Source organism: Pseudomonas sp. BF-R-26, from assembly GCF_019947395.1.
Classification (GTDB): Bacteria; Pseudomonadota; Gammaproteobacteria; order Pseudomonadales; family Pseudomonadaceae; genus Aquipseudomonas; species Aquipseudomonas farris.
In genome coordinates this window covers 1-57,093 of sequence record NZ_JAGYGK010000007.1, presented here as the reverse complement: position 1 = coordinate 57,093, position 57,093 = coordinate 1, and the positions used below count along the sequence as shown (strand labels likewise).

Here is a 57,093-nt window from a genome sequence, read left to right as displayed (position 1 = left end):
AACACCATGCGGTTGGAAACCTCGCGAGCGAAGCCCAGTTCATGGGTGACGACGATCATGGTCATGCCGGTCTGCGCCAGATCGCGCATCACCGACAGCACCTCACCGACCAGTTCCGGGTCGAGTGCCGAAGTGGGTTCATCGAACAGCATCAGCTTGGGCCGCATGGCCAGCGCGCGGGCAATCGCCACCCGTTGTTGCTGGCCGCCCGACAGCTCGATCGGGTAGCTGTTGCGCTTGTCGGCCAAGCCGACGCGAGCGAGCAATTCCAAGGCTTCTTCGTGCGCTTCCTTGGGCGAACGCTTGAGCACCTGGCACGGCCCTTCGATGATGTTTTGCAGCACAGTCATGTGCGGGAACAGGTTGAAGCGTTGGAACACCATGCCGGTGGCCAGTCGCTGACGGGCGATCTGCGACTCGTTGAGTTCGTGCAGTTTGTTGCCGGCGATGCGGTAACCCACCAATTCGCCGTCGACCCACAGGCCGCCCTTGTCGATTTTTTCCAGCTGGTTCACGCAGCGCAGCAGGGTGCTTTTGCCGGAGCCGGACGGGCCGATGATGCACAGCACTTCGCCTTGCTCGACCTCGAGGTTGATGTCCTTGAGCGCGTGGAAATGGTCGTAGTACTTATTCAGGCTCACGGCCTTGACGATGCTTCTCATGTTGAACTCCTCAAGAACGCTTGCCGGCGCCGCGAGCGAAACGACGCTCCAGTCGGCTTTGACCAAAGGACAGGACGGTGACGGTGGCCAGGTACCAGATACCGGCGACGATCAGCAGCTCCATCACGCGGGCGTTGGCGTAGTAGATGTTCTGGGCGTTGTAGAGCAGTTCCGAGTACTGAATGACGCTCGCCAGGGAGGTCATCTTCACCATGCCGATGAACTCGTTGCCCACCGGCGGAATGATGATCCGCATGGCCTGGGGCAGGATGATCCGGCGCAAGGCTTGCAAGCGCGGCATGCCGATCGACTTGGCGGCTTCGTACTGCCCGGTGTCGACCGAGAGCAGACCGGCGCGCACCACTTCGGCGGTGTAGGCGCCCTGGTTGATGCTCAAGCCGAGGAGGGCGGCCGCGAAGGGCGTCATCAGGCTCACGGTGTCCATTTCGAACAAACCGGGGATGCCGATGGTGGGGAAAATCAGCGCCAGGTTGAACCACAGCAGCAGCTGCAGAATCAGCGGCGTACCGCGGAACAGCCAGGTGTACGTCAGCGCCACATAGCGCAGGATCGGGTTGGCCGACATGCGCATGATCGCCGTGATCACCCCGAAGACGATGCCCAGCGCCATCGCCAGCACCGCCATGACGATGGTGTTGAGCAGGCCCCACATAATGGCCTGTGAGGTCAGGAACTGGCCGATGTACGACCATTCGATCTTGCCTTCGGCGAAGGCCCGCACCAGGCCGACAATCGCAATCACGATCACCGTGGCGAAGAAAATCCGCCCGTAATAACGCCGTGGCACATGCTGGTACTGGGTGATATCGAACTGGTTTTCCGCCAGTTTTCGCTCCGCCTGGAGTCGTTCTGCCTGAGTCTGGCTCATGTTGTTTCTCCGTACGCCGCGCTCAATCAAGACGGCGCGTGTTGTCTTTCATTTCCAACACAATCCCTGTGGGAGCGGGCAAGCCCGCGATGGCGGCATTACATTCAACATCAATGTTGGCTGACACTTCGCTATCGCGGGCAAGCCCGCTCCCACAGGTTTGGTGGCGTTGTTTCAGAGACGAAAACCCTGATAGTTCTCGGTCCATTGCTGCTGCGCTGCGAGGGCGGTTTTCAGTCGACCGATCTGCTCGCGCACTTGTTGCGGCGCGGTGCCGCCCCAGCCGCTGCGGGCGGCGATGGCGGCTTCGAGGGTCAGGCTGTCGCGCACTTCAGGCTTGAGGCGTGGATCGATCTCGGCCAATAGCGCCGGGGACGCTTCCCACAATTCGATGTCGTGTTTCTCGCAGGCCTGGACCAATGCGCCGGTGATCTCGTGAGCTTCCTTGAACGGCACACCGCGCACCGCCAGCCAGTCGGCCACTTCGGTAGCGAGGGTGAAGCCCAGCGGTGCCTGACGGCGCAGCTCTTCGACATTGACCTTCATGGTCGCGACCATTCCGGCCATGGCTGGCAACACCAGCAGCAGGGTGTCGACGCTGTCGAGCACGCCGTTCTTGTCTTCACTCAAGTCGCGGTTGTACGACAGCGGCAGGGATTTGAGCGTCGACAACAAACCAGTCAGGTTGCCGATCAGGCGACCAGCTTTGCCCCGGGCCAGTTCAGCGATGTCCGGATTTTTCTTCTGCGGCATGATCGAACTGCCGGTGGCGTAGGCATCGTCCAGTGCGACCCAGCGAAATTGCCGTGACGACCACAGACAGAATTCTTCGGCGAGGCGGGAGATGTTGATCCCCAGCATGCTGGCGATAAACAGGAATTCGGCAACGTGATCGCGGCTGGCCACGGCGTCGATGGAGTTTTCGCACACGCCGCTGTAGCCCATTTCCTTGGCCGACTGCTGTGGCAGGCGAGCGATGGCGGAACCGGCCATGGCCGCCGCGCCGAGTGGCGACAGCGAGGTGCGCACGTCCCAATCCACCAAGCGCTGCACATCGCGCAGCATCGATTGGGCATGAGCCAGCAAGTGGTGAGCGAAGACGATCGGCTGCGCCTGTTGCAAGTGAGTGAAGCCCGGGCAGATGCTCTCGATGTGTTGCTCGGCCTGATCCACCAGCGCTTGTTGCAACGCCAGCACTTCGACAGCCAGGGTGCGGACGTGATCGCGCAGGAACAGCCGCAGGTCATTGGCGGTCTGGTCGTTGCGTGAACGGCCGGCGCGCAGCTTGCCGCCCAGTGCGCCGAGGCGTTCGGTCAGCAGGCGCTCGATGAAGGTGTGGACGTCTTCGTCGTCCAGCGTCGGCGCGATGCTGCCGGCACGGAAGTCATCACCGATACGCTCCAGGGCGTCGAGCATGGTCTGGGTTTCCTGCTCGCTCAACAGCCCTGCGCGCTGCAATTCCCGGGCATGCGCCTTGGAACCGGCGAGGTCATACGGGGTGAGGCGAAAGTAGCGCTCAGGGCAACGGGACAGGGCCGCCAGGGCTTCGGACGGGCCGCTCTTGAAGCGGGCACCCCAGAGACGGTCGGTGGTTTGAGACATTGTTGTTTTCCTCGTCGTAGAGCGAATTGAAATCGGTATGCCGAGCCCGAAACACCCGCCGAAAATCATTCGGGCGTGGTTCGGCTCAATCAAATTCAAGGGCAGGGGAAAAGCGCAGTTGCTAAATGGCGAGAGCTGATCGAAGTGTCAGCTTTTAATAGTTCGAAATCAGTGAGTTGGCACTGATCTGCGGGATTTATTAACGGTTGCCAAGCCTTGTTTTCTGTGTTCATTATTATTGGTCGGCTATGTTTTTGTTGTTGGACACAGATTGTTGAATAGGGCGCCAGAGGTAAATAAGCATTATGGAAACCCCACTTTCCAATTCCGGAAACCCGCCGCCAAAAACGGTACATCGGGCTCCGCTGGCCCTCAGTGGCCTGGACTTCAAACTGCTCAAAGTGTTCAAGGCCGTGGTCGAGGCCGGCGGCTTCAGCGCAGCGCAGAATGAGCTGAATGTGGGCCTGGCGGCCATCAGCAAACAGATCTCCGACCTTGAGATTCGCATCGGCATGCGCCTGTGTACCCGAGGACGGGAAGGTTTTCACCTGACCGAAGAAGGGCGTCTGGTGTACCAGGCGTCAATCGATTTATTTGCCTCGGTCGATAACTTTCGTGATCGGCTTAGTTCAGCGCAGAATGAACTTATTGGCGACCTTGGGGTGGGTGTTATTGATAATACGATTACCGACGATCATTCGCCGTTAGTTGCAGCGCTTCGAAAGATAAATGAAGAGTCGCCGAAAGTAAGGTTTCAACTTCAGGCGTCTCAATTAGATGAGGTGGAAAGAGGCGTAGTCGAAGGGCGGTTAGTGGCCGGGATCGTGCCGGTTTATCAGAAGCGAGAGGAGTTCGATTACTTCCCGCTTTATGAAGAACGCTCGTACGTGTATTGCGCCGTTGGCCATCCACTGTTTTCGATGCCGGAGGCGGAGATGGGCAGCAATGTGCTGCAGGATTACGAGTGCATTAACCACCGTTACGCGATCCATCGAGACAAACTGAATTTTGCCCGCTACGACAGCTTTTCCGCCTCGGCGACTCAGGTCGAAGCGGTAGCGCTGCTGGTCAAAACCGGCCGTTTCGTCGGTTTTCTGCCCGAGCATTACGCCGCAACTTTGGTGGCTCAGGGGCAGTTTCGGGCGGTGCGTCCGGACCTGATCAACATTGTCACGCCGTTCAATCTGATCCTGCGCCACAACACCGTGCGCAGTCCGCTAGTGAAGGCGTTCGCCCAGGCGCTGGGAGTCGATTTGAAGGCGCCGGTTTGAGGCTAACGCAGCTTCAAGCGCATCGCACAGCGTCGTTCCCCAGGCAAGCCGTGGTTGATTTCGTTGTTCAACACCGTCGTTAAACGTGGGCCGATTTCAGCTGGGCCCAATGTTTCAAAGCCGAACTGCCGATAAAACGGTTCATTCCAGGGCAAGTCGCGAAACGTGGTCAAAGTCAGACCGTGGAGTTCTCGTTTACGTGCGTGTTCGAGTGCCGTTAACAGCAACTTGCGGCCAGCGCCCTGGCCTTGAAACTGTTGGCTGACGGAAATTTCCTGAATATGCAGGTCATTGTCGACTTCAATGGCGCTGAGAAACCCCATAAGTTCATTGTCGGCCGATTGTGTCACCCAAACCTGCTCCTTCTCGATTGCCATTTGATGATCTTCGGCATCGGGTACCGCAGCGTCGGCGAGCCAGGCCAATGAAGGGTCACAGCGAAACAGCGCAGCAGCTGAACGCTCAATGGCGGGGAGGGTGGAGGCGTCGGCAGATTGGGCACGGCGTGCAGTGAAATTCATACGGGCCACTGTAGCAGCTGTCGAGCCTGCGAGGCTGCGTTCGGCTGCGCAGCAGTCGTGAAATCAGGCACGGTGGTGTTTCAGATAAATCGGGGGGGCAGGGTTTGCGACGACTTCGTCGCCGAACGCAGCCTCGCAGGCTCGGCAGCTGCTACAAGGGATTGACGTGCAGCAGGACGTAATCGTTTTTATCGAAACGCCCGCTCAATATCGGCGCCTGGGCTCCCAGCGGGGTGCCTTGCAGGGCGTTGTAGTCGCTCCGATCCATCATCAGCCAGGCCGGCCCTGGCAGCGCTTCGAGTTCTTGAATCGATTCGGTGAACACCGGTTGCAAGTCCTGCTCGATATTGACCATGAACTTGATCGCCTTGGCGTCCTTGCCCATGCCGTGCAGCACCAGCGGCGCCGGGTCTTTCTGAACCTGTGCGAATGCCGCTCGGCTGAAGGTTTGCGTGTCGTAAAGCTGACGCTCGACCGGTTCGAACACCAGGATGTAAACCGACCACAGCGCCAGGACTGCGCAACCGGCCAATACTTCAGCCCGCCAGCGAGAACGGAACCACGCCGCCAACGCGATGATTTGCAGCGCGGCAAGCGCAATCAGGACCGGCACAAAGGCAGCCGGTTGCGTTGGCAGACGCCGCTGCGCGATCAGCAATCCGATGATCAACAGCCCCGGAATCAGCAACCACAGCCCTTGCATCAAGATCCGCAACCAACCGAACGCCCGACCTTGCGCCACCTGAAACGGGTACGCCGCAATGATCGCCGCCATGGGCAGCATCGGCAGCAGGTAGCGGGCCTTTTTCGCTTGGGGAATCGACAAGCCAATCATCACGATCAACCCGGCCGCCGTGCAGTACTGCAACAGGCGCAATGCCGGGCCGGCCTGCCGTGGATTCGTCAGCCAGACCACCGCCAACACCAGCAACGCCAGCGGATAAGCGAGCGCATAGTTACCCAGCGAACGGGTGAAGTAATACAGCGAACCGCTGACCCCCTCGCTGCCGTCCATGCGCCCCAAGAACTGCATGCGCACCACGTTCTGCATGAAGGCCGGTCCGCCAATGGTTTCGGCCAGCCACAGCAGCACGCCGACACACACCGCCAGCAACACGGCCGCCAGCAAGCCGAAACCGAATAACCGCGACCATCGACGATTGAGCACGTAATAACTGCACAGCATGGCGGTGGGGATCACCAGCCCAATCGGCCCGCGAAGGCCGAAGCCCAGCAGCAACAAGGCAAGAATCAGCGGCAACCGGCGGGGCATCGCGAAATGATCGGTGGCGTACCCCAGGTAGAACACCGAAAACGCGACAGCCGCCAGCATCAAGTCCTGGGACACGGCACGGGTTTCAGTGACAAACGTACTGGTCAGCAACATCAAAGCGATGCTCAGCAGCGCCCACCGTCTGGAGTACGGCGCGAGCAACCGGTACATCAACGTGACGATCACAGCGGCAGCGATGGCGCTCGGCAGCCAGGCGCTGAGGCTGTTGACCTGCCCGAACGGCAGGGACAACAACCAGATGAACAGCGTCGAAACCGCTGAATAATCGGCATAGGGCTGGCCATAAGTGGTCGGAAAAACCGATGGCCCGTGGCGCAGCATCTCCTGGGCGAACAGCACGAACCGCGAGTCGAAACCGATCGCCGCTTGCTGATAAACCCCGGCGATGAACAGCATTAGCGCCAGCAGCCCAATCCCCAGGGACTGCCGACGTATGCTGGGCGATACCGTGTTCACGCCACGACCGAGGCCGCTGGCCATTGCTGATGGGGAATCGGCAGGTTGCGCGATTCACCGCGGCCCATCGGGAAGTACAGGAAACCGCTGCGGGCCAGGCGTTCTGCGTCGTACAGGTTGCGCCCGTCGAAGATCACGGGTTCATTCAACCGTTGCTGGATCAGGTCGAAGTCCGGCGCCTTGAACTGCTGCCATTCGGTGCAGATGATCAAGGCGTCGGCTCCGGAAAGAACCGATTCTGGTGTGCCCATAAGCATCAGCTTAGATTCATCAGGGTAAAGGTGTTGGGTTTCCTGCATGGCTTCCGGGTCGAACGCTCGCACATGAGCCCCGGCGGCCCACAGCGATTCCAGCAGCACCCGGCTCGGCGCGTCGCGCATGTCGTCGGTATTGGGCTTGAAGGCCAGGCCCCACACGGCGAAAGTCCTGCCGCGCAAGTCGCCCTTGTAGAAGGCGTTGATGCGTTCGAACAGTTTGTGTTTCTGCCGCTGGTTGATGGCTTCCACCGCTTGCAGCAGGTCGCTGGAGCAGTGGGCCTCTTCGGCACTGTGAATCAGCGCGCGCATGTCCTTGGGGAAACACGAGCCACCGTAACCGCAGCCGGGATAGATGAAGTGATAACCGATGCGCGAATCGGCGCCAATGCCCAGCCGCACCGATTCGATGTCGGCGCCGAGGTGCTCGGCCAGTTCGGCGATCTGGTTGATGAAACTGATTTTGGTCGCCAGCATGCAGTTGGCGGCGTATTTGGTCAGTTCGGCGCTGCGCAAGTCCATGAACATGATGCGGTCATGGTTGCGATTGAACGGGGCGTAGAGGTCGCGCATCACGTCGCGCACGTCATCGCGTTCACAGCCGATGACAATGCGGTCCGGGCGCCGGCAATCGGCCACGGCCGAACCTTCCTTGAGAAACTCGGGGTTGGAGACAATATCGAACTGCAACAGCCGACCGACCTTGAGCAGGCACTTTTCGATATGCGCGCGCAGGGTATCGCCCGTGCCCACCGGCACCGTGGATTTCTCCACCAGAATCACCGGTTGTTCACGGTGACGCGCCACTGCTTCACCCACCGACAACACGTGGCACAGGTCCGCCGAACCATCCTCCCGGGACGGCGTGCCGACGGCGATGAACAACACCTGGCCATGTTGCACCGCGAATTTTTCGTCGGTGGTGAACTGCAGTCGTTTGGCTTCCAGGCTCTCACGCACCAGGCTGGCCAGCCCCGGTTCGAAGATGCTGACGTGGCCCTGTTGCAGCAACGCGATTTTCTTCTCGTCAATGTCCATGCACACCACGTCGTGGCCGACTTCAGCCAGGACGGCAGCTTGCACCAGGCCAACATAACCGCTACCAAATACACTGATTTTCATGAAGCACTCCTGATAGTGGGCGCGCGAGCAGGTCGAGAGTTGATAGTGATGACACCGAGGATGACCAGCGCCACCCCGAGGGTTTTCGAAAGGCTGAAGGTTTCGTTGAACAGCGGCAGGCTGGCGGCCAGCACGTACACCAGCGCGTAGCTGATGCTCAGCAGTGAATAGGCCCGACCCAGGGGCAAATCCCGCAGGGCGGCGAGCCAGGTGAACATCGACACGGCATAGGCGAGGATGGCGGCCAGCACGACGGACACGGCGGTCGCATCGACGCTGCCGTTGCTCAAGGCGCTTATCAACTGTTCGGGATGGGGCAGGCGGGTCATGCTCCAGCGCATGCCCAACTGCGCGGCGCTGCCCAGCAGCACGCTGCCCAAGGCGAAGGCGAGTCCGCGACGCAGGCTCATGCGTGTTGCCCCAGCAAGGCCACGCCAGCGATCACCAGCGCCACGCCCAGCCAGTGACGGCGGTCGATGGTTTCGTGGAAGACGAAGCGGGCGACCAGTGTGATCAACACGAAATTCAGGCTGAGCATGGGATAGGCGACGCCGACTTCGAGGCGCTGCAACACCAGCAGCCAGACCAGCAAGCCCAATCCCAGAGAGGCGAGCGCCAGCCACAGCCACGGCGAGCGCAGTTTCTCGCCCCAGCCCGACGTCTTGCCGCGCCAACTTTCCACGGCGTACTTCTGGGCGATCTGGCCCAGGCAGGTCAGCAGGCAGGCAGCCAATACGAGCAGCAGGCTCATGACGCCCCCTGAGGAAAGATCAGAATCACCAGGTTGCCTTGTTCATAACGTTTGCCATCCTTGGGCAGTCGTTCGATTTCTTGCAGCTCGCCATCGCCCTTGACCCGCATCACCACGCCGACCGAACCACTCTGGCGGGCTTCGCGCATCCACTGTTGCACCTTGTCCGGGTCGACTCGCTGCTTCATTGAGTCAGGATAGGCGAGGCCATATTTCAATTCGCCTATCGTGTTGTACAACGCCACGTCGGGGCGTTTCAGGCGCCAGGCCAGGGCTGAAGCGGCGCCCAGGTCGTTGCTCAATAGCTTGCCGGTCTGCGCCAGTTCCTCGGCGTGTTCGAGGATGAACTGGTCAGGCATCTTGTTCGCCACCACCGAGTCGGGCAGTCCGGCCGGCAGCACGCCGATCAGCAGCAAACTGCCAAACGCCGGTGCTGCCCAGCATTGCAACGGGCGGAAGGCTTGCAGCAGGTTGGCCATGATCCAGCCGATCAAACCGATGAACACCAGCACCAGGTTGTGCAGCTCATGGGCGTACAGCGGGTTTTTCAGTTGCAGATAGACCAGCGTAGTCAGGGTGACCACGCCCAGCATCAGGTTCAGCAGGCCATTGATCCCCAGTACCCGGCCCTGCTCCAGCTTCAGTCGGTCCGCCAGGGCATGGCCCAGCAACAACGCCAGGGGCAGCAGGCAGGGCAAGATATAGGTCGGCAATTTGCCGTTGCTCAGGCTGAAAAACGCCAACGGCATCAGCAGCCACAGCAACAGGAAAGCGATGCCTGCCTGATGCCGGGTCTGCCACGCCTGTTTCAGTGCCGTGGGCAGCAACGCCGCCCACGGCAGACTGAACGCCACCAGCAACGGCAAATAGAACCACCACGGTGCGTCATGCTGGGCGTCATCCCCGGCGAAGCGACGAATGTGTTCGTGCCAGAAGAAGAACCGCCAGTAATCGGGTTGCTGCGCGTGCACCGCCAAGGCCCACGGCAGGCTGACCGCGATGGCCACGACAATCGCCACCGGGCCGTAAGTCAGCAGCTCGCGCCAGCGTTTTTGCCAGAGCATCCAGGGCAGGGCGATCAGCACCGGCAGCAGCCAGGCGAGGAAACCCTTGGTCATGAAGCCCATGCCGCAGGCCAGCCCCAGCATCGCCCAGCCGAGCAGACGCGGGCCACGGTTGACGCTGTCCAGCGCAAACCACAAAGCCACCAGACTCAGGTTGACCCAGAAGGTGAATTGCGGATCGAGATTGGCGTAGCCGGCTTGCCCGGCGACGATGGTAAAACTCATGTACAGCAGCGCGCAGGCAAAGCTTTTGCGCGGTTCGTTCCACAGTCGGCGGGCGATCAGGTAACACAGCAACACGCTCAGCCCGGTGCTCAGCACCGAGGCGATGCGCACGCCAAACAGGTTGTCGCCAAACAGCGCCTGGCCGATGGCAATCATCCAGTAACCGGCCACTGGCTTTTCGAAGTAGCGCAGGCTCATGAAGTGCGGCGACACCCAGTTACCGCTCAGGAGCATGTCCTGGCTGATCTGGGCGTAACGGGTTTCGTCGGGAATCCATAAACCGTGGGTGCCCAACGGCAGCAAGTACGCCAGCGCCAGAACGACCAGCAAAAACGGCAGTGCCCAGCGTTTGCTCATGCGCCTTGTACCCCCAGCCAGCCTTCACGGCCCTCGAGGGTGCCGCGCGCGACATGGCCCATGGGCAAAGTGGTGGGGGCCTCGGGCAGCAGATTGCCCAGGGGTTGGAAGTGAATGTCCTGCCGGCGCGCTTCGGCCAGCAGTTGACGGAAATCGTTGGCCATTAGAATCCCTTCTACTTCGGCATGGATCGTGTAGACATTGAGTGCTTGCGGGGTGAACCGCTCAAGAATGAACGCGTTGAAGTCCTTGGCCGCAACAACCGGGCCGACCACCTCATCGAAGGTCGGCAGGTCCACGGGAATCTGCGGGGTCCCCGGACTGCCGTCGGCCAGTGTCGGCCGAAACAGACGCTGGCCCCGGCAATCGCTGTTGTAGCGAAAGCCGAAACCCTGCTTGGCCTCGATCACACGCTCATCCGCCCGCCAGCCGGCAGACGCCGAGCACTCGACTCTTTGCCCGAGAATGTCGCTGAGGCTGTCGACGCCACGGCGAATCTGCTCGATCAACTGCGCCTCGCTCCAGCGCCCGGCATTGGCCTGCCAGCCGTGGTGATCCCAGGCGTGCAGGCCGACTTCATGCCCGGCCGCGAGGGTCTGACGCATCAGATGTCCTAGGTCGCGGCCAATTGGTTTGCCCGGCCATGCGGTGCCCGCGAGCAAAATGTCCCAGCCATACAGGCCGGCGGCGTTGGAACGCAGCATCTTCCAGAGGAATTGCGGGTGGATCAGGCGCCACAAGTGGCGCCCCATGTTGTCCGGCCCGACACTGAAGAAAAACGTCGCCTTGACCTGAGCCTCATCGAGCATGTCCAGCAGCCGCGGCACCCCCTCACGGGTGCCTCGGTAAGTGTCGACATCGATTCGTAGGCCTGCCTGCATCAGCATGATTCTTCTGTGGATTGCTCTGCTATTTCGAGCATGGCCTCGCGCAAGAAGAAGTCCAGCGTGTTGCCAATGGTCTCGCTCATCTCAACCGTTGGTATCCAGTCAAGCAGGCGTTTGGCGTTGGCGATGCTCGGTTTGCGATGAGACACGTCCTGATAGCCTGTGCCATAAAAGGCTTTGCTTTCGATATCGCGGAAGCCGGCGAACGGCGGGAAGTTGTTGCGCAGCGGGTGCGCCTCGAACTGGCGCAGCAGTTCTTCGCCCAACTGACGAATGCTGGCTTCGTTGTCGGGGTTGCCGATGTTGATGATCTGGCCGTTGCAGGCGTCGTTTTCGTTGTCGATGATCCGCGCCAGGGCTTCGACGCCATCGGCGATGTCGGTGAAGCAGCGTTTTTGCTCGCCGCCGTCGAACAGACGAATCGGCGTGCCTTCCACCAGGTTCAGGATCAACTGGGTGATGGCTCGGGAACTGCCGATGCGTGCCGAGTCCAGCCGGTCCAGGCGCGGGCCCATCCAGTTGAAAGGACGGAACAGGGTGAAATTCAGGCCTTTCTGGCCGTAGGCCCAGATCACCCGGTCGAGCAACTGCTTGGAGGTCGAATAGATCCAGCGTTGCTTGTTGATCGGCCCGACCACCAGGTTGGAGCTGTCTTCGTCGAAGTTGCCGTCCTGGCACATGCCATAGACTTCGGAGGTCGACGGGAAGATCACGCGCTTGTTGTATTTGACGCAGTAGCGAACCAGTTTCAGGTTCTCTTCGAAGTCCAGTTCGAACACCCGCAGCGGATTGCGGGTGTATTCGATCGGCGTGGCAATCGCCACCAGTGGCAGGATCACGTCGCACTTCTTGATGTGGTACTCGATCCATTCCGAATGGATGCTGATGTCGCCTTCTACGAAGTGGAAGTTCGCATGACTGCGCAGCCGCTCGATAGCGTCCGAGCCGATGTCCAGGCCGTACACTTCATACCGGTCGTCACGCAGCAAACGCTCGGACAGGTGATTGCCGATGAAGCCGTTGACGCCGAGGATCAGCACCCGGGTGCGACGCGGTCCACGGCCCGATTCGGCGCCACGCAATACCGAACCATCGACCAGCCCCAGTTCGTTGGCCAGTTGCGGACCGCTCAGGTACAGACCGTTGTCGTTACGCTGGCCGGCGTTGATCACCAGCGAGTCTTCGCCACAGGCGATACGCAACGGATCGACACTGATGACCCGGCCCGGTGCCAGGCCTTCGTTGCCCTTGACCACGTCCGCGCTCCAGACAATCAGCTTGTGCTCGCCCACCGCGCAGAACGCGCCCGGGTAAGGCTGGGTCACGGCGCGGACCAGATTGAACAGCTGCTCAGCGGGTTTGTTCCAGAGCAGTTTGCCGTCCGCCGGGGTGCGACGGCCAAACACCGTGGCTTTGGATTCGTCCTGTGGGGCTTCACTGACTTTGCCCTGAAGCAGCGCGGGGAGGGTATCGCGCAGCAGATCAGTGGCAGACACGCGCAATTTGCCGTGCAGGGTCAGCGCAGTATCGGTGCGCTCAATCGCCACCCGCTGCTGGGCGATGATCGCGCCAGCGTCGGCACGCTTGACCATGCGGTGCAGGGTCACGCCGGTTTCGGTTTCACCATTGACCAGCACCCAGTTGGCCGGTGCCCGGCCACGGTAGCGCGGCAGCAACGAGCCGTGCAGGTTGAATGCGCCTTTACTGGCCGTAGCCAGCAATGACTCACTCAACAGGTTGCGGTAGTAGAACGAGAACAGGTAATCGGGGTTGAGCTTGCTGATGCGCTCGATCCACAGCGGATGGTTGGCGTCTTCCGGGGCATGCACCGGGATGCCTTTGCGCGCGCACAGTTGCGCAACCGAGCTGTAGAACGCATTTTCCTTCGGATCGTCGGGATGGGTGAACACGGCGGCAATCTCGTAACCCGAATTGAGCAGGGTTTCGATGCCGGCACAGCCAATATCGTGATAGGCGAAGACAACAGCTTTTGCGCTCATGAGAGAACCTGATCTGAAGAAGTGGAAGTGAGGCCGTCGACGGTGACAACGGGAGCAGGGGTAGAAGGGTGGCTACGCAGAACCTTTTCGATGAAGAACCGTGGACGCGCCCGAACGTCGCTGTACATGCGGCCCAGGTACTCGCCCAACAGGCCCATGCCGATGAATTGCCCACCGGTAAAAACGAACAGCACCGCAAACAGCACAAACAGCCCGTCGCCGGCCCATTCGGCGCCGAAGACCAGGCGCAGGACGATCAGCATGACGGCGAACAACAAACCGAGACCGGCCATGCCGAAGCCGACGATGCTCAGTAATCGCAGCGGTGTGGTGGTCATGCAGGTGATCAGGTCGAACATCAGGCTGATCAGGCGCATCGGGCTGTATTTCGACTCGCCGTGTTCACGCTCGGCATGGGTTACCAGGATTTCCGTGGTGTGCCGGGCGAAGCTGTTGGCCAGGATAGGGATGAAGGTGCTGCGTTCACGGCAGGCGAGCATGGCGTCGACAATGGTCCGGCGATAGGCGCGCAGCATGCAGCCGTAGTCGGTCATGGCAACGCCGGTGGAGCGTTGCACGGCGAGGTTGATCAGCTTCGACGGCCAGCGGCGCAAGGCCGAGTCCTGACGGTTATTGCGCACCGTGGCGACCACGTCGTAGCCCAGTTCTGCCTGAGCCACCAGCCGGGGGATTTCTTCCGGCGGGTTCTGCAGGTCGGCGTCGAGGGTGATGACCACATCACCTTTGCACTGTTCGAACCCGGCCATGATCGCTGCGTGCTGGCCGTAGTTACGATTAAGAATGACCGCCACCACCGGGCTGCACTCACGACTGGCGGCGTCCTCGAGGATTTGCGCCGAGTTGTCGCGACTCCCGTCATCGACCAACACGATTTCGTAATCCTGGTGCAATTGCTGGCACGCCGCTTCGGTGCGCCGGAGCAACTCGGGCAGGCTGTCTTGCTCGTTGTAGACCGGGATGACGATTGATACGCAACGGATCGGATAAGGTTTCACAGGCTTCTGTCCAATGTGTTTTCAATGGCGCCGACGACACGATCGACGTCATCGGTGGTCATGTCGGGGAACAACGGGAGCGAACACAGCCGCGCCGAATTCCATTCGGTGTTGGGCAGGTAGATGTTGGGGAAACGCTGGCGGTAGTAGGTGTGCAGGTGCGTGGCGATGAAGTGAATGCCGGTGCCGATGTTCTGTTCCTGCAAAGCCTTCATGAACGCCTCGCGGTCCAGCCCGCAGTGCCGGGCGTCGATGCGCAGAATGAACAGGTGCCAGGCGTGCTGCTGCGCATACGCCGGAATGGCCAGCGGTTGCACTGGCAAGCCTTCCAGGCGTTGCAGATAGGTTTGGGCCAACTCCGTGCGCTTGGCGTTGATCGCGTCCAGACGCTCCAATTGCACCAGGGCGATGGCCGCGTTGATGTCGGCCAGGTTGTACTTGAAGCCAGGTTCGATCACTTGAGCCTGGGGTTTGCGACCGTGGGTCAGACGGTCGTAGGCATCCACGCCCAAGCCATGAAACTTGAGCATGCGCACCCGACTGGCCAGCGCTTCATCGTCACTGACGAACATCGCGCCCTCGGCGCAGGTCATGTTTTTGATTGCGTGGAACGAGAAGATCGCCGTGCCTTGGGCGCCGACGTGCCGACCTTTATAGAAAGTACCCGCTGCATGCGCCGCGTCTTCGATGACGGCGATACCATGTTTGTCGGCCAGCGCGTAGAGCGGATCGAGGTCGAACGCGGCACCGGCGTAATGCACCGGAATGATTGCCCTGGTGCGCGGCGTGATTGCTGCTTCTATGCTCGCTAGGTCGCTCATCAACGTGTCGCGGTCAACGTCGATGAAAACCGGCGTCGCGCCGAGCAGGCAGATCATGTTGGCGGTCGATACCCAGGTCTGGGACGGTGTGATGACTTCGTCACCGGGACCAATTCCCAAGGCCAGTAACGTGATGTGCATCCCGCCGGTGGCTGAAGACAATGCGACGGCATGGCGACAGCCGACATAGTTGGCGAAGTGCTCTTCCAGTTGCTGGTTTTTCGGCCCGGTAGTAATCCAGCCGGAGCGCAGTACTTGTTCTACCGCGGCTATTTCTTCATCGCCGATACTGGGGCGGGAGAAGGGGAGAAACGCCTGATTCATAGTAATCTCCGGGCGAACGAAGCCCTTCAGCGAAATCGCCGAAAGAAGCGTGTTTTCAAAGGCTTAGCCGATAAGCCAAGAAGCCATCAATTGACTTTCCCGGCCATGACCGGCAGCGTGACGGCCCCTCGGGGTCGTCGAATGAAGGGAAGGGTAGACCCGATTTTGTCAAAGGAACATGAAAAACCGGTAGGCGAATCGTTTATCTGAAGCTCATACAGCCACTGTTCAGACTTGTGCCGCTTATCCCGTTTTTTAGCGTAAAAGCCCGGCAGAAGTGCCGCGCTTTATATTAAGTAGATTTCATTGTTTAGTTATTTTGTTGAACTTATTCATTTCCAAGGCCGTTTCATTGATTGACTTACCTGCTACTGAATCCATTGTTTCAAAAGCCAACCCGTTGACCCTGTATCTGGCACGCTTGGCGCCGTCCAGCCAGTTGACCATGCGTTATGTGTTGCAGGACGCCGCTGACCGTCTGGACTTCGAAGACATGAACATCGAAGAGATTCCCTGGCATCAACTGCAGCCCGAGGATGTCGTTGCACTGGTGGCGACCTTGCGCGAAGACGGCTACGCGCCAAATACCTCGTCGCTCTACGTTAATGCGGTGCGCGGGGTGATGAACGAAGCGTGGCGCATGAGCCTGATCAGTCAGGAGCACTTGCTGAAAATGCGTTCGGTCAAAGGTATTGCCGGCACGCGGCTGTCCCAGGGGCGCAACCTCAAGCGCACCTTGATTCGCGACTTGATGGAGGTCTGCGCCGCCGATCCACGGCCACAAGGGCTACGGGACGCGGCAATCATCGGGATTCTGTACGGTTCGGGGATGCGCAAATCGGAATCGGTGAATCTGGACCTGGCCCAGGTGGATTTCACCGAGCGCAGCCTGTGCGTCACCGCCAAGGGCAACAAACAGCTGATCAAGTACGCGCCAGCCTGGGCCTTCGCCAAACTGGATGCATGGCTGGAGTTGCGGCGTTCGCAGTTAAAGGAGGGTGAAACGGACGACCCGTTCCTGTTCAACCGCATCCGCCGTGGCAGTCACATTACCCGCGAGCGCATCACCAAGCATGCGATCTACTACATTGCCCGGCAACGCGGCGCACAGGTCGGGGTGAAAATCATGCCGCACGATTTCCGGCGGTCGTTCATTACCCGAGTGATTGAAGAGCACGACCTGTCGATCGCGCAGAAACTGGCCCATCACAGCAACATCCAGACCACCGCCAATTACGATGTGCGCGACGACAACGAACGCCGTCGGGCGGTTGATCGCTTCGATTTGTGAACCACTATCAGGACGCCGAAGGGCTAATGCCGGTAAGTCAAGACGCAGAACCTGTGGGAGCGTGGCTTGCCCGCGAAAAACGATGACGCGTAGTACCTGAAAAACCGCGGTGCATTCTTCGCGGGCAAGCCACGCTCCCACAGGATGGTCGCCGCTCAAATTTCTTAACTTGCCGGCATTACGCCGAAGGACACCCTTTTTGCGAGCTGATCGCCTGACTGATGGCAGCAGCTAACCGTTTCACATTGTTCTGATGAGCGACCACCAGGTCATCGATGCTCGGGCCGGAGGGGGTCTGTAACGTGCTGCGACAGGTGATCAGCGCGGTATCGCCGGCACCGAGGCTGCGCAGGCGCCATTTGACGTCGATCAATGCGTATTGCCCGGGAATCGAATCGAAGCGTTGTACATCCAGGCGCAACGACACTCTGCGTTGCGGGTTACTGTTGACCAGTTGATCGACCAGGGCGCTACGCAATTCATCCACCAGGGTCGCTGCCCACCATTCGGTTTCGAGGATTGCCACGCCACTGTTGCCCTGGCGAATGACAATCTGCGGGCGGTCGACTTGGGGCGGCACCATGATGCTTTCGATCTGGATCTCCGCGCTGCTGCTTGCGCCACTCAATTGGGCAGGGGTCAGGGTGTGGAACTGAATCGGATCGCTGCGGCAAGCGGTAAGCAGTAACAGCGCAGTGACCAGAGAGATTTTCAGTGGGAAAGCCATGGGTGTTGCTCCTGTGGTCAGTTGCGCGGGGGCGCCTTCATATCCATCGGTGCGGCATTGTCGGGACGACCGCGAATCAGCGATTCTGGATGCCGGCCCAGGTAATCCGAGAGTTCACGCAACGAGCGTGACATGCGCCCGAGTTCGTTCAGGGTGTCGTTCAGTTGTTCCCGTTGCGGCGAATCCTCGGCCAGGGTCGAACTGGCCGATTGCAAGGTCTTGCTGACGTCCGCCAGGGTGGTCTGCACGCCGGGCAGGGTCCTGGCGTTGAACTGTACGAGGCCCTTGCGCAGTTCGACGAGGTTGCTGTCGAGATTGCCGGCAATGCGTTCGATTGGCAGCTGGTTGATCTTGTTGACCATGCCCTCCAGTTTTTCCTGCAACTGTTCGAGGCTGCCAGGAATGGTGGGAATGACGACGGGACGGGCGGTTGGATCGAACACGACTTTCTCCGCGTTCGGGTAGAAGTCGAGCGCGATGTAGAGCTGACCGGTCAACAGATTGCCGCTACGGGCCTGGGCCCGCAGACCGTTTTCGATGAAGCTGCCCATCAGTCTTATACTGGCGGCTTCGTCATTGGGATCATGATTCAAGGCCTTGAGCATCTTGGCGTGGGCCTGCCCGAGTCGTTGCGGGTAGATCATGATGCCGACATTGACTGGAAAGCTGCGTTTTTTGGCGTCGAAATCCAGATTGATTGACACGACCTTGCCGAATTCCACGCCGAGGAATTCCACCGGTGCGTCGATCTTGAGCCCGCGCAAGGCCTGATCGAAGCGCAAACTCAGGTACTGCCCCCTACCGTAGGGGGGAGCGAGGGCGGTTTGCTGATCTGCGAACAGGTCGAAGGCTTTATCCTCGGTGGCCGGCTGATCGTTGGGGCTGTAATCCGGCGCGCGAAACGCGATGCCGCCTACCAACAATGAAGACAGGGATTCGGTTTTCACCGCAAAACCATTGGCCCCGACGCTCACATCGATACCACTGGCGTTCCAGAACCGGGTGTTCTCAGTGACGAACGCGTCATTGGGCGAATGCACGAAAATTTCGATGTTCACCCCTTTGCCATCCGCATCCAGCGCATAGGCCACCACTTGGCCAACCGGAATCTTGCGGTAATAGATGGGGGAGCCGATGTCCAGTGAGCCCAGGTCCTGAGTGTGCAGCATGAAGCGCTTACCCGGCTCGCCATAGGTAATGGGCGGCGGGTTTTCCAGGCCCGTGAAGTGTTTGGAGCGGGCATTGGCCTGACCGATATCAGCGCCAATGTAGTCGCCCGACAGCAGCGTATCGATGCCCGAGACGCCGCCGGCCCCAATGCGCGGCCGCACGACCCAGAATTGCGAATCTTCGCGGGTGAAGCTTTCAGCCTGTTTGTCGAGTTTGATCGTGGCGTTGACGCTCTTCTGGTCGTTGCTCAGTTTTACTTCCGAGACATGGCCGATGACCACGTTTCGATACTTGACCTCGGTTTTGTTGGCCGTGAGGCCGCCACCGGTCTTGAACGTGACGGTGATAGTCGGGCCTTCCTGCATCATGCTGTGTACCACCAGGGAGATCCCCACCAGCACCGCAACGATCGGCACGATCCACACCAGCGAAACGCTGAAGCGACGGGTCTTGATATTGGCCTGGCCGGGGGCTTGCGGCCCATCAGTGGCTTGCGACTTCATCTAAGACCTCCTCATTGTGGTTTTTCCCGCGCCGCTCTTTATCCCAAATCAGACGCGGGTCGAAGCTCATAGCCGACAGCATGGTAAACACCACCACCAGACCAAAGAACAGAATGCCCGGGCGCGGTTCGATATCGCCCAGGGCCTGGAATTTCACCAGCGCTGCGACCAGCGCGACAACAATCACGTCGAGCATCGACCAGTAGCCGATCAGCTCGACGAAACGGTAAAGCTTCGAACGTTCCTTGCGCGCCCAAAGGCTGCCGCGTTGCACTGTAATCAGCAGCAGGGAGAGGGCAACGAACTTGATGCCCGGCACCGCGATACTGGCGATGAAAATGATCAGGGCAATGTCCCACGCACCGTGTGCCCAGAACTCCAGCACACCGCTCATGATGGTGCTGTCGGAGCCATTGCCGAACATGCTGGTGTTCATGACCGGCAGCAGATTGGCCGGGATATAAAACACCAGTGAGGCCAGCAAGTAGGCCCATGTGCGGGCCAATGAGTTGACTTTACGGGCATGCAATGGCGCGCCACAGCGTGGGCATTCGTGAGGGTTGTCGGTTATGTCGCAGGCCAGGCCACAGCTGTGGCACAGGCACAGGTTGAGTTCGCTGGCGAGCGGTGGCCTGTTCATAGGATGTCCCACAGTTCACGGACATCGCGCCCGGCGATGCGAATCAACAGCAGGCTGAGAACGGCCAGGGCAAACAGGCCGATGCCGGGTATGACATCCAGCAAACCTGCGAGCTTGAACACCGCGACCATTGCGCCCAGCAGACAGACTTCGAGCATGCTCCAGGGCCTTAGGGTTTCCAGCCAGCGCATGCACACTTTGAAACCGGGCGAGCGCCGATGTCCGAGGGCGAAGCTCAGGACCCAGATCAGCAACACAAGCTGAAAAAGTGGCGCGATGATGATGGATATCGCCGCCACCAGCGCAATAAAGGTGATCGGCCCCTGGCTCAACGCCAGTACCGAATCCCACAGCGTCGCACTGTTTTTCAGGCCTTTCAGGCTGATGCTCATGACTGGATAGAAATTGGCGAAAATCCACAGCATCGTTGCCGTGAAGGCCAAGGCCAGACGCTGCTCCACCGACAGTCCGTTATAACGTTGGAGCACGCCGCCGCAGCAGGTGCACACGGCTTTTTGATGTTTGGCGAGCGTGACTTTTTCATACACGCTGTCGCAGTGCTCGCAAATGATCAGTTGGTCAGTCGTAGCCATAGGCCGCACTCGCCAGGAACAGGAAAGTCAGAGCACCCCCTCAATATAGAAGTGACTTGCGATTGAGCAAATTAAAAGACTATTCAGAGTCAAAGCGGTCCCTGTAGGAGCTGCCGCAGGCTGCGATCTTTTGACTTTTAATAGCAAGATCAAAAGATCGCAGCCTGCGGCAGCTCCTACAGGGGAGGCGGTCAGCCGGGAAATTTGCGGCAGCTGCAAGAGTGATCAGCCGAGCAATTCGCGCAGGCGATACCAGAACATGCCGAGGGCCAGCAGCGGCGAGCGCAGGACTCGTCCGCCGGGGAAGGTCATGTGCGGCACAGCGCTGAAAACGTCCAGCCCCTTGCTGTGCCCGGCATGAATCGCTTCAGCCAGCAACCGTGCGCACCAATGGGTCACGTTCAGCCCATGACCGGAATAACCCTGAGCGTAGAACACGTTCGGGTACTGACTCAAGCGCCCGGCCTGAGGGAAGCGGTTGGCGGTGATGCCGATCATGCCGCCCCATTGATAGTCGATGCGCACATCCGCCAGCTGCGGGAAGACCTTGAGCATTTTTGGCCCCATATAAGCACCAATATCAGCCGGATCGCGCCCGGAGTAATGGCAGGCACCGCCAAACAACAAGCGTCGATCCGCCGAAAGCCGGTAGTAATCGAGGCCGACTTTCTGGTCGCACAGCGCCAGGTTCTGCGGGATCAATTGCGCGGCAACCTCAGGTGCCAAAGGTTCGGTAGCGATGATGTAACTGCCTGCGGGTAAAACCTTGCCACTCAGGTGTGGTTCGAGTTCTTCCAGGTGCGCGTTGCAGGCCAGCACCAGACTGCCGGCGCGCACCGTGCCGCCCGCGCAGCGAATCTGCACAGTGCGGCCATGGATCAACTCCAGCACCGGGCTTTGTTCGAATATTCGTACCCCGAGGGATTCGGCAACGCGCGCTTCGCCAAGCACCAGATTCAGCGGATGCAAATGACCCGACCCCATGTCGATCAGGCCGCCGGCATACACATCGGAGCCCACCACTTGCTGGCGGATCTGCTCGGGGCCGACAAGTCGGGTTTCATGGCTGTAACCCAGTTCGGCGAGGCTTTGCAGTTCCGCCTTGAAGGCCTCGAACTGCGCCGGTGTATTGGCCAGCTCGCAGAAGCCCCAACGCAGGTCGCAATCAATCCCATGCTCGCGGATGCGGTTGCCCACCAGCTCCACTGACTCGATGCCTGCACGCTCCAAATAGCGCACACCTTCCTGGCCGACATAACGGGCGAAACCTTCAACGTCATGGCCGATGCCGCGAATCAACTGCCCGCCATTACGCCCGCTGGCGCCCCAGCCGATCCGTCGGCCTTCCAGCAGAATCACCGAAAGCCCGCGCTGCGCCAGTTCAATCGCGGTGTTGACCCCGGTAAAGCCGCCACCCACCACGCAGACATCGGCCTCAAGATCCGAGTCCAGCGTGGGGTAGGGTGTCATGCCCTTCGCCGATGCCGCGTAATAGGAGTGAGCGTGTTCGTTGTCGTACTGATTCATTGGTTGGACTTCACTTTGCTCCAGGAGCGGGTCATCAGACGCATGATCGGCTGGGGCGGGGTGGTGGAGATGTAGAGTTTGTCGAGGACTTCCTGAGGAGGATAGACCTCTGGATTATTGACCAGCTCCGGGTCCATGTATTGTTTGGCCGCCGGGTTCGGATTGGCGTAACCGACCGAGGCGCTGACCTTGGCGATTACCTGCGGATCCAGCAGGTTGTTGACGAACGAATGGGCCTCTTTCGGGTTGCTGGCATCGGCAGGAATCGCCAGCAGGTCGAACCACAGATTACTGCCTTCCTTGGGGATCGAGTAGGCGATGTTCACACCGTTCTTCGCTTCCTTGGCGCGGTTCGCCGCCTGGAACACATCGCCCGAATAACCGAACGCGACGCAAATGTCGCCATTGGCCAGGTCCGACACGTACTTGGACGAATGGAAATAAGTGATGTAAGGCCGAATGGTCATCAGTTTGGCTTCGGCCTTTTTAAAATCCTCGGGGTTTTCGCTGCGTGGGTCCATGCCCATGTAGTTCAGGACCGCCGGGAACACTTCATCGGCCGAATCCATCATCGACACGCCACACTGGCTGAGCTTTTTCAGGTTCTCCGGTTCGAAAAACACCGCCCAGGAATCGATGCGATCGATGCCCAGCACTTGCTTGACCTTATCGACGTTGTAGCCAATGCCGTTGGTGCCCCACAGGTACGGCACCGAATGCTCGTTACCCGGGTCGTTTTTTTCCAGCAAGGCCAGCAGTTTCGGGTCGAGATTTTTCCAGTTGGGCAACTGCGAGCGATCCAGTTTGAGGAACGCGCCGGCCTTCACCTGGCGTGCGAGGAAATGGTTGGAGGGCACCACCACGTCATAACCCGTGCGGCCGGCGAGCAGTTTGCCCTCCAGGGTTTCGTTGGAATCGAATACGTCGTAGATCACTTTGGTCCCGGTTTTTGCCTGGAAGTCGGCGAGGGTGGTCTCACCGATGTAATCGGTCCAGTTGTAGACGCTCACACTTGATTGAGCTTGTGCAGTGGCGCTGAACAGTAACGCCAGCGCGACCGGAACCACGGATTTCAATAGACGCATATCGACACCTCTTTTTAGTTATTGGCTTTTTGTGGGAGCGGGCTTGTGTGGCGAGGGGGCTTGCCCCCGTTCGACTGCGAAGCAGTCGTAAAACCAGTCACCACTTTCTAAATTCAAGATCGTGGTGACTGTTGTTAGGGGTGCTTCGCCCCCCAACGGGGGCAAGCCCCCTCGCCACACAAGCCCGCTCCCCCAGGGAATCAGACGCTAAGCAGCAGGAACTCCCGCTCCCAGGAGCTGATCACGCGCTTGAAGTTTTCGTGTTCGGCGCGTTTGACCGCGACGTAACCCCGCACGAATTTGCTCCCCAGATAGCGCTCGATGGTTTCGCACTCTTCCATGCGCGTCAGTGCGTCCTCGATGGTGATCGGCAGGCGCAGATTGCGCCGTTCGTAGGCACGGCCCTGCACCGCGGCGCTCGGCTCGACCTTCTCGACCATCCCCAGATAACCGCACAACAAGCTCGCGGCAATCGCCAGATAAGGGTTGGCATCAGCACCCGGCAAGCGGTTTTCCACGCGCATGGCGTCGGGGGTGGAGGTCGGTACGCGCAGGCCGACGGTGCGGTTTTCTTCGCCCCATTCAACGTTGACCGGTGCCGAGGTGTCAGGCAGGAAGCGGCGGAACGAATTGACGTTGGGCGCGAACATCGGCAGCACTTTGGGAATGTACTTTTGCAAGCCGCCGATGTGGTGCAGGAACAGTTCGCTCATCTGCCCGTCGGCATTGGCGAAAATTGGCTGGCCAGTGGCGATGTCCACCACACTTTGATGGATATGCATGGCGCTGCCGGGTTCGTCACCGATGGGTTTGGCCATGAAGGTCGCAGTGACGTTGTGCTTGAGTGCCGCTTCACGCAGGGTGCGTTTGAACACGGTGATCTGGTCCGCCAGATCGAGAGCGTCGCCGTGACGGAAGTTGATTTCCATCTGCGCCGGTCCGTCTTCGTGGATCAGCGTGTCGAGATCAAGACCCTGGAGTTCACACCAGTCATAAACGTCTTCAAACAGTGGGTCGAATTCGTTGGCGGCGTCGATGGAAAACGACTGACGACCGCTTTCCGCACGGCCCGAGCGTCCCAGTGGCGCCTTGAGCGGCAAGTCCGGGTCTTCGCAGCGCTGGGTCAGGTAGAACTCCATTTCCGGCGCGACAATCGGCTTCCAGCCTTTGTCGGTGTAGAGCTTCAGGACTTTTTTCAGCACGTTGCGTGGCGACAGTTCGATGGGATTGCCGAACTTGTCGAACGTGTCGTGGATCACGATGGCGGTCGGCTCGATGGCCCATGGAATGACGTAAACCGCGTCGGCGACAGGTTTGCAGACCATGTCGATGTCAGCCGGGTCGAGCAGGTCGTAGTAGATGTCGTCGTCGACAAAGTCCCCGGTTACCGTTTGCAACAGCACACTTTCCGGCAGGCGCATGCCTCGCTCATGCAGGAACTTGTTGGTGGGTGCAATCTTGCCGCGAGCAATGCCGGTCAAGTCGCTGACCACACACTCGACCTCGGTAATCTTGTGATCTTTCAGCCACGTGAGCAGCTGATCGAAAGGGACATTCATAAAGACCTCGTTGTTGGTTTCATTGACGCCGGGGAAAGCGGCTTCATCCACCGAACACTTCCCCTGTGGCGCGTTGACGACTATCTTGGGTGAGCCTTGCCGTTCCATCTATCCACTTTAAACAGCACAAAGCGCACCAAAAGAGTGCGCAAGGCATCCCATGACAGCGTGCAATTCGTTACAGGTTCAAGCGTTCAACACCGCCGACGTGGCTGAGCAGATCCGCGCCACACCGGGTTGGGTGCAGCACTATCAGCAGATGTCCCCGGGGCATTTCTCCGGGCGGGTGCGCTATCTGGATTTGCAAGGCGTAGAGATTTACGAGGAACAGATGAACACCCGGGTCGAGCAGAATTTCAGCGCCCCCGAAGGCGCGCTGGCGTTCTGTTTCGATCGCAGTGACAACTCGCTGTACGTGTTGAACGGTGAAAGCCGCAACATCTGGATCACCCCGGAGAACTACCAGGAAATCGCCGTGGTGTTCGGTCCGGAGTTCGTTCAGCGGCATGGCCTGGACGTAGCGCGGCTCGAAGGCTTGTTCATGTCGCCGCTCAATTCAGGCCAGAACGCGCTGTTCAGCCGCTGGTTGAGCGGGACGTTGACGCGGCTGACGCAGACGCTGGATCCGCCGAGCATAGAGGCGTTGACCCAGCAACTATTGGAGGACTGTTTGTACATCCTCGATAACGCCTGTGTGTGCCTGGACCGCGCAGGTTTGCAGCGTCGGGCGGAAGAGCGAACGATCATGAAGCGCGTCGCCGAATGGGCCGCCGATACACCGGAAGAAACCCTCAATTTGCTGGAGCTGTCCCAGGTGGCCGGGGTTTCGCTGCGTCAGTTGCAACATGCGTTCAAGGCCTATACCGGGATGACACCCACGCATTGGTTACGTTTGCGTCGGCTCAACAGCGCACGCCGTGAATTGCTCAGCCGAACGGCCGGGGAAACGACGGTCGCGCAAGTGGCTATGGATTGGTCGTTCTGGCATTTGGGACGGTTTTCCAGCAGTTATCGAGCGTTGTTCCAGGAACTTCCCAGCCAAACACTCGCCCGCAAACACAGTGGACCGTGTCGGAGATCATCATGAGTCGGTTATCGTCTTTCAGCCTGTGTGTCCTAATGTCGATGGTCTGTACGCAGGTGCAAGCCGAAACGGTCGTGCCCTTGAAAGGGCAGACCTCGCAACAAGCCCAGTTGGACATCAACGATTGCAGCAACGTCGTGGCCAGCCAGAGCACCTCAAGCCCGCCATCCTCGGAGGTTGCTGCGGTGGATGCTGCTGCCGGGGCGACGGGGGCGGAGGTACGAGGACGTCAACATGACGAATTTTATGAGCCGGTCGAGAACGATGTGAAACAGCACTATCACGGCTGCCTGCAAGGGCGGGGTTATCAGATCACTCCGTGAACTGAGTGACGCCTGGATTGCGCTGCCGCCGATCGAGTAAATGAACCATCAGCAAGGCATAGAGCGTGAGGGCGATAAACAATCCCATGCGCACGACGAAGGCGGTATAGACGTCCTTTCCGGCGAGGCTGTCCTGAACCGATTGACCCAGCAGGATGATCAACGTGATCAGGCTGTTGAGCCAGAACCCCGGGGTTTGTCGGGTCGGGCTCAGGGCATAGAGCTTGCGCGCCAACAGTAAGCCGAACAGGAGCATCCACAGAAAGAACATCCACAGGTGCACAAACAGGCTGAGCGCGCACCAGAACACAACGGCCAACAGCCCCCCCATGAACGTCGAACCGAGCAGTTCATGACCAGCGTTGCGCGCCGTTGTCGTCGAACTCTGCTGACCAAGGCTGACCGCTTTCAAAATGATCGGCAGGTAGCTGGCCGGGTCGATCAGTGCCAACAGGAACGCCGGTACAACAATCAGGGTCGCACGCAGCGCAACCCGGCTCACCTCTTGCGCCGGCAGAGCGCTGGCGGCGGGTGGGGAGGGGGCATTGGCCGGGTCGGGAAACAACCAGTGACTGAACGCCACGACGATGACGGCGAGGATCAAGCCCATGACCAAGGCGCCAATGACCATCATCGCCAGATCGAACTCGGCGACGCCGGCCGAGGAAATCATGGTCAGGCCAATGATCAGGAAAGTCATGATCAAGGTGTTGCCGCCGCGCAGGCCAAAGCCAAAGGCCAGGAACAGACTGACTCCGATCAGCAGCACGCCGCAGAAGGGGTAATAGCGCAGGACGGGAATCAGCAACAGACCGATGCCGGTGGTCAGCATCGCGGCCACCGCAAGCACCAGCCCGGCCTTGAACGGCAAAGGCCGATTGAGCGAGGCCAGCAGCAACACGGCGAGCACTGGCGAAATAAAGGGGATCGGCAGCGCCAGGCCGAAGCTGATGGCCAGGCATAGCGCCGTGCCGGTGGCTAGACGCAACGCCCGTTGAACACGAGGCGTGCGCTGAGTAGGCACGCCCTTAATAGGCATAGCTCAGCCAGCTCATCAGCCCTACAAACAGACGCCCAAGCGGGTTCAGCGGATTGCCTTCGGTAGGAAACGCCATGACTTCAGCCTGCCCACCGGCACGGATGGCGCGACTGTCGAACAGCGTTTTCCTCGATTCCTCCGAAAACTCGATAATCACCGGAAAACGCTGGGCCGGACGCAGCCAGTCACGACTGTTCTGTACGCTGGGGAGGCTGCCGGGTGCAGTGGTCTGACCCACGCTGACGCCGTAGCCGACACTGCGCACACGGCCCTCGAAAACCCTTCCCGGCAGGGCATCCAGAACGATCGAAACAGGGGTGTCGACCTCGACCAGGCCGAGGTTGTTTTCGGTCATGTCCGCGCTGATCCACACATCGTGGATGGCAATCAGGGTCATGACCGGGCTGCCGGCAGTGGCGAACTGTCCGACATCGGTGCGCAGATCGGTGACAAGTCCTGCCGACCGTGCGCGTATCTGCGTGTTGGACAAGTCCAGTTCGGCTTTCGACAACGCCGTGGCGGCGCTACGCAACAGCGCGTTGTCTTCTTCGCTGCCGCCTTCCTGTTCCCGTGCCCGCTGAACTTCGGCACGGGCTGCGGCGACCTGACTGACGGCCTGTTCACGGCTGGCCCGAGAGACTTCGAGCAGGCGCACGGAAATGGTTCCCCGGTCTTCGCGGTACAAGCCTTCAAGACGCTGATTGTCCTGCCGTGCCTTCAGTTCATTGGCCTGGGCGGCGCGCAAATTGGCTTGAGCCGAAGCAATACCGGCGGTGCTGGCACCGATCTGGCGGCGGGTAGACTCCAGGTCGGCACGTGCGCGGTCGACGGCGATTTGATAGGGCTGCTGATACACCTCAAACAGCACATCGCCCGCCTTGACGTCTTGGTTATTGCGCACATTCACGCTGACTACCCGGCCGGCCACTTCGGATGCCACCGGAATGACAAAGGCGCCCACCCGGGCCTGTTGCGTATACGGGGTGAAACGGTCAGCCAACAGGTACCAGGCCAGGCTCAATACGATCAGCAGCATCACCCATTTGATGCCCTTTTTTGCAGGATCGGCGGCAGGCTCGGGCGCCTTGGGGGAGGGCGCCTCAGTAACGGGCGGCGAGGGTTCAGTCATCGGCTTTGACCTTCTGGCACGGGATAGGATGCTTGCGAAGGGGCCGGCTCATTCAGCAGGTTGCCCCAGTCGGTGCGTTGTTCCATTTGCTGGCGAGTGCTTTGATCGACTGTCGGCTGCGCGCTGTACCACCCACCGCCAAGGGCTTTGTACAGGGCGATCAGGTTGCTCACGGCATTGCTGCGGCTGAGCAGGTAATTGTCCTGCTGTTCGAGCAATGCGCGTTGAGCGTCCAGCACGCGCTGGAAGTCCGAGTAACCTTCACGGTATTGGGTGTTGGCCAGGCTCAACGAACGCGCGGCGGCGACCTGCGCCTCACCCAGGATGCGTTCGCGCTCCAGTGATTTGATCAGGCTGCTGGCGGCATCATCGGCCTCTCGTGCGGCCTGGCGGACTTTATCGCGGTAAACCTCAATCAGCTGCTGCAACCGCGCATCTTGTACACGCACGTTGTTGCTGATCTGGCCGTGGTCAAACAGGTTCCAGCGCAAACTGGGGCCGCCGATCAGGTCCAGGCTGTTGGAGGTGCCACTCAACGTGTCGGTGGTCCAGACGATACTGCCCAGCAAGGTCAGCGACGGGTAGAAGTCGGTTTCCGCCACACCGATCAGTGCCGACTGGGCGGCGACATTGAGCTCGGCAGCGCGCACGTCCGGTCGACGCAACAACAGGCTGGCCGGCACGTCTTGCAGCACGGCTCGGTCCACCAGCGGGATCAGCCCCTCGTTTTCGAGCAATTGGGGCAGGGCGCTGGGTGGCCGGCCGATCAGCACGGCCAACGCGTTGCGGGTGCGCAGTACTTGTGCCTCAAGATCCGGAATGCTGCTCAAGGTGCCCAGGTATTGGGTCTTGGCTTGTTGCAAGTCGAGTTCGGCGCTCTGGCCACTGTTGAACAGTTTTTCGGTGATCTCAAAGTTGCGCTTTTGCTGCTCGGCGTTTTCTCGGGCGACGCGTAAACGCGCTTCGGTGGTGCGCAACGAAAAGTATGTATCGGCCACCTGAGCACGCAGCAGTACAAGTACATCTTCATAGTTGGCTTGAGCCGCGAAGTAACTGGCATCGGACGACTCGATGGCTCGACTGAAGCGCCCCCAGAAGTCCAGTTCCCAACCGACGTCAAAGCCCGCGCTGTGTTGCCAGAAGTGGCTGTCTTGGGGGTTGTTGCCGCCGGACTGCTTGCGGTTGAAGTACAGGCTGTCGGCGCTGGCCTGTTGCAGTTGCGGATAGCGTCCGCTTTGCGCAATACCCAACCGGGCACGGGCTTCCATGACGCGAAGGCCGGCAATTTTCAGGTCTGAATTGTGCGCATCCGATTCGTCGATCAGCGCGTCGAGGACCGGGTCGGCGAACACTTGCCACCACTGGCGAAGGTCGGGATTCAGGCTTCGTTCGCTGGCCTGCTCAAGCGCAGGGCTGCTCCAGAGTTTTGTCCAGGCCTCGCCGGGGGCCTGAAAATCCGGCCCCAGACGGACACAGCCGCCAAGGCCAAGGGCGACCAGCAGAAGCAGCCGACCAGAGCGCGTCAGCATCGGTGCACTGATAGTAGATCTTGGGAAAACGTCATCCGAACATCCCCAGTATTGAAATGGCGTTGGTTACCGGTTCGCTTAGGTTAGTACAGCTCGGACAAATACAAGGTCATGTTGAATGATCATGAGATCGACCAACTGCTACGCTTCTGAAGATCCATTAATCCCGGCCAGAAAAGAAGGTTAAGAAGACCATGAGCAACCCTCAGGATGACAATGCACCCAGTTCCGCTGGTTGGCGCTTCAAACTGGGCATCGCGATTATCTGTTTGATGCTGGGATCCTGGCTGATGGTGCCTCTCGCTGCCGCAGCGGATGTGCCAGGCTCAAAGATCGCGGCACTGACAGGCGTTTTGTTTATCAGTAACAAGATTCTGTTGATTCTCGCCATTGCCATTATGGGCAAAGCCGGCTTTCAGCAACTCAAGCGCAGCATGTTTGGTTACGTCTCCGCGCTTGCACCGGCGGCAGACGTGGAAGTAGGCCCTGCTCGCCATAGAATTGGTTTGGTGATGTTTTGCCTGCCGCTGATCTCGGGATTTCTCGAACCCTACATAGACACTCTTTGGCCGGGACTGAGACCCAATATCTGGCAGCTCCAGGCGCTGGGCGATGCCATGTTGATCGGCAGCTTTTTCGTACTTGGGGGGAATTTCTGGGACAAGGTCCGCGCGTTGTTTGTTCGCACGGCACGTGTCGTTAATACGAGCGCGGTGTGAATCGCCTCTAGCGCGAAATGATCCCATGATCGATCGCGTACTTTACGAGGGCGGCGGGTTTGTCGATGTTGAGCTTGCGACGGATACTCAGGCGATGGGTTTCTACCGTCCGGACACTGATGTCCAGTTCGCGAGCCATTTCCTTGTTGTTCAGCCCCTGAGCCATCTTGTACAGCACCTGGCTTTCGCGCGGAGTCAGCTCGTTGTCGGTACTTTTATCGGCAATGAGCCGCTGTGCGATTTCGGCACTGTAGAACGTCCCGCCACTGACAATGGCTTCGATCGCCGCAATGATTTCCCGTGAAGGCGCGTTCTTCAGCACATAGCCGCTGGCACCCGAGCGAACGGACTCACTCACGTATTCATAGTTGTCGTACATGCTCAGTACCAGCACTTTGAGCGACGGGTACTGGCTGCGCAACAACCGGGTCAGTTCGAGGCCGTTGATGTCCTTCAGGCTGATGTCGACCAGCAACAGATCCGGCTGGCAGCGCCCGACCATCTCGATGGCATCGACGCCATTCTCGGCTTCTCCCACCACTTCCAGCTGCGCCATGACCGCCAGCAGCGATTTGATTCCGTCGCGGACCAGGGAGTGATCGTCGACCAGGGCGACGCGGATCGGGTAGGGCAGGTTCATCGCAGGCATTCACTCTAATTGTTATGGGTTGAGTCAGCGTTCTGTACCGGGCAGTTTCATCGGCAGCAGCACGTCCAGCTCACTTCTTCCCGGCATCGATGTCAGGTCGAATCGACCGCCAAAATGCTCGACACGCTCACGGATATTGCGCAGGCCAATGCCGGCGTGACGACGTTCGACCTGGGCGACGTTGAAACCGATACCGTCATCGACCACCGTCAACCGTACGGACTTTTCAGAACCGTGCAGGGTAATGATGACGTTTTTTGCTTGTGCGTGGCGTTCGATATTGGTCAGGCCTTCTTGCACGATGCGAAACAACGAGACGGCGGCGCCATCGACCAGATGACAGTCGAATTCGTTATCGTTGAAGGTCACGACCAGACCGCTGCGTTGCTCGAATTCTGCGGCAAGTTGACCGATTGCCGCTGGCAGGCCGAGGGTGTCGAGCAGCGACGAACGCAAGTCATGGGAGAGGCTGCGAACTTCGCCAATCGCGTCCCCGAGGCGCTGCGTGGCGTCTCTTAAAATACCCAATCCCTTGTCTTGCCCATTCTCCAGCACATGGCTGGCCAGTTCGAACTGAAACTTGATCGACACCAGTAGCTGGCTGATGCCGTCGTGCAGCTCTCGGGAAACCCGTGACCGTTCTTCCTCCTGCAGGCTGACGATGCGTTGGGTCAGGCGCTGGAGTTTTTTATCGGCCAGGCGATGTTCGCTGACGTTCAGCGTCATGCCGCTGGCGAACACAAACAGCACCGCCACAAGGGCCACCGCCGCAATCGCCCCCATGGTTTTACGGATGCCCTGAGCCACCTCGGCACGCGCTTGTTGGGTGGCGCGTTCGACGTCTTCAAGGTAGATACCGGTGCCTAGCATCCAGCCCCAACGATCCAGCATCACCACGTAGGCGAGCTTGTCGGTCACTTGGCCTGAAGAGGGTTTGTTCCAGGCATAACGCTGAAAGCCTTCGCCTGATTGCGCACTTTTGAGCAACGCCTGGATCACTGGTAAACCGTGAGGGTCTGTCATGTCCCACAGGTATTTGCCCACCAGCTCTGACTGGCGCGCGTGCATCAGACTGCGGCCCTCGCGGTCGTAGACGAAGAAGTAGCCGTTGATGCCAAAGCTGAGCTTGCGCAGTTCTTCCAGCACTTGTTGCTGCGCGCGCTCATCGCCCCGACCGTCGTCGTACAGCGGCGCGATCAGGCTCTGCGCCATTTCGACGTAGTTTTTCAGTTCTGCGCGCTTGCTGGCCAGAATGCTGTCTTCGATCAGTTGCGCCTGTTGATCACCCAGTTGCCGGTTCAGGGAAATCACCAGCGCGCAGATGACCGCGATCGCCAACACCAGCGGCAGAATCCCGAGCGCGACGATTTTGTGTTTGAGCTGCATCTCTACTCCTGGCCAGACCGAGGGAAGGCGAAGGCCCGGCATCATATGCCAAAGATACGCGCCTCCAGTAGCAGTGCTGAACAGAATGACCTGCGGCCGCGATGAAACGCAGAACCTTGTGGGACCGGGCTGTGGCGAGGGGGCTTGCCCCCGTTGGGCTGCGAAGCAGCCCCAAAAAATCTCTGATGTACCAAAGATTTTGTGAGTGCTACGCACTCAAACGGGGGCAAGCCCCCTCGCCACAGCCGCTCCCACAGGTGTTGCATTTCGACTGAGAGATCAGCGGTATCTACGTAGAACTACGTAGACGCCACGTACGTAGTAACGCGGATTTATTTGTCGACAGCATGGGCGGATATTGGGTCCGCTCCGCAATGCGGACACAATTATAATAATTACCGCCGCAGCCACTGGTTGTCGGCAGGAGACACGCTATGCCCCGTCTGGCTAAACACCTCGCCTGGTTTGCCGTGGCTGTCCTGGGAGCGTTTGCGCTAAGTGTCGTGGCCCTGCGCCGCGGCGAAGCCATCAACGCCCTCTGGATCGTAGTCGCAGCAGTCGCTATTTATCTCGTCGCATACCGCTATTACAGCCTGTTCATCGCCACCAAGGTGATGCAACTCGATCCCAATCGAGCCACTCCCGCCGTACTCAACAATGATGGTCTGGACTACGTGCCGACCAACAAACACGTACTCTTTGGTCACCACTTCGCAGCCATCGCTGGCGCGGGGCCGCTGGTCGGTCCGGTATTGGCGGCGCAGATGGGCTACCTGCCCGGTACGCTGTGGCTGATTGCCGGGGTGGTGCTGGCCGGTGCGGTGCAGGACTTCATGGTCCTGTTCATGTCCACCCGCCGCAACGGCCGCTCCCTGGGCGACATGGTCCGTGAAGAAATGGGCCGCATCCCCGGGACCATCGCGCTGTTCGGCTGCTTCCTGATCATGATCATCATCCTCGCGGTGCTGGCGCTGATCGTGGTCAAGGCCCTGGCCGAAAGCCCTTGGGGCATTTTCACGGTGATGGCGACCATCCCGATCGCGATGTTCATGGGCATTTACATGCGCTACATCCGCCCGGGTCGCATCGGTGAAATTTCGGTGATCGGCGTGGCGTTGCTGCTGGGTTCGATCTGGCTGGGCGGGCAGATTGCCGCTGACCCGGTCTGGGCCAAAGCCTTTACCTTCACCGGAATCCAGATCACCTGGATGCTGATCGGCTACGGTTTTGTCGCGGCGGTTCTGCCGGTATGGCTGATCCTGGCGCCGCGTGACTACCTGTCGACCTTCCTCAAAATCGGCACCATCGTTGCGCTGGCGATCGGCATTTTGATCACCATGCCCGACCTGAAAATGCCGGCATTGACTCAGTTCATCGACGGCACCGGGCCGGTATGGAAGGGTGGGTTGTTCCCGTTCCTGTTCATCACCATTGCCTGTGGCGCGGTGTCCGGCTTCCACGCACTGATTGCTTCCGGCACCACGCCGAAGCTGCTCGCCAGTGAAGGCCATGCCCGTTACATCGGTTACGGCGGCATGCTGATGGAATCCTTCGTCGCCATCATGGCCATGGTTGCCGCTTCGGTAATCGAGCCTGGCGTGTACTTCGCCATGAACAGCCCCGCAGCCCTTGTAGGCTCCGATGCTGTTTCGGTGGCTCAGACCGTCAGCAGCTGGGGTTTTGCAATTACCCCGGAAGCGCTGCAAGCGGTGGCCAAGGACATCGGTGAAACCACCATCCTGGCCCGTGCCGGTGGTGCGCCGACCCTGGCGGTCGGTATCGCGCAGATCCTGCACCACCTTCTGCCGGGTGAAAACACCATGGCGTTCTGGTACCACTTCGCAATCCTGTTCGAAGCGCTGTTCATCCTGACTGCCGTCGACGCCGGTACCCGTGCGGGGCGTTTCATGCTGCAGGACTTGCTCGGCTCGTTCGTGCCGGCGCTGAAACGCACCGAGTCCTGGACTGCCAACCTGATCGCAACGGCCGGTTGCGTGGCGATGTGGGGTTACCTGCTGTACCAAGGCGTGATCGACCCGCTGGGTGGCATCAACACCTTGTGGCCGCTGTTCGGTATCTCCAACCAGATGCTGGCTGGTATCGCGCTGATGCTGGCGACCGTCGTGCTGATCAAAATGAAACGCCAACGCTACGTCTGGGTGACCATGCTGCCAGCGGTGTGGTTGTTGATCTGCACCACCACCGCAGGCTTCATCAAGCTGTTCGACGCCAACCCGGCGATCGGCTTCCTGGCGCTGGCGAAGAAGTACAGCGATGCGTTGGCCAACGGGCAGGTTTTGGCGCCGGCCAAGAGCATCGAACAGATGCAGCATGTGATCTACAACGCCTACACCAACGCAACGCTGACGGCGCTGTTTTTGCTCGTGGTGTTCAGCATCCTGTTCTTTGCACTCAAGGTTGGCATTGCCGCCTGGGGCACTAAAGAACGTACGGATAAAGAAGCGCCGTTCCAGGCTCTGCCGGATGCTTGATGGAGGAGGGTGCCCATGTTCAATGACCTGAGTCGCCTCGGCAAATACCTCGGTCAGGCCGCGCGCTTGATGGTTGGCATGCCTGACTACGACAATTACGTTGAGCATATGCAAACCAAACACCCGGACAAACCGTTGATGAGCTACGAGGTGTTCTTTCGCGAACGTCAGGAGGCTCGTTACGGCAGCAAGGCGGGACCGAAGTGCTGTTGATGCGAAACATTTAAGCGGCATTTTGCTTTAGGAGCCCGGCCTGCCGGCGATAGCGATCTTCGAGACGCTACCGTCGGCAAGCCGGGCTTTTTTGTCGTTGTACTTTTTAGACTTGCCTCTAAGGTATCGCATAGACCTTGAACAGCTTTTTGTCCGTGTCGGTAATGCCTTCCAGGTAGGTGCCGTATGCCTGCTCGATCTCGCCCGATCGATACATTTCACTCAGTGCGGTGTCCACCAGCAAACGGAAATCTTCATCGTCTCGATCCACCGCCATTGCAGTCGGCGAGTACTCAAAAACTCGATCCAGCAAGACCAGATTTCCTGCGGAATGGTTATTGGCGAGGAGATTCTTCAGCATCATGCGCTCGGCGAAGAAGGCATCGGCTTTGCCTTCGGCGACCAGTTTGAGGCCTGCTTCAGTGTTCTCGACCGTGACCAGGGTGGCCACCACACCGAGTAATCGCATCTGCTGACGGATCCATGCCTCGGTGATTCCGCCCGCGGTGGCGGCATAGGTTTGGTTGGACAGCCCATGGTTGACGGTCGCACGCCAGGTCGGTCCGGTATGGGCTACTTTGCCGTTTAGTACATTGAGCAACGCCTCAGGTGCTTCCTGGCGCACCACTGCCGAAAGGCCGGCCGTGTAGATCGGTACCGAGAAACTCACATGCTTGCGTCGCGCCAATGTGGGTGGCGTCGGCGTACAGAGGATGTCGATCTCGCCCGAGCTCACGGCACTCATCTCGTCGTTGATGGAGACGGGGCGGTAACGTACCTGCAACGCGGGCAAACCCAGCTCGGTCTTGATTTTGTCGGAGACCTTCAGACAAAGCTCGATCGCATAACCGCTGGCTTTGTCGCCTTTCTGGACGCTAAACGGTGCGAAGTCCGGCAGGTAACCGAGGGTGAAGGCATTGCTCGCCCGCACGCGTTCAAGGGTATTGGCACCGGCCAGTACCGGCACCATTGTGAGCAGGCAGACGAACAGCAAGTTAGTGGCTTTGGTCAGTTGTACGTTCATATCCTGGCGCCCCGCATTCGGATGTCTGTGCTGTCCTGAAGATTACAGCTAAGGATTGCCGGCCCTGGTCTGAGCGGTTGGAGACGCATCGACAAAACGCTTGGAGAGGAAGCCATAGAGCAGGTAGCCGAATGTAAGGACAATGAGGCCACCGAATACGGCATCCTTGCCGCAGGCATAAAGGGCGTACAACGAATAGGCCACGGCGATCAGTAATAGCGTCGTGTTGCGGGTGTAGACCCCTGCGCTGACTTTGGCTTTGTACATCATGACCAGCAGGCCGGTGGCGGCTGTCACGTATGGGATCAGGTTGGTCACGGCCGCCAGGCTGACGAGCTTTCCGAACTGGGCGCTGGCATTGGGCGAGATGGTCGACAGTGCCATCAAGGTCTGCAAGACGCCGCAGACGAGCATGCCGACAATGGGCGCATCCTGTGCGCTGACCTTGCTGAACAATTTCGGAAACATCCCTTGGTCAGCGGTCATTTTGGCCGTTTGCGCCAGGGTGAACTGCCAGCCCAGCAGCGAACCAACACAGGCCATCACTGCCAGCGCCATGACGATGTTGCCGACCGTGGGGTTGAACATATGTGCATAGACGAGCGCGAAGGGGGCCGAAGAGTTGGCCAGTTCGGCATTGGGTATGATGCCCTGAATGACCGTAGTCGACAGCACATAGACCACTGCCGCACCCAGCGTGCCGAACAGGCAGGCCAACGGTACGGTGCGCTTGGGATCTTCCACCGCATCGGAGGCCTGCGCCGCCGACTCCATACCGAGGAACGCCCACAAGGTCAGGGGAATCGCCTTGCTGATGGCGTCGGAGATCGGCAGGTTGTTCGGATTCCAGGCGGCAATCAGCACATCGGGCTTGAACCAGAACCAACCGATGATACTCAAGCCGGCCACCGGGATGATCACACCCCACACGGTAATCGCACCGATCTTGCCGGTGATACCGGGGCCACCGAAGTTGGCCGCGGTGGTCAACCAGAGCAGGCCAACCGTACCGATGAACAGAGGAATGGCGCCACTGCCCAGCCAGGGCACGAACGATGTCATGTAGCCCACCGCGGAGATGGCGACGGCCACGTTGGCGATGCCCAGCGAGAGAAAATACAGATACGAACAGAGGAAGAAGCCTGATTTGGCGTGCGCCTCTTCGGTATAGGCAGACAACCCGCCTGAGCGCAGACAGTAGATGCCACACTGGGAAAAACAGTACGCGATGGCCATGGAACCGACGGCAGTGACGACCCATGAAAGCAACGAAACGGCCCCGAGTTGGGCCATGCTCGTCGGCAACATGATGATGCCCGACCCCATCATGTTCACCGTCACCAATGTGGTGAGCCCCATGAGGCTCATTTTCTTGCTTGAGTCGGCCATCGCAAACCCCTTGATCTGCTCAACACATTGACCATAGCCCTGATTGTCATGCTCAAGGTCCGGAAAGTGCCCATCGAACAGTTTTATCGCCAGGTAGTCTCATCGAAGATGGCTTTTGGGGTTCTGAACAGCAAAAAGAAATGGCCGACATGGTATGACTCCAAAGCAGGAGGCTTGAGACAACAAGCTGACTTTATTTGCTGTTCAATCATCTGATTTAGATCAATCAACGGTCATTGCAGGGGGACTTTTTCTTAGCGGGCTCTGTCACATGTACATACATACAAAACACATATGAGGTTTACATGTCCAAGCTAGCAGAGTTCCGTCAACTCGAAAAACATCTGGCTAAACAGCTCCAGGCGCTCGAAGCACTAAAAGGTGATGCAGGCCTTCAAAAGGAAATTGATTTCGAAAAGAAGCTGCGTGATTTGCTAGCCAAATACGGCTATAGCCTGAAAGACGTGATCAATCTTCTTGAGCCACAAACTGGCCGTCGCGCATCAGCAACCGCGCCGAAATCCGGCACACGCAAGCCGCGCCAGGTGAAGATCTACAAAAATCCAAACACTGGCGAAGTCGTCGAGACCAAGGGCGGCAACCAGAAGACACTCAGGGAATGGAAATCTAAATTCGGCTCCGCCACTGTCGAGTCCTGGCTTACCAAGTGAGTTTGATTTGAGTACAAAAAAGGCCCGAGAAGGGCCTTTTTTTTAGCTGATACGGGCTAGTGTCTGTGAGGCTTGACCGTATTTTCACGGGCAAGCTCAATGCACTTCAATGCCAAAATAGTTGTCGGGTCGATCAACGCCACCGTATGTTTTTTTATCTTGTAAGCTTCGCTATGTTCGAGCATCAGGGGCAGCTCTGTACAACCCAGGATGAGCACATCAGCGCCCAGCTCACATAAGTGCTCTGCGGCGGTTAGAAGCTGGTCTTTGCAAATACCCCCAGTGAAACCCGCTTTAACGCCACGTTCTCCATAAATCGACTCCATGACCAACACTTGGTAATCCACGCCAGGGGTGATGACGTGCAGTCCTGCTCGCCGGGCTGCCTCGTGATAGACCTGACTTTTGATGGTGCCGGACGTCGCTAGCAGCCCTACGGTTTTGCCAGCACCGTATCGCTGAGCGATAGCCTCCACCGTCTCAGTCAACATATTCACTATGGGTACACGCAGGTGCGACTGGATGCGCTCGACGAAGGCGTGAGCCGTGTTGCATGGAATCGCAATGGCATTGGCTCCAGCGCTTTCAAGACGTTTGCATGTTGCATACATCGCCATTGTCGGATCGGTTTCGTCATACAGCAGGTTGGCTGTGCGATCAGGAATCTGGGGGTTTTGTTCGACCACCATTTTAATGTGCTCCTGATCTCGGCCTGCCGGTGTATGCGCAACAACCTTCCCCATGAAGTCGACTGTTGCTGCCGGCCCAACTCCGCCAACTATTCCTAATTTGAACGGCGGACGAGTCAACTGGCCGCTTTGCGACGTCGCGAAACCGGCATAAATCTCGTTGATGTCCAGAGCCGTGATGCCTCGCCGTTGCAGATCACCACAGATCAATGAGAACTCAGTCATACCCGGCAATATGAGAGTGGCTCCCTGATCCTGAAGCGAAAGGCACGCCTGATAAACACACTCTAGCGGCACCCCGTCGAGGTACCCGTCTTTGATGCCATTAACGCCATACATCGCGTCCATCAACCCGGACTGCTCGTCATCATCTGGATACACGAGCTTGAAGTCATTGCCGAAATAGCGCTCAAACAGCCCGGAGTGCCGAACATAGTCGGACGCGATGATTCCCAACGTACTGCCGCGTTCAGCGACGTGATCAATATGCTTGCGTAACGCAGCCATCATATCCAGGACGGGTATGCCTATTTCCTCCTGAATTTCCTCCCGAAAGGTGTGACTGGCAAAGCAAGGTAGTAAAACGGCATTTACTTCGCTTGCCTCGAATGTCTGACAAACCTGAAAAACGTAGAACTTCCTGGAGGTCATGTTAGCGCCCCGGTCCAGGGGCATCAGGACGTCTTTGAAGGGGTGTTGCTCAAACAGAAAGTGATAGCGACCTTGATCCTCCAAAACAGCTCTGGACTTCACCAATTTGTAGAAAAGATCGCCGCCGGCCAGTGAGCCAAGTCCGCCGACGATACCTAGTTTGCGAGCAAACGATGACCCGCTGGACGGCTTCGATTTACCTTTCATGTTCAGGTTCTCAGGCGGTGGCTACAGTATGAATCGGGAGCGGAGATTTCGTGCCGGGCGCTTCTTCAACTTCTTCATGTGGTTCTGATTTGGCAACCACAGCCGTCGCGATGCTATTGCCAACTACGTTGGTGGCAGTCCTGGCCATATCAAGGAATTGGTCAATGCCAAGGATTAGCAAAATACCGGCTTCGGGAAGATTGAACATGGGTAACGTAGCCGCCACCACAACCACCGATGCTCGGGCTACACCGGCCATTCCCTTGCTGGTAATCATCAGCGTCAGCAAGATGAGCAGTTGCTGTGTGAAGCTCAAGTCAACGTTGTAGGCCTGAGCAATGAACATGATGGCGAACGCTTGATACATCATTGAACCATCAAGGTTGAATGAGTAACCCAGCGGTAGAACGAAGCTGGATACGCGCTTCGGCGCACCAAACTTCTCCAGTGCCTCCATGGTTTTCGGATACGCGGACTCGCTACTGGCAGTCGAGAATGCCAACAGCACAGGTTCGCGGATCAGCTTGCCCAAGGTAAACACTGAGCGACCCAGGAACAGATAGCCGGCAGCGAACAAGACGCACCACAGAAGCACAATGCCCAAGTAGAACTCGGCAATCAGTTTTCCGTAATCGACTATCAAGCCAAGGCCTTGCGTGGTGATAGCCGATGCGATGGCTGCGAAAACCCCAATGGGCGCGAAGGCCATGACGAAGTCCGTGACCTTGAACATCACCTTGGCCAGCTCTTCGATGCTATCGACAATCGTCGTGTAACCAGCTCGTTTCACACCCGCCAAGGCAAACCCGAAGAACAACGAGAACACCACGATTTGCAGGATTTCGTTGTTGGCCATTGCTTCAGCAATGCTGCGGGGAAATACGTGACTGATGAATACCTTGAGGCTGAAATCCCCAGTGTTGACCACCACGGGGCTTGCCGCATGCTGGACGACCTCCATGTTCAGCCCCGCACCGGGTTGGAACAGGTTGACCAGGCCCATGCCGATTGCCAGCGAGATCACCGAAGCGGTGACGAACCAGACCATGGCTCTTAGGCCAATGCGCCCAACCGAGCGGGAGTTCCCCATGCTGGCAATGCCACCGACCAACGTAGCGAATACCAGCGGAGCGATGATCATCTTGATCATGCGTAAAAAAATGTCGGTGACCATCGAGAAGTAAGACGCGATCTCTTTGGCGCTTTGTTCGCTCCCTGCGAAATGGTGGCACGCCCAACCGACAAGCACGCCCAAGGCGATGCCAATTGCGATCCGACGCGGAAGTTTATTTTTCTTCACGGAGCTTTCCTCAAGTGGTTTTTTTGCTTTTTTTACTTGGCAGGAGACAAGTGTCATTGGGGCGAAGCTCTATGGCATCGCTTCAACGTTTTCGATTCTAGGGGTGGGATTGAAAGGTCTTGATGAGTAATTCCGATAGCCTCATGCGCTTTTGGAATAGTTTTCGAAACTTGTGCTTTGTCCTGACTGCGGCGCAGTACACTTCGCGTTCGGGGCTTGAGGTGCCGTTATGCAAATCAAATGGTTGGATGATCTTTTAGCGATTTCCGAGTGGAAGAACTTTTCTCGGGCTGCGGAGGTTCGCTGCGTGACCCAGTCGGCTCTGTCGCGTCGCATACGGTCACTTGAGGAATGGGTAGGCGCGGAGTTGGTAGATCGCGGTACTTATCCCGTTCAGCTCACACCTGCGGGGCGAAGTTTTTGTGAAGAAGGCCGCGAGGCATTAGCAGGGTTATTGAGACTGCGCTCAGCCCTGCGCGAGGTTGAGCGAATGCCCGGGCGATCCATCCAGGTGACTGCTGGCCACAGCCTTTCAATGACGTTTCTACCCAAATGGCTAACCCAATTTCAGCAGCACAATGAGCAGTTCAACGCCCGAGTCGTTGCCGCGAACATTCATGACGCCGTCATAGCCCTGGAGGAGGGGAGTTGCGATCTGATGATCGTCTACCACCATCCTCTGGCCCCCATTCTTCTAGACCCGGAAAAGTTCGGATGCCTGACGTTGGGACATGACGCCTTTATTCCGTTGTGTGCCCCTGACAAGAAGGGGCAACCGCTGTATCGCTTGCCCGGCACCTCAGCTAAAGCTGTGCCTCACCTCGCTTATACGGCCACAACTTTTCTAGGTCGCGTTGCCGACATAGTCATCAAAAATGGCCCAAGTGTGAGTGTGCTGGAACGGTGCTATGAGGCAGACATGGCGATGCTTTTGATGCGAATGGCGATAGAAGGGTATGGCGTGGCATGGTTGCCACAAAGCGCTGTCATTGACGAGCTTCAGCGAGGTCAGTTGGTAAAAGCAGGTGGTGATGAATGGAGTACGCGACTGGAGATACGCTCCTACTGCTCCATCACCAATGAGAACCCTACGATGCGCAGTCTATGGAAAACCCTCGAAGGAGCTTCCCGCGATCTCCATGGCAAAACAGCCCATTGATTGAAGTGCCAAGGCTCGAAAAACATTCCTCAAGAACAATTAAGGTCTACCCCTGACACTAATCAAAGTGGCAGCATCGCCCGATGCTTAAGTGATCTTGGGTTTACGGCCGCGCGGGTTTGGCTTCACCGGCACGCTTTTCCCATACTCGCGCCACCATAACGCGAGTGCCTCCATCGTCGGCCCGAGCGCACGGGCCTTTGCCGTCATTTCATATTCGACACGTGGGGGCACTTGCGCGAAGACTGTTCGCGACACCAGCCCATCGTTTTCGAGCTCACGAAGTTGTGCCGTCAGCATGTGCTGGGTGATGCCGCTAATCGCCTTGCGCAGTTCTCCGAAACGATAGATTCGCTGGTTCAACAACCACATGATTTCCAGCTTCCACTTGCCTGAAAGCAGCGCAAATGCACGGCGCATTTCCTCGTGCATGTTGATCTGATCGTCACCATTAGTCTGGTTTTCCATACTAAGCACCACTTTTTCATCCTACTTGTAGCTTTTCATATTAGGCGACATCTTTGACTTGAGTCGACGCATTAACGCTTGCTTGGGAAAAACCTCATGATCGAAAACTATGTTTATTGGATCAGCACGGCACTGCTGTCGCTGCTCTATTTCGCTTCTGCCTCCATGTACATCGCCAAGGGCGACTATGTTCGAAATGCACAGGCGGAGTTGGGCTATTCAGCCTCCCACCTGGTGCCTTTCATGATCGTGGTCAAGGTCCTTGGTCCTGCCGCGATTCTGTGGCGCTTTAACGTGGCGCTCAGTGATCTTGCCTATGCCGGCATGTTTTATCACCTGCTGCTCTCCGCTTTAGCACACCTCGGTGTTCGCAAGCCCAAAGGCTCTATCCCGGCAATCGTAGGACTCATCCTCTTGGTTGCCTCCTTCATGACACAAAACGCTGTTCGTGATCTTCTGTCGCCTTACCCACCGCTGACGGCGGTCATCCAAACCCCTCTTAAATAAAGGAGACTTATATGACTCGACTCAATGGGAAAGTAGCCATCGTCACCGGAGCCGGTCGCGGTATTGGCCGCGCCACAACGAATGCGCCAGCACCCACTAACGTACTTGGCCGTTACGGATCACCCGAAGAGGACATTGCGCCGGTCGTGCTATTCCTCGCCAGCAAGGATGCACAATTCCTGACGGGTTACAGCCTGACGCCGGACGGTGGCCAAATCATCGACAGCGCACGGTGATCGTCACGTCCAACAATGACCAGAAGCCACCAATCGCAACACCGATCAGGCTACTTCAGGTTGTTTTTGAAGAACGTGGTCAACTTGGCGAATGGAATGAGGTTGACCCGGTCGTAAAGATCCACGTGTCCGGCAACTGGAATAATGAGCAACTCTTTAGGCTCGGCGGCCCGCTTGTAGGCGTCCTCACTGAACTCGCGTGAGTGTGCCTGGGCGCCGGCAATGAACAGCAGCGGGCGAGGGGAGATAGTCTCGATGTCATTGAACGGATAGAAGTTCATGAACTTCACGTTGCTGGTCAGCATCGGCATGGTGGTTGTCTGCGGCGATGCGCCCGCCGGAGTGACTTCGCCTCGGTGGGTGCGATAGAAATCGTAGAACTCGTCACCCACGGCATTGCTGGTCAGTTTGAGCGGCGTGCCGCCGGTGTAGCGGATTTCGCCACCCTGGAACTCGGCATAGCGCTGTTCGGTGGCGTCGCGAATGATCTGCTGGCGTTGTTCCGCAGTCACTGCGTGTTTGAGACCGTTACGGTTGGCCGCACCCATGTCGTACATGCTGACGGTGGCGATGGCCTTCATGCGCGGATCAATCTTGGCCGCACTGATAGCGAAGCTGCCACTGCCGCAGATGCCGAGGACGCCGATTCGCTCAGGATCGACAATTGGGTGAGTGCCGAGAAAGTCCACGGCGGCACTGAAGTCTTCTGCATAAATATCAGGCGAGACGGCCTGGCGAGGCGTGCCCTCGCTCTCGCCCCAGAAGGACAAATCCAGGGACAGTGTGACAAATCCTTGTTCGGCCATTTTGGTGGCGTACAAGTTCGCACTCTGCTCCTTCACCGCCCCCATTGGATGGCCGACGATGATGGCGGCGTTCCTGGATTTGGGGGCGAGGTCTTTCGGGGTGAACAGGTTGCCCGCCACCTTCATACCGTATTGATTTTTGAAGGTGACCTTTTCAACGGTCACTTTCTCGCTTTTATTGAAGTTGTCCGCGCCGTTTGACATATCGGCTCCCATTGAAGAAAAAGAGGTAACGAGAAGCCCCAGGGCAAGAAAAATTCCTTTCACCGGATAGTCCTTTCGATTGAGTTGGAGTTTGCTGGAGTGTTTTGACCCAAGTGCTTAATCAGCCCACATGGCGTTGTCGATCACGAAGCGATACTTGACGTCATGGGAGATTCCTCAATGGGTGTGTCGGATGAACATTATCCGGCTCTGCCCATACTCCCTGTAGTGCATTCCGCTGGATTACTTGCCTGATTCTATGAGTCTCTGTTTTTTTTTGGACGGTCGTGAACTGGCGAGTTAGAGTTCAGCGAAGAGGTACAAGACGAACATGACGATCAAACACGACACCGCGCCTCAACAGACATCGCCGCAAGAAACGCTTGCGCAGATCATCGGCGCGCAGATTCCGAAACCAGGTGATTACGGAACGCCCATTACGGGCCTAGGCTTCTTCAGGCGCGAACATCCATCGCCGCCCGTCGTCTGCATGGTCGAGCCAAGCATCATCCTCGTCGCCCGGGGTGAGAAACAGCTCTGGGTAGGCGGTGAAGGCTACCCGTATGACACGTCGCGATTTCTGATCACCTCATTGGACTTGCCTGCCAATTCAGAAGTGCTGGTGGCAAGCCCGGAACAGCCATGCCTGGGACTGACTTTGAAGCTCGATCTGCGCATGCTGGCTGAGCTGATAGCACAAAGTGACCTGCCGCCAACCCGTGATCGATCAGTTGCGAAGGGGGTAGGAATTGGTTCAGTAACCCCTGCAATGCTGGCGTCATTCGAGCGCTTATTGGCACTGCTCGATGAGCCGGAGTCCATTCCTGTTCTCGCCCCCTTGATCCAGCGCGAGATTCACTACCGTCTCTTGCAAAGTGATCAGGCGAGCCGCCTTCGACAAATAACTTCTGTCGATGGCCAAGGTTATCGGATCGCCAAAGCCATCGATTGGCTGAAGTTGAATTACACCTCAGCGCTTCGCGTCGATGAACTTGCGGCCCGAGTGCAGATGAGCACTCCGACCTTTCACCACCATTTCCGCCAACTCACCACAATGAGCCCATTGCAGTACCAAAAATGGCTGCGACTGAACGAGGCAAGGCGATTGATGCTCAATGAACACCAGGACGTATCCAGCGCAGCTTACAAGGTCGGATATGAAAGCCCGTCCCAGTTCAGCCGCGAATACAGCCGTCTGTTTGGCATACCTCCCAAGCGGGATATTGCGGTGTTGCGAGGGCAGGGGTAGCGATAGAGTCAAGCTGACGAATTGCGTTTGCTCACGCTTTTAAACGCTTTGAGTTAAAACGACTAAACAACCATTTAGCATAGTTATAATCTATCGATACGATTTATATAATAGTTTAAGTATTTTTAAGGAGGGCAATCCACATGACCAATCGTGAGCTCGATATTCATATTCCCGGCGCTGTAGCAGTAATCGCCGCATTGGCTCTGGAGCCTCACATGGAAGGCGGTTTCTACCGAAGAACCTTTCAATCTGATCACCACGCTATGGTCGAGATCAATGGTGGTCAACGTCACTTGATGACTTCAATTTATTACTTGCTGACCAAGGATTCGCCGATCGGTCATTTCCACCTGAATCAATCGGACATCGTTCATTACTACCATTTGGGAAACCCGATTCAGTACAGCCTGATTTTTCCAGACGGCACGTTGAAAACTGTGGTGATGGGCAGCGACGTTATCGCCGGGCAATGTTTGCAGCTGCATGTACCTGGTGGCGTCTGGAAAGCTTCGCAGCTTATGAATGGTTTAGCGGAATACGGTTTGATCAGTGAAGCGGTTTCACCAGGGTTTGATTTTGCAGATATGGAGATGGGCAGTCGACAGAAGCTCAGAGAGCAGTTTCCCGAGCATTCGGAGCTGATTGGAAAGCTGACGCAGGATGAGGGGTTTGGGTGAATTGAGGGCTTCAAAATTTGCGTGCAACCGGGCTAATCTCGAAACACACTGTTACGTGTAATGTATATTATGTTAAATAATATGTCATGCTGGAACTTTTACAGATGTCGGTTATCACAAACCTACGCTCGTTTTTTCACGAAACCCAGTTGCCGTAGAATTCATGAGTTTGCAGCGTTCACTTCATCTGGCGTACGCGCTGTCCGATCACAAAACCCCGCTCCCTGATCATCTGCATCTCGGCCGCACGTCATGCCCTTTAATCATCTGCTAAACCTATAGAAAGACCGTGAGCTCATACTGCATTTTAGTCTGGGAGAATCTGGATTGTGCCGCCATTTGCCCCTTTCCCTATGTTCGCTCCCTACGACCATTGGTGGCCAAACCAAGACTACAAATTTCCTGAGAACGACCATGTGCGCCAGCGGCTCAGTGCGGTTGATCAAGCTTCCAAGCCTTTCATCAATCTGTGGTATTGCGACCGTTATCTACGCTGGGTAGCTCATGCTTGGACTCCTGATACGGCATCTGACCTATACACAATGGAAACCAGCGCGTTGATGCAGATGCTTAATTGGAGCTTTTCAAACGGCACCTCACTCATAGACTGGAATCTAGAAGACATCGAGGCATATATCACACATGTCTCTGCACCGCCGTGTCTCGCTTCGTTTTAACGAATCCGCCAACGTGAATCATGATTCTACGTCCTTTGGGGACTTCTATAGCTCCATTTTACGCTTACCTCCTGATCCCCAAAATACCACTTGTCCAAAAAAACGCAGGATTGTAACTTATTGAATTATTAGGGGGTCATAACCTGAAGCTGCGTTTATTTGTTCGCAAAAAAACGCAGTTTTATATCAAGGTTAAATTTCGTGAGGTGAATCAAGGGGTTGAGGCAGGAGCGCGGATTTGTGAAAGGCGACAACAGATGCCCTGCGACCTCCTGAATTGCGATTTTTCGCGCCAAAAACGCCTTCCACCTAATGGCTCGTGGGTGAAAACCAAGACTACATCGTCGAGGTGTTGGAGCTCAGCCCTGGTCTCTCATCATCAGCGCAATGCTTGGTCAATGACGGCGATAATCTCCAACGTGTCATTTCCAGGTAATATTTTGAGGGGTTCTTGCCACTGCCGAAAAATAAACTACCAACGGAAAGGCGGAATGAATGGCCGCCAAGGGCAATGGTTTCTTCTGACCCGGATTGCAGATGCGATCTGAGTTCGATGAGTTCTTCGTTGCTCAAGGAGGATTCGCTGTTCTGAATTTGCTAACCCAGAAGTTGCAAACAAGCATGACCTGCCACCAAGGACTTACCTAGCAAGGACGCTCAGCCGGAACATCGTGATAGCCATGAGCGTTGAGTAGTTTCGCGATTTCGGCGTTGTCCATGCGATTCCACGGCCCTCCCCTAACATTTTTCCAACCGGCCAAGCGCATCAAAGCGACCGTGGCTTCGGCAGTTTTTGCTGCTGCGGCGGACGTCGTGATAGAGCCCAATGATCGCGTAAACAACACCTCTGCTGGTTTGTAAAAGGCAGTCCAGTCCGATGCTTTGCCTGCAAAATGCCGAGCGATACGTGTCGTTGGGTTCGTGCTGTAGCCCACAAAAAATTTCTCTCCTTCCAAGCGAAGCACAAATACCGAGTGTTCTGACGGTATCACCGGGTTTACAAGGTCAACCACGCCCATCGACAAGCCTTCCAGCTTCTCGACAGAAGTGTCGAGAAGCTGGAAGGCTTCTTCGTAGCCATGACTGATTAGTCCTTTGACAACCATTTCGGCGCTGATACTTGTGAAAAATCCACCTCGGACATTCTGGTAGCCATGCAGGCGCATGAGTTGAACCACCAGGGTGTTTTCTGCAATTTCACCCGCTCGATAATCCACGCCTGCCAGCAGTTCGCGCGAGACCTCTCGCACAGGACGGTGCATACGTGTCCACTGAGAGCCTGATCCATTAAAGTGTTTTCTGATTCGTCGATCTGGATCTTTGGCTTGGCCGACATAAAATTTTCCACCTGCAAGTTCAAGTACGTACAGATGCCGATCGCAAATCTCCAGTTCCGATTCCATGGATACTCCCTGTTCATTCATGCGCCCAAGTTCACTATGAGCAACTTCTCGAACACAGGACGCTACCAATCAGAGTTCTGATTGGCAACCCTTCTAAGTGCCCCGAAGCCGAAGGCGTTGAAATAAATGGGATCTTCATAAGCGGCAAGTACCCTGTTTTGCGAACATCAGTAGCTTTGACATGTCGTCGTCCTCAATGACATTTATTATTTCCAATTTGGAACTACCGGCAACCCAACAAGATTTATCAACTATTTAATAGCACTTAACCTTTGCGCAGCTTCGCACTTTGTTCTTCATAAGCACGACTGAATTCGCGCCCGAACAAGTCCTCTAAATCATCTTCGGCCTCTCTGGAAATGCATGCATAAAGTTCCGTGAACAACTCCCAGTAATGCGCTTGGCGTGCACCTGGTAGCAAAGCGCCAATACCCGAAGGCTTACTCAAGCGCGCTTCCAATACCGCCGGTTGAAATCGCTTGAGCAGATGTTTGATCGAGGCTTGTACGCCGGCCATAACGGCCAATTGATGCGCTTTGAGGTCGTCGAAGCTTTCCTCGATGGCCTGGTCGGCCGGCATGAAGGCTTGATTGTCGGCGCGCAGCAACAACAGCAGCACCTCATCGACATTGGGGGCGAATTTGAGGGGGTTGTTCTCCACCGGGCGGATCATGGTTTGGGCCATGCGGAACTCACCCTTGAGGCTGGCACGGGCGCGTAGCACCTCGATCAACCCTTCCACCATATGACGGTAGCTACGGCCGATGGCCTCCATCTGAGCGCAGGTTTCGTCTCTATCGATACGCAACTGGTCGAGCCCGGCGCCCCTGAGAAAGGCTTCCAGCACCTCATCGCAGCTCCCATTTGCGGACGCTGGCGTCGAAACGGCCGCCAACTGGGCGGTCGGGGCTGGTGTACTGCAGGCCATATTCTCCGGTGGCGCTGGCAATGGTTGCGGCTGTGCTTGCGGGGTGGGCGGCGCTACAGGCGCCGGGCCTATGCCCAGCTCGGCGAAGGGGTCCCAGTCCCCCAGAATCGCCGGCGTTGCGCCGGTTTCGCTGGCCGGGGGCGTGCTCGGAGGCAGTGGCTCCGGTGGGGGAAAATCATGGTGCTCGGCCGGAATGTGATCGGCCACGGCCGGGGGCGCGTCGGGAATCTCGTCAGGCGCCTGACGCTCCATCGGCGCATCGAAGCCGGCAAAGGGATCACTCATCCCAGGCGCCGCGTTGATGATCTGTGGAGCATCGTTGATCTGCACCAAAATGTCGTACTCGCCCACGCGCAGCAGTTCGCCGTCCCGTAAGGGTTCGCTGTTGCCGCGGTGCGTGTGCACGCCGGCGTTCACCAACTGCACGCCATTGGTGCTGGTGTCGGTCAGGTAGTAGGTGCCGTCACGCAGCTCAATGACGCAATGCTGGCCGGATACCAGGCGCTTCGGGTCTGGAAGTATCCAGTCATTCTTGGGGCTGCGGCCGATTTTCAGTTCACCGCAATCAAGCTCGAACTCCGCGGGTTGGCCGCGCGTGAGCTCGTGATAGTTGGTGATTGTCAAACGCAACGGCATCAGAACTCCTTGTACGATATTGCTCAATAACGGCTCGGATATGCCAATCAGTGCAACTGAGTATAGCCCCCCTTAAATGGTTAGGTGTCGTCGAGGTTTTTGCGGCTGTATTCGCTGTTTAGAATAAATCCTATAACCAAAGAAGCTAAATGGTGACCTCCGGTCGCCCATCTTGAAACGCCCGCTCTTTGCTCCACTGGTCGGAGAGTTTCTTGACAAGCATTGAACAGCGCTAACACTTCAGTTGAATTGTTAGAGATGACGCCAAAGTGTGGCTCTGGACAGAAGGTTAATCCGCAGGAAGCGGTTTTAGTCGTACGTTCGCTCTGACTGAGTGCCGGCCAGAGGAAGCCGTTTTTTTATGGCAATCACGCAAAACAACCGCTTGGTGCAGGTCGACAGCCCACTCGGCGGCGAAGTCCTGGTGCTGCAGGGCATGGAAGGCAGCGAAGAGCTAGGGCGGTTGTTCCACTACGAATTGGACCTCACCTCCGAAGACCGGGCGATCACGTTCGACCAGTTGCTGGGCAAGCCGATGGGCCTGACCCTGGAGCTACACGACGGCGGTAAACGCTATTTCCACGGCATTGCCTGCAGCTGCCGGCAAGTGACCGGCCACGGTCAGTTCGCCGGCTACCGCGTCAGCCTACGGCCCTGGTTCTGGCTGCTCACGCGCACCTCGGACTGCCGGATTTTCCAGAAAAAAACGGTGCCGGACATCATCAAGCAGGTGTTCCGCGACCTCGGTTTCTCCGATTTCGAAGACAGCCTGAGCGGCAGCTACCGCGAGTGGGAATATTGCGTGCAGTACCGCGAAACCAGCTTCGACTTCGTCAGCCGGTTGATGGAGCAGGAAGGCATCTATTACTACTTCCGCCATGAGCAGGCGCGTCATGTACTGGTGTTGGCCGACGCCTATGGCGCCCACTCCACGGTGGCCGACTATGCCTCGGTGCCCTTCTACCCGCCCGATCGGCAAATGCGCGAGCGCGATCATTTCTACGATTGGCAACTGGCGCGGGAAGTCCAGCCCGGTTCGCTGGAGCTAAACGACTACGACTTCCAGCGCCCCCGCGCCAACCTTGAAGTGCGCTCCAGTGTGTCGCGCAGCCACAGCAACGGCGACCACCCGCTCTACGACTATCCCGGTGAATACGTACAGAGCAACGATGGCGAGCACTACGCGCGTACCCGCATCGAAGCCATTCACAGCCAGTTCGAGCGTGTGCAGCTGCGCGGCCGCGCCCGCGGGCTGGGCTGCGGCCATTTGTTCGCGCTGACTGGCTACGACCGTGCGGACCAGAACCGCGAATACCTGGTGGTGGTCGCCCGCTATCAGATCCGTCAGGACGCTTATGAAAGCGGGCAGTTGGACCTGGCCGAACAGTTCGTCAGCGAGCTGGACTGTATGGATGCCAACCAGACCTTCCGCCCCCTCCCCCTGACCCCCATGCCCATTGTTCGCGGGCCACAGACCGCCGTGGTGGTCGGCCCCAGTGGCGAGGAGATCTGGACCGACCAGTATGGCCGGGTCAAAGTGCATTTCCACTGGGATCGCCATGACCAGTCCAACGAAAACAGCTCCTGCTGGATTCGCGTGTCCCAGGCCTGGGCCGGCAAGAACTGGGGGGCAGTGCAGCTCCCGCGGATCGGTCAGGAAGTGATCGTCAGTTTCCTCGAGGGCGATCCGGATCGGCCGATCATCACCGGCCGCGTCTACAACGCCGAACAGACTGTGCCCTACACGCTGCCAGCCAATGCCACCCAGAGCGGGGTGAAAAGTCGTTCGAGCAAGGACGGCTCACCGGCCAACTTCAATGAAATCCGTATGGAGGACAAGAAAGGCGCAGAGCAACTGTTTATCCATGCCGAGAAGAACCAGGACATCGAGGTCGAGAGCGACGAGACCCACTGGGTCGGCCACGACCGCAGCAAGACCATCGACAACGACGAAACCGTGCACGTCAAACACGACCGCACCGAGACCGTCGATAACAACGAGACCATCACCATCGGCGTCAACCGTACCGAAAGCGTGGGCAACAACGAGGACATCAGCATCGGCGTCAACCGTACGGAAAGCGTCGGGAGCAACGAGACCATCAGCATAGGCAGCAACCGCACGATCAGCGTCGGCGCCAGCGAAACCGCGACCGTGGCCCTGCAGCGCACTCATGCGGTAGGTATCAACGAGACGATCGCCATCGGCGCCGCGCAGGAAGTTGTCATCGGTGCCTTTCAAACGGTGAATGTCGGGGCCTACCAAAACGTCAACGTGGGCCTCTACCAGTCGACCAATGTGGGCGCCAACCGCTCGGTGGACGTCGGAGCCAATCTTTCAACTACGGTAAAAGTAAACGAATCGCGCAAGGTCGGTGCAGGACGCACGACCGATATAGACAAGGACGATGCGCTGACGGTGGGCAAGGATCTTGTCATCAATGCCGGTGACTCGGTGACCATCACGACCGGCAAAGCCAGCATCGTCATGAAGAAGGACGGCACCATCAGCATCCGCGGCAAGGACATCACCATAGACGGCTCTGGTGCGATCAACATCAAGGCCAACAAGAACGTGGTGATCAAGGGACGCAAGATCCTGCAAAACTAGGAGTAACGCGTATGACGGTTCAATACTCACTACCCGCCCAGGCCCGCATCGATGGCGTGGTCATCGGTGTCCTGCTCGACCTGCCACAGGCCAGTGCGCCCTTGGTGACCTACCCCGGCTGCCCCGAGGAACAGAGCATCGCCGCCCGCACCACCACCCTGCTCGCCCCTGCAGACATCGGCACCCAAGTGGCGCTGATGTTCGAAGATGGCGACCCGTCCCGCCCGTTGGTGATCGGCCGCCTGCTGGGCCAGGCCATGGCGCCCGCACCGGTTGCCAGCGTGCAACTGGACGACCAGCGCCTGGAACTGCGCGCCGAACGCGAGATCGTGCTGCGTTGCGGCAAGGCCAGCATCACCCTGACCCGCGCGGGCAAAGTGATCATCCAGGGCGCCTACCTGTCCAGCCGCTCCAGCGGGGTCAACCGCATCAAGGGTGGTTCGGTGCAGATCAACTAGACAGGTATTCGGCATATGGAACTGCTCAACGCCAGCAAACTGCTTGCTGCCTATACCCAGGGCATGGAGCCTGATGGCCGCGAATCCGTGGTGGTGGTAGCCAAAGGCACTTTCAATCTACCGCTGGACGGCCGCGCGGCGACCCTCGCTGATACCCAGCAACCGCTGCTGATGGCTGACACCTTCCTTGGCGAACCGGGCCTCAGCGCCCCGCTGCAGGAAATGGACTTCGCTCCGGTCAAGCCGTTCTGCGATGTGCTGGTCCGCGGCAAGGCCTATGCCCCAGACGGGCGGCCCGTGACGCAGCTGGCCGCGGGCATTCGCGTCGGTCAGATGAGCAAAGCCTTTTCCGTCCTCGGCCCCCGACAATGGCAACCGGGGCTATTGGGCGTTTCTCCCGGCTTGGCGCAGCCTTTTACCGAGCAGGACATCTCCTATGCACAGGCTTTTGGCGGCAGCCATCCGATGGCGAAAGACTCCGAAATGCGTCACTGCTACCTGGACAATCCGACCGGCTGTGGCTGGTTCCCTCGTAGCATGGGTAGTGCTGACATTGTCGGCATGCCGATGCCGAACACCGAGGAATTGGGCAAGGCGATCAACAGCCCCTCTGGCGACTTTCGCCCGATGGCCCTTGGTCCCATCGGCCGCGGCTGGCCGCAACGCGCTCGCTTCGCCGGTACTTACGACGATGCCTGGTTGGCCAACTGCTTTCCGTTTCTGCCGCAGGATTTCGACAATCGCTACTTTCAGGCTGCCCCTGACGATCAGCAGATTCCTTACCTGCGTGGCGGCGAGGATGTGCTATTGCTCAACCTCACACCCCAGGAGCGCGCGGGCTTTCGCATCCCCGAAATAGACGTGCCGGTGACCTTCTTTCTGAAAAAAGGCGGTCATGAGACTGTGCAGGCGGTGATCGACACCCTGCTGATCGACACAGACGCGCTCCAGATGCAGCTGACCTGGCGTGTCTCCCGTCCGCTACGACGCAACATGTTCGAGGTCGCTCAGGTGCTGGTCGGCACTATGTCCACGGGCTGGTGGCGCGCCCGCGAACTGGGCAAGGATTACTACCCGTCGCTCTCCTCCCTGGTAAAAGCCAAGCACGCCCCCGAGGAGACGGACTGATGACCGCACTTTGCATCATCGGCTCCGGCATGGTCAGCGCTGTCGGCCTCAGCGCCCCCGCGAGCTGCGCGGCGATTCGCTGCGCCATCGACAATTTCCAGGAAACCCGCTTTATCGACCAAGGTGGCGAATGGCTGATTGCCGCCAGCGTGCCTTTGGAGCAGCCCTGGCGCGGCCGCACCAAGCTGATCACGATGGCCGCCCGCGCCGTCGCCGAGGCGCTGCAAAGCACCCCCAACGTCGACCCGGAAAAGACCCCGCTGCTGCTGGGGGTCGCGGAAGTCGAGCGCCCCGGCCGCCTCGACGGTCTCGATAAGGGGCTGCTGCACGCCATCGAAGCCGAGCTCGGTCTGCGCTTTCATCCCAGTTCCAATGTCATCGCCCGTGGACGGGTCAGCGCTGCCGTGGCCCTGCTGAATGCGCGTACGCTGATCTATCAGGGCGGCCATCGCCACGTGCTGATTGCCGGCGTCGACTCCTTCCTGAACGGACCGACGCTGGCCGCTTTCGAAGAACGCGAGCGCCTGCTCACCAGCCAGAACTCCAACGGATTTATCCCCGGCGAAGGCGCCGCCGCCGTGGTGCTGGCCGCCCCTTTTGCCAGCGAAGAGCCGCAATTGGCCTGCATCGGCCTGGGATTCGGCGTGGAGAAGGCCACCGTGGAGGCCGAAGACATTCCCCTGCGCGCCGAAGGCCTGACTCAAGCTGTACGCGCAGCCCTGAGCGAAGTCGGCTGTGGGTTGGAGCAAATGGATTATCGGCTCACCGACATCTCCGGCGAACAGTACTACTTCAAGGAAGCCTCCCTGGCCCTGAGCCGCAGCCTGCGGGTGCGCAAGGAATTCTTCCACCTCTGGCACCCAGCCGACTGCATCGGCGAAGTCGGCGCCGCCATCGGCCCGGCGATGCTCGCCGTGGCCCTGGCCGCCAGCCGCAGGGGCTACGGCGAAGGCCCGAATATCTTCTGTCACCTCGGCAACGACGCCGGCGAACGCGCCGCCGCGATGCTCAGTTACCAGACTGTGAGGGCTGCGTGATGGCCAACGAGGTCGAAGTAATGCTTAAAAACAGAAGTTACGTTAAGACCAGCTATGGCGACGAGGCCGGCTGTGCGCCGAAGAAGGGCGTGATCACCAGTAAGATCAAGGGCAAGGTGTACTTCACCTCCTGGTCGATGGATGTGAAGTTCGAAGGCGAGAACGTAGTGCGACACATGGACCTGCGGGTCAAGGTCGTTCGCGAAGATTTAGTGTTTATATGCGGGCAGATGGGCACGTTGCTGCGTGGAGATGGTTCGCAGTGGGAAGCCGTTGGACAGGACGCAACCAGCGAAGACCTCTGGGGTATGGAGTGGTTCAACGGCGAGCTCTATTTCGCCTGTGATTCCGGTCTATTCCGCCTCGACGGTAAATGGTGTTCTCTGGTCCTGCGGACCGAAGAACGTAGTCTGGACCGAGGAGGGTCAGAGTTGGACCGAGGTGACCCCGTGATATCGGCCCAGGCAGGCTCAGTTTGATATCCCTACCCATCATCATCGACCAACACGCCGAGGAAGCCGGCTTCCTCGCAGTCCTGCGCGACTATGCCCAGCGCGCGCCGCATTACGATCTGGACGACCTCAGCAACCTCGACAACCGCATCGACGCCCACCTCGACGGCCTTCGAATCGCCGGCACCACCGGCCTGGAAACCCTCCTGACCCAACTCAGCCCACACGCCATCGGCGAGATGTTCGCCAGTGCGGTACTGGCCTTCGAGGCGGGTAACGCGCAGGTGTTGTCACGGCTCAGCCAGCATTTACGCAGTGCTGAGGAAGCGGAACGTGGCTACCTGATGGCCTTGGGTTGGCTCGACTGGGAGTGGGTATCGCCCTGGATCGACCGCATGCTCGCCTCCCCTGACCCCCTGTTCCACAGCCTCGGCCTGGCCGCCTGCGGCGTGCACCGCCACGACCCTGGCCCTGCCCTGCTTGCCGGACTTTCCCACACCGACCCAAGCGTACTGGCTCGTGCCGCCCGCACTGCCGGTGAGTTGCGCCGTCGTGACCTGATGCCGGCAATTCGCGCCCACCGTCAACACACGGACACCGCCACCCGCTTCTGGGTCAATTGGGCCATCGCACAGATGGGCGACGAGCAAGCGCTGGAGCCGCTGCGCCAGTTCGCCGAGCAACCGGGCGAGTTCCAGTATCGCGCGCTGTGTGTATTGCTGGCCTGGCAAAGGCGTGAGAACAGCATCGCCTGGATACGCCAGTTGATACAGAACCCTGAGCAGCAGCGCGTCGGCATCCAGGCTGTTGGGCTGCTGGGCGATCCGGTCAGTGTGCCCTGGCTGATCCAGCAGATGAGCGACCTGCCCCATGCCCGCGTCGCAGGCGAAGCCTTCAGCCTGATTACTGGCGCTGACCTGGCGTTGCTCGACCTGGAATTGCAGGATCTGCCGGATTTCGATGCCGGCCCGAACGACGACCCTGAGGATTCCAATGTCGCCATGGACCCCGATGAGAATCTGCCCTGGCCCGACCCGCAGTTGATCGCCGCCTGGTGGCAGGCCCATGGAGGCGATTTCCAGGCGGGCGTGGGCTATGTGCTGGGGCTGCCGCAGCGCGAAAGCAGTTTTCAGCAAGCGCTTGTCCGGGGCCAGCAACGCCAGCGTATTGCCGCCGCCTACGGCATAGCCCGCTTCCGGCCGACCGAAGTGCTTTTCCCCACCCGCGCACCGGCCTGGCGGCAAAAGCGGTTGTTGTTCGGACGATGAGCAGGCGATTGTCTTTCGATCCGCAGCGGTCGCGCTTTGGCTTCCGCAATTTGCTTGATTCCAGCAAGGCTCTATAAGGGG

General features: G+C 58.3%; 52 protein-coding genes and 1 pseudogene (1 of these 53 only partly in view). 19 read left to right on the top strand and 34 right to left on the bottom strand.

The window, feature by feature from the left end:
* The 3 genes from KGB18_RS11695 to argH form a co-directional block, all read right to left on the bottom strand.
* Positions 1–662: the 5' portion of an amino acid ABC transporter ATP-binding protein gene (locus KGB18_RS11695; protein ID WP_123722684.1), read on the bottom strand. Its footprint begins 103 nt before the window's first position; 662 of the gene's 765 nt are visible here — the first part of the coding sequence; its start codon is at positions 660–662; the stop codon falls past the left edge of the window.
* Positions 663–672: 10 nt separating this feature from the next.
* Positions 673–1,551 (bottom strand): amino acid ABC transporter permease, encoded by an 879-nt coding sequence (locus KGB18_RS11690; RefSeq protein ID WP_063343603.1) that lies wholly within the window; start codon positions 1,549–1,551, stop codon positions 673–675.
* Positions 1,552–1,725: 174 nt separating this feature from the next.
* Entirely contained in the window at positions 1,726–3,153 is a 1,428-nt protein-coding gene (argH, locus tag KGB18_RS11685; RefSeq protein WP_223484255.1) for an argininosuccinate lyase, read from the bottom strand.
* Between the two features lie 305 nt (positions 3,154–3,458).
* Between argH and KGB18_RS11680 the strand changes: the two genes are divergently transcribed.
* Entirely contained in the window at positions 3,459–4,424 is a 966-nt protein-coding gene (locus KGB18_RS11680) for a LysR family transcriptional regulator (RefSeq protein WP_223569943.1), read from the top strand.
* Between the two features lie 2 nt (positions 4,425–4,426).
* On the opposite strand, the gene KGB18_RS11675 is transcribed toward KGB18_RS11680, so the two are convergent.
* From KGB18_RS11675 to arnB, 10 genes are all read right to left on the bottom strand, one after another.
* Entirely contained in the window at positions 4,427–4,945 is a 519-nt protein-coding gene (locus tag KGB18_RS11675) for a GNAT family N-acetyltransferase (protein WP_223570065.1), read from the bottom strand.
* A 151-nt stretch (positions 4,946–5,096) separates the two neighbouring features.
* On the bottom strand, positions 5,097–6,719 hold the full coding sequence (locus KGB18_RS11670; RefSeq protein WP_223569942.1) for an ArnT family glycosyltransferase: 1,623 nt from the start codon (positions 6,717–6,719) through the stop codon (positions 5,097–5,099).
* A complete protein-coding gene (locus KGB18_RS11665) occupies positions 6,692–8,071 on the bottom strand; it encodes a UDP-glucose dehydrogenase family protein (protein WP_123722689.1) in 1,380 nt (459 codons plus the stop codon). Before KGB18_RS11665 ends, KGB18_RS11670 begins: the two co-directional genes overlap by 28 nt.
* Positions 8,068–8,481: a 4-amino-4-deoxy-L-arabinose-phosphoundecaprenol flippase subunit ArnF gene (gene arnF / locus KGB18_RS11660; protein WP_223569941.1), complete on the bottom strand. Its 414-nt coding sequence runs from the start codon at positions 8,479–8,481 to the stop codon at positions 8,068–8,070. The genes KGB18_RS11665 and arnF overlap by 4 nt, the downstream gene beginning before the upstream one ends.
* Positions 8,478–8,822, bottom strand: coding sequence for a 4-amino-4-deoxy-L-arabinose-phosphoundecaprenol flippase subunit ArnE (arnE, locus tag KGB18_RS11655; RefSeq protein WP_008072369.1), 345 nt, complete (start codon positions 8,820–8,822; stop codon positions 8,478–8,480). The genes arnF and arnE overlap by 4 nt, the downstream gene beginning before the upstream one ends.
* Positions 8,819–10,468 carry a lipid IV(A) 4-amino-4-deoxy-L-arabinosyltransferase gene (arnT, locus tag KGB18_RS11650; RefSeq protein WP_223569940.1) on the bottom strand — a complete coding sequence of 550 codons (1,650 nt, stop codon included), beginning with the start codon at positions 10,466–10,468 and terminating at the stop codon, positions 8,819–8,821. The genes arnE and arnT overlap by 4 nt, the downstream gene beginning before the upstream one ends.
* The gene (gene arnD / locus KGB18_RS11645; RefSeq protein WP_223570064.1) at positions 10,465–11,349 is read right to left on the bottom strand and encodes a 4-deoxy-4-formamido-L-arabinose-phosphoundecaprenol deformylase; all 885 of its coding nucleotides are present in this window, start codon (positions 11,347–11,349) and stop codon (positions 10,465–10,467) included. The genes arnT and arnD overlap by 4 nt, the downstream gene beginning before the upstream one ends.
* Positions 11,349–13,355: a bifunctional UDP-4-amino-4-deoxy-L-arabinose formyltransferase/UDP-glucuronic acid oxidase ArnA gene (gene arnA / locus KGB18_RS11640; protein ID WP_223569939.1), complete on the bottom strand. Its 2,007-nt coding sequence runs from the start codon at positions 13,353–13,355 to the stop codon at positions 11,349–11,351. The genes arnD and arnA overlap by 1 nt, the downstream gene beginning before the upstream one ends.
* Positions 13,352–14,371 (bottom strand): undecaprenyl-phosphate 4-deoxy-4-formamido-L-arabinose transferase, encoded by a 1,020-nt coding sequence (gene arnC / locus KGB18_RS11635; RefSeq protein ID WP_223569938.1) that lies wholly within the window; start codon positions 14,369–14,371, stop codon positions 13,352–13,354. The genes arnA and arnC overlap by 4 nt, the downstream gene beginning before the upstream one ends.
* Entirely contained in the window at positions 14,368–15,516 is a 1,149-nt protein-coding gene (gene arnB, locus KGB18_RS11630) for a UDP-4-amino-4-deoxy-L-arabinose aminotransferase (protein WP_223569937.1), read from the bottom strand. Before arnB ends, arnC begins: the two co-directional genes overlap by 4 nt.
* 352 nt (positions 15,517–15,868) lie before the next feature.
* Here arnB and xerC point away from each other — a divergent pair, with 352 nt between their 5' ends.
* Positions 15,869–16,807 (top strand): tyrosine recombinase XerC, encoded by a 939-nt coding sequence (gene xerC / locus KGB18_RS11625; protein WP_050683231.1) that lies wholly within the window; start codon positions 15,869–15,871, stop codon positions 16,805–16,807.
* Positions 16,808–16,985: 178 nt separating this feature from the next.
* On the opposite strand, the gene KGB18_RS11620 is transcribed toward xerC, so the two are convergent.
* From KGB18_RS11620 to KGB18_RS11590, 7 genes are all read right to left on the bottom strand, one after another.
* The gene (locus KGB18_RS11620; protein WP_223569936.1) at positions 16,986–17,534 is read right to left on the bottom strand and encodes a membrane integrity-associated transporter subunit PqiC; all 549 of its coding nucleotides are present in this window, start codon (positions 17,532–17,534) and stop codon (positions 16,986–16,988) included.
* 17 nt (positions 17,535–17,551) lie between these two features.
* On the bottom strand, positions 17,552–19,207 hold the full coding sequence (locus KGB18_RS11615) for an intermembrane transport protein PqiB (RefSeq protein ID WP_223569935.1): 1,656 nt from the start codon (positions 19,205–19,207) through the stop codon (positions 17,552–17,554).
* The gene (locus KGB18_RS11610; RefSeq protein ID WP_123722697.1) at positions 19,188–19,847 is read right to left on the bottom strand and encodes a paraquat-inducible protein A; all 660 of its coding nucleotides are present in this window, start codon (positions 19,845–19,847) and stop codon (positions 19,188–19,190) included. Before KGB18_RS11610 ends, KGB18_RS11615 begins: the two co-directional genes overlap by 20 nt.
* On the bottom strand, positions 19,844–20,440 hold the full coding sequence (locus KGB18_RS11605) for a paraquat-inducible protein A (RefSeq protein WP_123722698.1): 597 nt from the start codon (positions 20,438–20,440) through the stop codon (positions 19,844–19,846). Before KGB18_RS11605 ends, KGB18_RS11610 begins: the two co-directional genes overlap by 4 nt.
* A 225-nt stretch (positions 20,441–20,665) precedes the next feature.
* Positions 20,666–21,967, bottom strand: coding sequence for an NAD(P)/FAD-dependent oxidoreductase (locus tag KGB18_RS11600; RefSeq protein ID WP_223569934.1), 1,302 nt, complete (start codon positions 21,965–21,967; stop codon positions 20,666–20,668).
* On the bottom strand, positions 21,964–23,052 hold the full coding sequence (locus KGB18_RS11595) for a polyamine ABC transporter substrate-binding protein (RefSeq protein WP_223569933.1): 1,089 nt from the start codon (positions 23,050–23,052) through the stop codon (positions 21,964–21,966). The genes KGB18_RS11600 and KGB18_RS11595 overlap by 4 nt, the downstream gene beginning before the upstream one ends.
* Before the next feature lie 200 nt (positions 23,053–23,252).
* The gene (locus KGB18_RS11590; RefSeq protein WP_123722913.1) at positions 23,253–24,611 is read right to left on the bottom strand and encodes a glutamine synthetase family protein; all 1,359 of its coding nucleotides are present in this window, start codon (positions 24,609–24,611) and stop codon (positions 23,253–23,255) included.
* 160 nt (positions 24,612–24,771) lie between these two features.
* Here KGB18_RS11590 and KGB18_RS11585 point away from each other — a divergent pair, with 160 nt between their 5' ends.
* Together KGB18_RS11585 and KGB18_RS11580 are read left to right on the top strand one after the other, a co-directional pair.
* The gene (locus KGB18_RS11585; RefSeq protein WP_223569932.1) at positions 24,772–25,698 is read left to right on the top strand and encodes a helix-turn-helix domain-containing protein; all 927 of its coding nucleotides are present in this window, start codon (positions 24,772–24,774) and stop codon (positions 25,696–25,698) included.
* Positions 25,695–26,018 (top strand): hypothetical protein, encoded by a 324-nt coding sequence (locus tag KGB18_RS11580; RefSeq protein ID WP_123722702.1) that lies wholly within the window; start codon positions 25,695–25,697, stop codon positions 26,016–26,018. Before KGB18_RS11585 ends, KGB18_RS11580 begins: the two co-directional genes overlap by 4 nt.
* Here the strand turns inward: KGB18_RS11580 and KGB18_RS11575 are convergent.
* From KGB18_RS11575 to KGB18_RS11565, 3 genes are read right to left on the bottom strand one after another with little or no spacing between them, the layout of a single operon-like run.
* The gene (locus KGB18_RS11575) at positions 26,008–27,057 is read right to left on the bottom strand and encodes a DUF2955 domain-containing protein (RefSeq protein ID WP_223569931.1); all 1,050 of its coding nucleotides are present in this window, start codon (positions 27,055–27,057) and stop codon (positions 26,008–26,010) included. The genes KGB18_RS11580 and KGB18_RS11575 overlap by 11 nt on opposite strands.
* Positions 27,047–28,186 carry an HlyD family secretion protein gene (locus KGB18_RS11570; protein ID WP_123722704.1) on the bottom strand — a complete coding sequence of 380 codons (1,140 nt, stop codon included), beginning with the start codon at positions 28,184–28,186 and terminating at the stop codon, positions 27,047–27,049. Before KGB18_RS11570 ends, KGB18_RS11575 begins: the two co-directional genes overlap by 11 nt.
* On the bottom strand, positions 28,183–29,715 hold the full coding sequence (locus KGB18_RS11565; RefSeq protein WP_123722705.1) for an efflux transporter outer membrane subunit: 1,533 nt from the start codon (positions 29,713–29,715) through the stop codon (positions 28,183–28,185). The genes KGB18_RS11570 and KGB18_RS11565 overlap by 4 nt, the downstream gene beginning before the upstream one ends.
* Positions 29,716–29,909: 194 nt before the next feature.
* On the opposite strand from KGB18_RS11565, the gene KGB18_RS11560 reads away from it, so the two are divergent.
* Entirely contained in the window at positions 29,910–30,434 is a 525-nt protein-coding gene (locus tag KGB18_RS11560; protein ID WP_223569930.1) for a transporter suffix domain-containing protein, read from the top strand.
* A gap of 7 nt (positions 30,435–30,441) precedes the next feature.
* Here the strand turns inward: KGB18_RS11560 and KGB18_RS11555 are convergent, their stop codons facing one another.
* Positions 30,442–31,074 carry a response regulator gene (locus KGB18_RS11555; protein WP_008015035.1) on the bottom strand — a complete coding sequence of 211 codons (633 nt, stop codon included), beginning with the start codon at positions 31,072–31,074 and terminating at the stop codon, positions 30,442–30,444.
* Between the two features lie 33 nt (positions 31,075–31,107).
* The gene (locus KGB18_RS11550; protein ID WP_123361166.1) at positions 31,108–32,469 is read right to left on the bottom strand and encodes a cache domain-containing protein; all 1,362 of its coding nucleotides are present in this window, start codon (positions 32,467–32,469) and stop codon (positions 31,108–31,110) included.
* 434 nt (positions 32,470–32,903) lie between these two features.
* Here KGB18_RS11550 and KGB18_RS11545 point away from each other — a divergent pair, with 434 nt between their 5' ends.
* Complete coding sequence (locus KGB18_RS11545; protein ID WP_123722707.1) at positions 32,904–34,961, top strand: carbon starvation CstA family protein; 2,058 nt, start codon at positions 32,904–32,906, stop codon at positions 34,959–34,961.
* Positions 34,962–34,976: 15 nt separating this feature from the next.
* Positions 34,977–35,174: a YbdD/YjiX family protein gene (locus tag KGB18_RS11540; RefSeq protein WP_052963150.1), complete on the top strand. Its 198-nt coding sequence runs from the start codon at positions 34,977–34,979 to the stop codon at positions 35,172–35,174.
* 118 nt (positions 35,175–35,292) lie between these two features.
* Here the strand turns inward: KGB18_RS11540 and KGB18_RS11535 are convergent, their stop codons facing one another.
* Both KGB18_RS11535 and potE read right to left on the bottom strand, forming a co-directional pair.
* Positions 35,293–36,198, bottom strand: coding sequence for an amino acid ABC transporter substrate-binding protein (locus tag KGB18_RS11535; protein ID WP_223569929.1), 906 nt, complete (start codon positions 36,196–36,198; stop codon positions 35,293–35,295).
* Positions 36,199–36,246: 48 nt separating this feature from the next.
* Entirely contained in the window at positions 36,247–37,587 is a 1,341-nt protein-coding gene (potE, locus tag KGB18_RS11530; protein WP_223569928.1) for a putrescine-ornithine antiporter, read from the bottom strand.
* Positions 37,588–37,892: 305 nt separating this feature from the next.
* Between potE and KGB18_RS11525 the strand changes: the two genes are divergently transcribed.
* Positions 37,893–38,258 (top strand): histone-like nucleoid-structuring protein, MvaT/MvaU family, encoded by a 366-nt coding sequence (locus KGB18_RS11525; RefSeq protein WP_095053989.1) that lies wholly within the window; start codon positions 37,893–37,895, stop codon positions 38,256–38,258.
* 56 nt (positions 38,259–38,314) lie between these two features.
* On the opposite strand, the gene KGB18_RS11520 is transcribed toward KGB18_RS11525, so the two are convergent.
* Together KGB18_RS11520 and KGB18_RS11515 are read right to left on the bottom strand one after the other, a co-directional pair.
* A complete protein-coding gene (locus KGB18_RS11520) occupies positions 38,315–39,805 on the bottom strand; it encodes an amino acid racemase (RefSeq protein ID WP_123722710.1) in 1,491 nt (496 codons plus the stop codon).
* Positions 39,806–39,815: 10 nt separating this feature from the next.
* Positions 39,816–41,105 (bottom strand): dicarboxylate/amino acid:cation symporter, encoded by a 1,290-nt coding sequence (locus tag KGB18_RS11515; RefSeq protein WP_123722711.1) that lies wholly within the window; start codon positions 41,103–41,105, stop codon positions 39,816–39,818.
* 229 nt (positions 41,106–41,334) lie between these two features.
* Here KGB18_RS11515 and KGB18_RS11510 point away from each other — a divergent pair, with 229 nt between their 5' ends.
* Positions 41,335–42,264 carry a LysR substrate-binding domain-containing protein gene (locus KGB18_RS11510; protein WP_052963155.1) on the top strand — a complete coding sequence of 310 codons (930 nt, stop codon included), beginning with the start codon at positions 41,335–41,337 and terminating at the stop codon, positions 42,262–42,264.
* A gap of 87 nt (positions 42,265–42,351) precedes the next feature.
* Here the strand turns inward: KGB18_RS11510 and KGB18_RS11505 are convergent, their stop codons facing one another.
* On the bottom strand, positions 42,352–42,732 hold the full coding sequence (locus KGB18_RS11505) for a winged helix-turn-helix transcriptional regulator (protein WP_223569927.1): 381 nt from the start codon (positions 42,730–42,732) through the stop codon (positions 42,352–42,354).
* 96 nt (positions 42,733–42,828) lie between these two features.
* Here KGB18_RS11505 and KGB18_RS11500 point away from each other — a divergent pair, with 96 nt between their 5' ends.
* Together KGB18_RS11500 and KGB18_RS11495 are read left to right on the top strand one after the other, a co-directional pair.
* Positions 42,829–43,239 carry a DoxX family protein gene (locus KGB18_RS11500; protein WP_223569926.1) on the top strand — a complete coding sequence of 137 codons (411 nt, stop codon included), beginning with the start codon at positions 42,829–42,831 and terminating at the stop codon, positions 43,237–43,239.
* Positions 43,240–43,250: 11 nt separating this feature from the next.
* The gene (locus tag KGB18_RS11495; protein ID WP_223569925.1) at positions 43,251–43,475 is read left to right on the top strand and encodes an SDR family oxidoreductase; all 225 of its coding nucleotides are present in this window, start codon (positions 43,251–43,253) and stop codon (positions 43,473–43,475) included.
* Between the two features lie 50 nt (positions 43,476–43,525).
* On the opposite strand, the gene KGB18_RS11490 is transcribed toward KGB18_RS11495, so the two are convergent.
* The gene (locus KGB18_RS11490) at positions 43,526–44,497 is read right to left on the bottom strand and encodes an alpha/beta hydrolase (protein ID WP_263292393.1); all 972 of its coding nucleotides are present in this window, start codon (positions 44,495–44,497) and stop codon (positions 43,526–43,528) included.
* A 319-nt stretch (positions 44,498–44,816) separates the two neighbouring features.
* On the opposite strand from KGB18_RS11490, the gene KGB18_RS11485 reads away from it, so the two are divergent.
* On the top strand, positions 44,817–45,734 hold the full coding sequence (locus KGB18_RS11485; protein ID WP_123722713.1) for an AraC family transcriptional regulator: 918 nt from the start codon (positions 44,817–44,819) through the stop codon (positions 45,732–45,734).
* Positions 45,735–45,877: 143 nt separating this feature from the next.
* Positions 45,878–46,414 (top strand): cupin domain-containing protein, encoded by a 537-nt coding sequence (locus KGB18_RS11480; RefSeq protein ID WP_223569923.1) that lies wholly within the window; start codon positions 45,878–45,880, stop codon positions 46,412–46,414.
* A gap of 1,013 nt (positions 46,415–47,427) precedes the next feature.
* On the opposite strand, the gene KGB18_RS11475 is transcribed toward KGB18_RS11480, so the two are convergent.
* From KGB18_RS11475 to tagH, 3 genes are all read right to left on the bottom strand, one after another.
* A complete protein-coding gene (locus KGB18_RS11475; RefSeq protein WP_148710217.1) occupies positions 47,428–47,664 on the bottom strand; it encodes a hypothetical protein in 237 nt (78 codons plus the stop codon).
* Between the two features lie 71 nt (positions 47,665–47,735).
* Positions 47,736–48,494 carry a GIY-YIG nuclease family protein gene (locus tag KGB18_RS11470; RefSeq protein WP_187326489.1) on the bottom strand — a complete coding sequence of 253 codons (759 nt, stop codon included), beginning with the start codon at positions 48,492–48,494 and terminating at the stop codon, positions 47,736–47,738.
* A 265-nt stretch (positions 48,495–48,759) separates the two neighbouring features.
* Positions 48,760–50,058: a type VI secretion system-associated FHA domain protein TagH gene (gene tagH / locus KGB18_RS11465; protein ID WP_223569922.1), complete on the bottom strand. Its 1,299-nt coding sequence runs from the start codon at positions 50,056–50,058 to the stop codon at positions 48,760–48,762.
* A gap of 361 nt (positions 50,059–50,419) precedes the next feature.
* Between tagH and KGB18_RS11460 the strand changes: the two genes are divergently transcribed.
* The 6 genes and pseudogenes from KGB18_RS11460 to KGB18_RS11435 all read left to right on the top strand — a co-directional run bounded on the left by KGB18_RS11460 (position 50,420) and on the right by KGB18_RS11435 (position 57,012).
* On the top strand, positions 50,420–52,669 hold the full coding sequence (locus KGB18_RS11460) for a type VI secretion system Vgr family protein (protein ID WP_223569921.1): 2,250 nt from the start codon (positions 50,420–50,422) through the stop codon (positions 52,667–52,669).
* An 11-nt stretch (positions 52,670–52,680) separates the two neighbouring features.
* On the top strand, positions 52,681–53,127 hold the full coding sequence (locus KGB18_RS11455; RefSeq protein ID WP_223569920.1) for a DUF6484 domain-containing protein: 447 nt from the start codon (positions 52,681–52,683) through the stop codon (positions 53,125–53,127).
* Between the two features lie 15 nt (positions 53,128–53,142).
* Positions 53,143–54,255, top strand: a complete 1,113-nt coding sequence (locus KGB18_RS11450) for a DUF2169 domain-containing protein (RefSeq protein WP_223569919.1) — start codon at positions 53,143–53,145, stop codon at positions 54,253–54,255.
* Complete coding sequence (locus KGB18_RS11445; RefSeq protein ID WP_223570062.1) at positions 54,252–55,292, top strand: hypothetical protein; 1,041 nt, start codon at positions 54,252–54,254, stop codon at positions 55,290–55,292. The genes KGB18_RS11450 and KGB18_RS11445 overlap by 4 nt, the downstream gene beginning before the upstream one ends.
* A gap of 14 nt (positions 55,293–55,306) precedes the next feature.
* A pseudogene (locus KGB18_RS11440) lies at positions 55,307–55,477 on the top strand (PAAR-like domain-containing protein); the annotation flags it as partial.
* 290 nt (positions 55,478–55,767) lie between these two features.
* Positions 55,768–57,012 carry a TIGR02270 family protein gene (locus tag KGB18_RS11435; protein WP_223569918.1) on the top strand — a complete coding sequence of 415 codons (1,245 nt, stop codon included), beginning with the start codon at positions 55,768–55,770 and terminating at the stop codon, positions 57,010–57,012.
* Positions 57,013–57,093: the final 81 nt, after the last annotated feature.

Bases quoted from the DNA above. Each gene is read 5' to 3' on its own strand.
- KGB18_RS11690 (WP_063343603.1), bottom strand. From the start codon at position 1,551: ATGAGCCAGACTCAGGCAGAACGACTCCAGGCGGAGCGAAAACTGGCG.
- argH (WP_223484255.1), bottom strand. From the start codon at position 3,153: ATGTCTCAAACCACCGACCGTCTCTGGGGTGCCCGCTTCAAGAGCGGC.
- KGB18_RS11680 (WP_223569943.1), top strand. From the start codon at position 3,459: ATGGAAACCCCACTTTCCAATTCCGGAAACCCGCCGCCAAAAACGGTA.
- KGB18_RS11675 (WP_223570065.1), bottom strand. From the start codon at position 4,945: ATGAATTTCACTGCACGCCGTGCCCAATCTGCCGACGCCTCCACCCTC.
- KGB18_RS11670 (WP_223569942.1), bottom strand. From the start codon at position 6,719: ATGGCCAGCGGCCTCGGTCGTGGCGTGAACACGGTATCGCCCAGCATA.
- KGB18_RS11665 (WP_123722689.1), bottom strand. From the start codon at position 8,071: ATGAAAATCAGTGTATTTGGTAGCGGTTATGTTGGCCTGGTGCAAGCT.
- arnF (WP_223569941.1), bottom strand. From the start codon at position 8,481: ATGAGCCTGCGTCGCGGACTCGCCTTCGCCTTGGGCAGCGTGCTGCTG.
- arnE (WP_008072369.1), bottom strand. From the start codon at position 8,822: ATGAGCCTGCTGCTCGTATTGGCTGCCTGCCTGCTGACCTGCCTGGGC.
- arnT (WP_223569940.1), bottom strand. From the start codon at position 10,468: ATGAGCAAACGCTGGGCACTGCCGTTTTTGCTGGTCGTTCTGGCGCTG.
- arnD (WP_223570064.1), bottom strand. From the start codon at position 11,349: ATGCAGGCAGGCCTACGAATCGATGTCGACACTTACCGAGGCACCCGT.
- arnA (WP_223569939.1), bottom strand. From the start codon at position 13,355: ATGAGCGCAAAAGCTGTTGTCTTCGCCTATCACGATATTGGCTGTGCC.
- arnB (WP_223569937.1), bottom strand. From the start codon at position 15,516: ATGAATCAGGCGTTTCTCCCCTTCTCCCGCCCCAGTATCGGCGATGAA.
- KGB18_RS11620 (WP_223569936.1), bottom strand. From the start codon at position 17,534: ATGGCTTTCCCACTGAAAATCTCTCTGGTCACTGCGCTGTTACTGCTT.
- KGB18_RS11615 (WP_223569935.1), bottom strand. From the start codon at position 19,207: ATGAAGTCGCAAGCCACTGATGGGCCGCAAGCCCCCGGCCAGGCCAAT.
- KGB18_RS11610 (WP_123722697.1), bottom strand. From the start codon at position 19,847: ATGAACAGGCCACCGCTCGCCAGCGAACTCAACCTGTGCCTGTGCCAC.
- KGB18_RS11605 (WP_123722698.1), bottom strand. From the start codon at position 20,440: ATGGCTACGACTGACCAACTGATCATTTGCGAGCACTGCGACAGCGTG.
- KGB18_RS11600 (WP_223569934.1), bottom strand. From the start codon at position 21,967: ATGAATCAGTACGACAACGAACACGCTCACTCCTATTACGCGGCATCG.
- KGB18_RS11595 (WP_223569933.1), bottom strand. From the start codon at position 23,052: ATGCGTCTATTGAAATCCGTGGTTCCGGTCGCGCTGGCGTTACTGTTC.
- KGB18_RS11590 (WP_123722913.1), bottom strand. From the start codon at position 24,611: ATGAATGTCCCTTTCGATCAGCTGCTCACGTGGCTGAAAGATCACAAG.
- KGB18_RS11585 (WP_223569932.1), top strand. From the start codon at position 24,772: ATGACAGCGTGCAATTCGTTACAGGTTCAAGCGTTCAACACCGCCGAC.
- KGB18_RS11580 (WP_123722702.1), top strand. From the start codon at position 25,695: ATGAGTCGGTTATCGTCTTTCAGCCTGTGTGTCCTAATGTCGATGGTC.
- KGB18_RS11575 (WP_223569931.1), bottom strand. From the start codon at position 27,057: ATGCCTATTAAGGGCGTGCCTACTCAGCGCACGCCTCGTGTTCAACGG.
- KGB18_RS11570 (WP_123722704.1), bottom strand. From the start codon at position 28,186: ATGACTGAACCCTCGCCGCCCGTTACTGAGGCGCCCTCCCCCAAGGCG.
- KGB18_RS11565 (WP_123722705.1), bottom strand. From the start codon at position 29,715: ATGCTGACGCGCTCTGGTCGGCTGCTTCTGCTGGTCGCCCTTGGCCTT.
- KGB18_RS11560 (WP_223569930.1), top strand. From the start codon at position 29,910: ATGAGCAACCCTCAGGATGACAATGCACCCAGTTCCGCTGGTTGGCGC.
- KGB18_RS11555 (WP_008015035.1), bottom strand. From the start codon at position 31,074: ATGAACCTGCCCTACCCGATCCGCGTCGCCCTGGTCGACGATCACTCC.
- KGB18_RS11550 (WP_123361166.1), bottom strand. From the start codon at position 32,469: ATGCAGCTCAAACACAAAATCGTCGCGCTCGGGATTCTGCCGCTGGTG.
- KGB18_RS11545 (WP_123722707.1), top strand. From the start codon at position 32,904: ATGCCCCGTCTGGCTAAACACCTCGCCTGGTTTGCCGTGGCTGTCCTG.
- KGB18_RS11540 (WP_052963150.1), top strand. From the start codon at position 34,977: ATGTTCAATGACCTGAGTCGCCTCGGCAAATACCTCGGTCAGGCCGCG.
- KGB18_RS11535 (WP_223569929.1), bottom strand. From the start codon at position 36,198: ATGAACGTACAACTGACCAAAGCCACTAACTTGCTGTTCGTCTGCCTG.
- potE (WP_223569928.1), bottom strand. From the start codon at position 37,587: ATGGCCGACTCAAGCAAGAAAATGAGCCTCATGGGGCTCACCACATTG.
- KGB18_RS11525 (WP_095053989.1), top strand. From the start codon at position 37,893: ATGTCCAAGCTAGCAGAGTTCCGTCAACTCGAAAAACATCTGGCTAAA.
- KGB18_RS11520 (WP_123722710.1), bottom strand. From the start codon at position 39,805: ATGAAAGGTAAATCGAAGCCGTCCAGCGGGTCATCGTTTGCTCGCAAA.
- KGB18_RS11510 (WP_052963155.1), top strand. From the start codon at position 41,335: ATGCAAATCAAATGGTTGGATGATCTTTTAGCGATTTCCGAGTGGAAG.
- KGB18_RS11505 (WP_223569927.1), bottom strand. From the start codon at position 42,732: ATGGAAAACCAGACTAATGGTGACGATCAGATCAACATGCACGAGGAA.
- KGB18_RS11500 (WP_223569926.1), top strand. From the start codon at position 42,829: ATGATCGAAAACTATGTTTATTGGATCAGCACGGCACTGCTGTCGCTG.
- KGB18_RS11495 (WP_223569925.1), top strand. From the start codon at position 43,251: ATGACTCGACTCAATGGGAAAGTAGCCATCGTCACCGGAGCCGGTCGC.
- KGB18_RS11490 (WP_263292393.1), bottom strand. From the start codon at position 44,497: ATGGGAGCCGATATGTCAAACGGCGCGGACAACTTCAATAAAAGCGAG.
- KGB18_RS11485 (WP_123722713.1), top strand. From the start codon at position 44,817: ATGACGATCAAACACGACACCGCGCCTCAACAGACATCGCCGCAAGAA.
- KGB18_RS11480 (WP_223569923.1), top strand. From the start codon at position 45,878: ATGACCAATCGTGAGCTCGATATTCATATTCCCGGCGCTGTAGCAGTA.
- KGB18_RS11470 (WP_187326489.1), bottom strand. From the start codon at position 48,494: ATGGAATCGGAACTGGAGATTTGCGATCGGCATCTGTACGTACTTGAA.
- tagH (WP_223569922.1), bottom strand. From the start codon at position 50,058: ATGCCGTTGCGTTTGACAATCACCAACTATCACGAGCTCACGCGCGGC.
- KGB18_RS11460 (WP_223569921.1), top strand. From the start codon at position 50,420: ATGGCAATCACGCAAAACAACCGCTTGGTGCAGGTCGACAGCCCACTC.
- KGB18_RS11455 (WP_223569920.1), top strand. From the start codon at position 52,681: ATGACGGTTCAATACTCACTACCCGCCCAGGCCCGCATCGATGGCGTG.
- KGB18_RS11450 (WP_223569919.1), top strand. From the start codon at position 53,143: ATGGAACTGCTCAACGCCAGCAAACTGCTTGCTGCCTATACCCAGGGC.